Genomic DNA, 57,671 nt, shown 5'->3' with positions numbered 1-57,671 from the left:
AAACCAAATGCAAAAGACAAAAGCATAAAAAAGAGAAAAAGATTAGAACCCAAAAGAGAACTCATGCCACCAATATCCTTCGGCATAGTAATTAAACTTTCTGATTTGGATACTAAAGCAATCATTAATGGAATCATGCCTATAATCTGCCATCCGACAAAAATAATTACAAGACCAACTATATATCTCCAAAAATCTTCCTTAGCTTTATAACCCTGTTCTATATACATAAATCTTTAATTAAATTTTCTTTCCAATTAGTTCTATTACCATATAATAATCTCCCTTCTTTAACCTCTAAGGGGCTAATAAAATTATTAGTAAATAAGGCTCCTGTACCTAATCCTTGAGGTATTTTATTACCCAATGTATAGGTCCATTGTGCAATTGCATTTAAACCAACATTACTTTCTAATGCACTTGTTACCCACCAGCCAACATTATACTTTTCTGCTAAAGAAATCCATTCTTCGCTTCCCTTATACCCCCCTACTAAACTTGGTTTTAATATAATGTATTGAGGTTTTATTATTTGTAGTAATTTTTCCTTTTCTGTTACAGCAGACACTCCAATTAACTCCTCATCCAACGCAATGGGCAAAGGTGTATTTTTACATAATTCCTGCATGGCTTCTACATTCCCTTGTTTTATAGGCTGCTCGATAGAGTGAATATCATAAACTGCTAGTTTTTTCAATTTTTCTAAAGCTATATCTTTGGAGAATGCTCCATTTGCATCTACTCGCAATTCTATTTGTTCTTTCGTATATTTTCTTCTTATTGCCGCTAAGAGAGAGAGCTCTGTTTTAAAATCTATAGCTCCAATTTTAAGTTTTATACATCGGAAACCTCGTTTTAATTTTTCTTCAATTTGCTCCAACATAAAATTCTCGTCTCCCATCCAAATTAGGCCATTTATATCAATAGAAGCCTCTTTTCTTGTAAAATTAGACGGATATAATAAAAAACTGTCTTCTGAATTTAAAGATAAAAAAGCCTGTTCTAGCCCAAATTGAATACTTGGAAAAGCCTCTAGAGTACTAAGTAATTTTTCTAATCCTATATGAATATTAGACACTACCCAATTTAATTTCTCCTCATATTCAGGCACATCATCTACACTAAGCCCTCTAAAAATACCACATTCTCCTATTCCCTTCTTACCGGCCTCTTCTAAAATAATAAACCAAGTTTCTTTGGTTGTTAAAATTCCCCTAGAAGTTCCACTTGGGCGTTTAAAGTTTAAATGATATTGCTTTACTATTGCTCTCATATACAGTCTTCGAATTTAGTAATATTTTATATCCTCTAAATAAAAAATCCTAAATAATAGAGAAGAATTAAAATTGTAATGCAAGCACAAAAAACAAACTGCGCTTTTATTTTTAAAAATAAAAGCGCAGTTTGTTTTTAAATTAGTAAACAACTTCGGGGCAAGCCCACGAGGCATTAGAAGAATAACTAGCATTGATTTCTACGCAAGCGTCGGAGCATTTAAATCTCGATTATCGAGTAAAAACTATGGTCTTTAAAAAGTTACTTAAAATTAAACCAAAAACGAACTCCTTCCGTAGTTCTATCTGTATTTAGACTTGTTTGCAACTGATTCGCCAAACGATTCATTAAACGAATACCCATAGAAGCTTCTGCTCTTTCTTCTGTATCTTCAGGCAAGCCTATTCCATTGTCGGTATATTCAAAAAAACCTTCTTGACCGTGATTTTTTCTAAGATGTATGTAAATTTTACCGTCAGTACCATCATCCGGAAAGGCGTATTTAAAAGAATTAGAAACTAACTCATTTAACATTAACCCAAAAGGTATTGCTCTATCAATATCTAATTCCACACCTTCTGCATCTATGGTAATATTAATATTATGACCACCTTTTTTATATACAGACTGCACACTATTAATTAAACTTTCAATATACCCCTGCATTTCGATAACCGAAAGATCTTCATTCTGATACAATTTTTGATGTATTAAAGCCATAGCTTTAACCCTACTCTTCCCCTCTTCTAAAGCGGCTATTGCAGCTTTGCTTCTTGTATTCTTGGTTTGCAAACTTAGCAAACTAGATACCATTTGCAGATTATTTTTAACCCTATGATGAATCTCTTTTAGGTGAGAATCTTTTTCTACCAATGCTTTTTCTATAATATGTTTTTGCTCTACAATAAGTCTTTGGCTTTTTATAATTCTTAAATAGGCATACACCAAACCAGCAAAACCAAGTAATAAGAAAACAAGAGAAACATAAACTATACTAATACGAGCATCTTTCGCTATCATTTCATTTCTAGAATCTTCTAAAGCTTGTTTTTGTTGCTCCATCATCTTTTTAGAATATTCTAAATCTTGGCCAACAACAGCTGCTAATTGCTGTTTTTTAAGAGAAGATTGATTTATACTAATTGAATCTTTCATTCTAATAACCCTACTTAAGTATGAAGCAGAGTTCTTGTAGTCTCCCGTCTTATTATAGTAAGAAGCAAACAGCTTATTTTTTTTAAGAATATTTTCAATTTTAATAGGAATGGTAGTATTACTAAGAATATCCGTAGTTTTCTCTAAGTCTCCCAATTGCATATGACATTCAGCCATTTCTAATGTATTTTCTACTTCAGCTGATGAGAACTTACCTTTATTAAATTCCTGAATGGTTTGCACACTTTTTTCCAGATAAGGCAAGGCATCTTCGTATTGCTTTAAAAGGACATAACATTTTCCTATGTTACCTTCAATAATACCTTTTAAATGGTTCGCTTCGGTTAATTGCTTCTCTGTTTTTACCTTAGTAACATCATTTAAAAATACATCTACAAAACCCTTGGCCTTTTTATAGGTACTTAGAGCGGTTGGCGTAGATTTATCTAGTCTTAGATAAGTACCAACATTATTATAAAATACTGCTTGTCCGTAAAAATCATCCTCGGCAATGAACTTTTTTTCTTCCTTAAAATAGTCATCCATAGCTTTTCTATGTAATCCTAAATTGGAATAAATATCATAAAAAGCCACATTTTCTGTTATTCCTAGCTCTTTCTTTTCTTTCCTAATTTCTATTTGCTTTGCGTACAACTCTAGCCTAGAGTAATTTTTATCTAATAAATTAAGAACTAAAGAATTAGATTTTTCTTCAAGACTCTCCTTTTTTTCATAAAGTTCTTTGGCTATAGCTAAACTCTTATCGTAGTCTCCTAAATCGTAATGTATTTGGGATTGCACAATTGCATACTTATTTATTGCAAGAGTATCGCCACTATGTTCAGATTCGTTAATATATAAATTGACAGAATCTAACCAATCATAAGCCGAGTTTTGAATATAACGGTTGGGAGTATTAAAAAAGAAACCGAATCTTACATCAGCATTTTCTAAGCTTTTAAATTTTTTAAATAAATTTTCCTTTTCAGGAAGCGCATCTTGTGCTAGAGAAAAAGTAATTGTAAAAAGACCCAGAAAAATGGTATAGACAAATTGTTTCCGTAAATTTTTCATATTAGTTATAAAGCAACAATTTCAAACATTCTACTATTTCTTTTTTTAATCAATTTAAACAATAAATAACCTAAAGAAATAATGGTTATTCTAGTGTTTTTTTACATAATTCAAAAATATTCCATCTCATTATAAATTAGGAAATATTGTTGTGTAAGTACTCTATTTTGTTGTGAAAAGAATAAAACATTAAAAACAATGCATTTCATCGATGAAATATGCATTTTACGGAGTGTTACAGATATGCAAAAACAAAAAAAGGATACCAAAAGCATCCTTTTCTTATATACATTATTCCTTTTTTATGAATTCATTGCTGATATTATAAACTCTTTAAAATCTTTGGAAATTGGAATCAAATTATTGTTAATCATTATATCCTTAGAGTTAATAGCATCTATGTGGTCTACATTCACTATATATGACTTATGGGCTCTGTAAAATTTGTTTTTAGGTAGTTTTTCTAAATAATCCTTTAACGGAGAACGTACTAAAAACTTTTTATCCACTGTATTTACTTCTAAATATACATTATCCGCCTTTATGAATTGGATATCTCCAAATTGAATACGATAATATAAATGTTGTTTTTTAACAAATATAGAATCTTTAAGTATAGAATTTGACATTGGAGAATCGTCCGACGCATCTGCATTTTCAGATGTTTTTCCTCCCGCTCCATACGTGAAATTAGAAAGAGCTATTTCTATAGATGTATACAAATCTTGTTGTTCAAACGGCTTTACTAAATCTCCATTAGGTTTCACTGTTTTTGCATTTTCAACAGTGGCTCTGTCCGAGTTAGAAGTTACAAAAATAAACGGAATATCATAATTATCACGAATATGCTTTCCTAGGTCAATTCCTGTTTTATCAGAAGCTAATATTATATCTATTAAAACTAAATCTACCTGTTGCGTTTTAAGAACTTCTACCGCTTGTTCATAAACAATTACATTATCAACAATCTCGTAACCAATTTCTTCTAACATAGATTGCATATCATCTGCAATTATGACATTATCCTCTACTATCAGTATTTTAATTGGTTGTTCCAAGGTTATTTTATTTTAGTGGTTAGTATTCAAAATTACAAAAAATAATTGTAACAAATATAAAAGAGTATTGCCATTAAAAAGGTAGTCAATGCCAATTTCTTCAACTCCGGATCCAAAGATATGGGCTCTTTAGCCACAACAACATTTTTAAAATGTATTGCTAAAGGCAAAAAAGCAATTAAAGGTAAAAAACTCCATAATTCTATGTAATTTAAAATTGCAAAAACGCTCATCCCAAGCATAGCAATAAACAAAAGTAAGTAATGGTATATTTTACCTTTCTGATACCCTAATTTAACAACTACTGTGTTTTTAGAAGCTTTTTTATCCGAAATACAATCGCGCAAGTTATTTAAATTAAGAACCCCTGTACTCAAAGCTCCAATGGATATTGCCGGTAAAACGGATTGAAGAGTTACAAATTTAGCATACAAAAAAAGTGTTCCTAAAACACTTAAAAGCCCAAAAAAGAGAAATACAAAAATATCGCCCAAACCTCTATAACCATATGCCGATTGCCCAACTGTATATTTTATTGCCGCCCAAATGCTTAGTCCTCCTAAAAATAAAAACAGAAGAATAAAATGCCAATTTTCTACTCCAAAGGCGTAAAAAACCAAACTTAATACTAGAACTATATTAATAAAAATGGAAATATAAATCCCTTTTTTTAACTCATTTCTGGTAAGCAAGCCGCTTTGTAAAACTCGTTTAGGACCTATTCTTTCTTCATTGTCAGTCCCCTTTACTCCATCTCCGTAATCATTGGCAAAATTAGATGTAATTTGAAAACCTACAGTGGTAAACAGAGATAATAGGAATATAATAGAATCCTTATACCCATAAAAATTAGCCAAACCAGTACCAACAATAATACCAGATATAGACAAAGGTAAGGTTCTTAACCTGGCGGCATTTAACCAGATTTTTAATTTACTCAAAACTAATTAGGAGATTCTATTTTTAAACGTTTACCTTCTTTATAAGATGCTACGAAAGCATCTTGAAAACCTAAATCCACTAGCTGTTTTCTAAATTTCTGAGCCTCGCTTAATGTCTGGAAATTACCTAGAGAATAAGAGTAATACGGGTTTGTTTTTACAAACAAGGTATTTGTAAGAGCTTCTGAAGCCAAGGTAACATTGTTCTCCACAAAGGATTTAACTTGAACAGAATATATTTTTTCTTTTTCCAAAAACTCCTTCGCTAAATAAAACTCTTTTACCAAGCTCAATTCTTCGTTCTGAATTTTTAAATTATCAATCCTACTCTTAATAGCATCTAAACTATCTATGGATACTAATAAATTATTGCTGTTATTTTGTTTGTCAAAAGAATTAGAACTACTTAAACCTGCTGTAAAAGAAGTTACCGCTAAAGTTCCTATTAAAAAAAGAGCAGTAACACCTGCAAATACATTACGTTGTATTTTACTTTTTTTTAATTCTTTATTCTTAAATTTTATTTGATCTAATAAACGCTCATTAATTATTTGAGCCTTATCTATGTCTTTATGTAACTCTAGTAAATCACTTTCTTCTATAAATGGCATGCAGTGTTAAATTTAGGGGTCTCAACGCGTTAAATTTACACAAAATAGCTGAATCTCTATAACTTTTTTAAAAGAATTACTGCAAAAAAACAAATTAACCCTAGTTGATTTTTTTCATTTCCAAAAAAACAAACATATCTAACTGATTACCAACACAGTAATTAGCCTTATTTAATTTTTAGACTTAGCATGAATTCCATCAGATTCTATTGTAATTTTTCTTTCTTTATAAAGAGTTCCTATACCTTTTTTAAAGGTCTTTTTACTCATCTGAAACATAACCTTTATTTCTTCTGGATCCGATTTATCATGCAAAGGAATATACCCCCCTTTTTGTTCTAAAATTTCGAATATCTTATTTGCTGCTGGTTCTAGAACTCTAGCACCTAACGGCTGTAAAGAAATATCTAATTTGTTATCTTTTCTAATTGTTTTAATACAGCCAGGCATAGTATCTCCTATAGATATTTTTTTAAACACCTCATTAGAATAAACTAAACCTTTATGCTTATTATTTACTATTACCTCCCAACCTAAATCTGTTTGCCGTGTAACTACTAATTGCACCTTATCCCATACTCGTAAATCTATATTGTCATTACTTAAAAAACGATCAATTTTATTAGACCCTACCAAACGATTAGAACGCTCGTCCAAATAACAATGAACAACATACCATTGCCCTTCTTGCATTTTCTCTCGCTGCTCTCTAAATGGAACGAGTAAGTGTTTCTCTAAACCCCATTGCATAAAAGCCCCAAACTCGTTTACCTCAACCACTTGTAATAATTGAAACTCATTTGCCATGATATAAGGCTCCAAAGTTGTAGCAATAGGCCTCTCTTCATAATCTAGATAGCAAAACACAGATATCTTTCCTCCTATTTCGTAAGATTCTGGCACGTACTTATTTGGTAAAAGAACATCATTCCCTTCCTCATCTCCTAAAAAAAGACCAACACTCGTTGTTCTTAATATTTCCAAACTATTTAATTTTCCAAGCTCTATCATAAAGCAAAATTACATTTAAAAAAAAGAAACTTCTACTAGCTTTCGTTAATATTATTCCCCCATCCGTATTTCAATAGAAAAATATAAAAGTTATTAAACAAAAAAAAGACCACTTAAGAAAAGTGGTCTTTTGCATATTTTAATGGTATACTACTAATATACAGACTGCTTACCAAAATGCTTACAAAGCATATAATAAACAACAGCTCTATGCTTATTTCTATTAGCTGAACCATATTTATCCATTACGGTTTTAATACCTTCATCTAATTTAGCAGAATCAGCCATACCTAATTTTTTAATAAGGTAGTTATTCTTAACAGTAGCTAACTCTTTCTCATCTGTACCAGATACTTTAGAAGCATCTATATTGTAAATAGATGGGCCTAAACCAATAGTTACTTTTGTTAATAAATCCATATCTGCACTCTCACCAAATTTATCTTTAATGTCAGCAGCATACTTTGTGATTAAATCGTCTCTTTTACTCATAATGTTTAGTGTTGTATAAATAATTAATGGTTTACAAAGAACTAAGATATAAAATCAAAATAACCGAGCAAAATTTTATCATTTAATAATCTAGGAGTTTTTACCTCTAACAGTTTTGGTTTTTCTGACATTTTGTAGAAATTTTTTAAATTTGTCTCTAATTCTACCTCGTTATCAGCACATAAGTATTCTAACCCATGCATATTGCAAAGATTATTCGCCGTTAAATTGTGTGTAGTTTCAAAAAATGTATTAAAATTTTCGGACTCTTCCTTACCCGGTAAAATCCTAAAAATACCTCCTCCATCATTATTAATTACAATTATTCTAAAATTCTTTTTTATGTAAGAGTTCCATAAACCATTAGAATCATAGAAAAAACTTAAATCTCCCGTGATTAACAAGGTAGGACTTTCATTATATATAGATGCACCAATTGCTGTAGAGGTACTACCATCTATTCCGCTTGTTCCTCGATTACAAAATACCGGTACCGAAGCATTGTTACTAAATAATTGCGTGTAACGAATGGTAGAACTATTAGAAAGTTGAAGCAGATAATTATCTGGAATACTTTTTAAAATTTTCCTGAAAACCAAAAAATCTGAGAATACTACTCCATTACTATATTCTTCCCTTTTTTTAATATACTGCTCTCTTCTTTTTTTCCAGAAGTCAAAATAAGACCCTATGCTATTATTAGTACAATTTATAAGTTCTATTAAAAAGGTATTGGGGTTTTCCTTGATATGCTTCGTTAACGAAAAATAAGTATCAAAAGCTTTTTTACTATCTATATGCCAATGATTACTAGGTTTATACGACCTAAGAAAAGCTTTAATTTTTTTAGAAACAACTAGGCCTCCAAATGTCAATAAAACATCTGGCTGTAATTTCTTAAATAATTCTTTCTTATTTTCTGACTTCTCTATTGGAACAAGAATACTATCTATACTTGGAAAGAAATTGGGATGATGTAAATTAGATGTAGTCTCTGTTAAAACCATTACTCTAGGGTCCTCTCCCAACATTTCTAAAACACTTTGGTCTATGCTATTTGGAGCATTAACTCCTACCAAAACCATAATTCTTTCGGCTTTAGACCATATCTCATTAAAATCCTCTATTACAAAATTTGAAGCTGCCTCCCGACCTATAGCTTTAAAAACATTAGCCACTACACTTAAATCTTTTGTTTTTTCATATAAGGGCTCTTCAAAGGGAACATTTATATGTATTGGGCTATTTTCATCTTTTGCTATTCGAAAAGCTTTATTTAACTCTTCATCATTAAAAGACTGAATATCTTTTTGCTCCACTGGATCATCAAAAATATCTTGTTTTAAATTAGCAGAATACCCAATATGATTTGCAAAAACATTTGGCTGTCGAATCGTTTGCCCATCTCCTATATCTATTTTATAAGACGGTCTATCTGCAGATATAACAACTAATGGAATATCACTATAAAAAGCTTCAGCAATAGCCGGATAATAGTTCAGTAATGCACTTCCCGAAGTACAAACTATAGCTACTGGTTCTTTTAACTGTTGTGCCATTCCCAAAGCAAAAAAAGCTGCGCAACGTTCATCTACAATACTAAAACATGTAAAAAATGGATTTTCGGTAAAAGAAATAGTCAGTGGTGCATTTCTAGAACCAGGAGAAAGAATAATATTCTTTACTCCTTTCGCCTGGCAATGTTGTATTATAGTTTGTGCGGATGGAATATTTGAGTACATCATGTATTACAAAAATACAACGATACAAGAACTAAAACCAATACTCTATGAAATATTAAAGAGGCTTTAAAATAGACAACATAGTTTTACTTTTATTTACAGTTTCTTGCCATTCTTTTTCCGGATTAGAATCCTTAGTTATACCACCACCAACATAAATTAAAGCACTCTCTTTTACTATTTGCATACAACGCAAATTCACATATAAATTAGATACTGTTTTCACAGTTTTATAAGCTCTATTTTCTGTATTTTTTCTACGTGTTGTGCGTAAATTTTCTTTCTGCATATTTAACTCCCCCAAATACCCAGTATAATAAAGCCTGTCATAATTTTCTTCTTTCTGAATGAAAGATTGGGTTACTTTTTTGGGCATTCCACATACCGCCGGAGTTGGATGAAGGGCCTTTACAATACTCCGTAAAGATTCATTTTTAACATCCGCCGTTAGCTTTGTTCTTAAATGCCATAAACTGCCCGCCTTAATAGATTCTACCTTAGAAAACATTAATTTTTCTACCCTATCTCTTAATGCTTTGACTATATACTCCGTAACCAATTCTTGTTCCTCTAACTCTTTTGCTTCCCATTTAACCTCTTCTTTTTCTACATATGGTTTTGTACCTGCTAAAGACATTGTGGTTAGCCTTTTATTCTCTAACCTCATCAATATTTCTGGTGTAGCTCCTAACCACATTCCTACTTTAGGATGATACCACAAATAGCAAAAAGCGGAACTATATTTCTGCAATAAGACCCTAAAAAGAGAAAAAGGATTGGTAATGCCATCTACCTCTATTTTTCTTGAAAGAACTACTTTTTTAAAAACTCCCTTCTTTATTTCCGCTATTCCTTTTTTCACTAGTTGTATATGAAAATCTTTATCGGACTCTAAAATATTTGCAGCCTTACTTTCAAAAGATTCTTCTTTTACAACAGGAATATCTGATTTAACCAACTCATCTAACTGCATTAAAACAATAGGTAATTCAGAATTGAAAGGTGCAAAAACAAATCCTCTTTCTTCAAAAGTTTTTGCATAATATAGTTCCGAAGTATTCTGAAACCCTGCATTTACCTGCATACTCTTTGGCTTTCTATACAGTACAAATGGCAAATTCTGAGCTAACTGCTCTTCAGATTTCTCTATAAGTTGAGCAAACATATTATTTTTTTGGTAAGGCTATAGTACTTAATTTACAGACAGAAATTAAATTTCCATCATCATCTGTAACTTTAATTTCCCATAATTGAGTAGTTCTTCCTTTATGAACAATCCCTGCTCTAGCATATACAAAACCTTCTTTAACACTCTTTACATGGTTGGCGGAAATTTCTATACCCCGAACAAAGAAATTTTGTCCATCTAAAAACACATAAGATGCCGTACTACCTACACTTTCTGCTAAAGCAGCAGTTGCTCCTCCATGTAAAACACCATCTGGCTGATGCACTTTAGAAGTAACAGGCATTTTAGCAATTAAAAAATCTTCTCCTACATCTATGTATTCAATTTCCAAAGTCTCCATCAACGTGTTTTTGGAACTTTCATTGCATATTTTTAGAATCTTATTTTTATAATCGTTCATTCTATTATTTTTTGTAAAATTAAGCATTCCCACAAGAATAAATATATATTAAAAAGGCTCTATATTGCATTTAGGTATTGGTTCGCTATCTTTACTCTAAATCCTTTACTCGATAGTCGAGAATTAATACTTCGAGGCTTGCCGCGAAATAAAAATAGTTTATAATTAATGCCTTACGGACATATCCCAAGGTAACTTACCAGAATACCAACAGATGAGTACAGCCAAAAAACAAGCCACATACACCACTACAAATAGCTATGAAACACTAAATACTATAACCCCAAACACAAAAAATATTTGGATTGTATTACATGGCATTGGATATTTAAGTCGCTATTTTATTCGTTATTTTGAAACTTTACCCACGGATAAAAATTATATTATTGCTCCTCAAGCTCCTTCTAAATATTATTTAAAAGACAACTATAAACGTGTTGGGGCTAGCTGGTTAACTAAAGAAGATACAAATATCGAAATACAAAATACTCTAAACTACTTGGACCAGATTTATCAACAAGAAGGCATAAGCTCCAAACATAATATTATTATTTTTGGATATTCTCAAGGTGTTTCCATTGCTAGCCGCTGGGTAGGTCTTCGCAAAATTCTCTGCGACCATTTAGTGCTATATTCTGGAGGAATTCCTAATGAGTTAAAACAAAAAGATTTTCAGTATTTATTGGATCAAAATTCTAAAATCACCTGTATTGTTGGGGATAAAGATGAATATATTTCCGAAACAAATAGAAAAAAAGAATTTGCTAAGATTAATCACTTATTCCAAGAAAAGGCTTCTCAAGTTTTATTTGATGGCGGGCACGAAGTAAAAAAAGAAATAATTGCTTCTATTCTAGATTAATCAACAAACATAACTTACCAATTAATGAATCACCAAATAGCCCATATTAACCTACTTGTAAAAGATTATAATGAGGCTATTAACTACTATACTAACAAATTAAATTTCATTGTAATAGGAGACGTTGCATTAAGCGAAACTAAGCGCTGGGTACGTATAAAGCCTCAAGGTAATAGCAATTTTGCATTATTGCTGGCCAAGGCAGATGGAGAAAAACAAATAGGAAGTATTGGCAACCAAACTGGTGGACGCGTTTTTCTTTTCTTAACTACAGATAATTTCTACAGAGACTATCCTAAAATGAAGGCTAATGGAATACAGTTTAAAGAAGAACCAAGAGAGGAAGTTTATGGAACTGTAGCTGTATTTTCAGATATTTACGGAAACTTATGGGATTTTATTGAACCCTAACCCTAACCTAATAATAACTTATTTCTCTAGTGGTATATGTATTATCTGGCGTAACTATTTCTTTTACCCAGTTGCCTGTTTCTCCATTATCGAACTGATAGATATATGATTTTGTTATAGTTTCTTTTCCTATTGTAGTTTCTGTTTTAGAAAGGATATTCTTTTCATCATAATAAAAACGCTTCACCTGCTGTACTTCGAACTGCTTGCTTTGAGTACTATGTTCAAAAGTAGTTTCTGAAATTAAACCTCCCTCCATATCACATACTTCTTCTACTGCAGATACTGGTTTCCCTTTCAAATAGGTCTTAGTTAATACTATTTTTAACCCTTTATTTTTTCCTTTACCATTAGATGTTCTTATAGATTTTAATATTTCCCCATTCAGCAAATATGTTTTTGTGTCCTCTCCTTTGTAATGGTCATACGTAATATCTGTTTTATCTATACCATTATCGTTGGTACGTATTATCTTTTGTAATACATTTTCTTCATTATAAACATACTCATACTGTTCTAAGAACTCTTTAGTATAACTAATAATTTTTTCTGTGATTTTTTTGTTTGATATAGAATCTATAGTATAAAAATTAGCTATTGACGTATTTGCGTCGAAAGTATTTTCTCTATAATTTTCAAATCTCTTCTCTATTAAATATGGACCATCATATTTGTAATAGGTAATACTATAGTCTGTGTCATTATATTTTGTTTTAGATTTAGCCAAACGACCGTCTGGATTAAAGTTGTATTCTTCCTTTCCATACTTAGTAACCACTAAATTTGTTTTTACACTATCTATTAAATCAAAATCATGAAGAGTAAATATTTTAATTTCCTGTGCTTGAAAATTAAAACACCCACCAAAGGTCAGCAATAAACATAAATACATGCAGTTACTTTTCATTTATTTAATCTATTTAGTGAAATGTAAAATTAAGGGTTATTCCTTTGCTATAAAAACAAAACATATGCCAATAAAAAAAGGGACTGCATAACAGTCCCTTTTCTATTAAATAACAATGTATTTCTTACTTAACTTCCTCAAAATCAACATCCTCTACATTATCTCCTTCTTCTGTACCCGCAGATGCAGCATCACCTTCAGGAGCAGCTCCTCCTTGTTGTGCTTCTGCCTGTGCTTTGTACATTTCTTCAGAGGCACCTTTCCAAGCTTCATTTATCTTTTCTAAAGCAGGTGTAATAACCGCTAAATCTTTAGATTCATACGCTTTCTTAAGTTCTTCTAAAGCTTCTTCTACAGGCTTCTTGTTAGCATCAGAAATTTTGTCTCCAAATTCAGATAATTGTTTTTCTGTTTGGAAAATCATTCCGTCTGCTTCATTTAACTTATCAGCAGTTTCCTTAGCAGCTTTATCCGCTTCAGCATTTGCCTCAGCTTCTGCTTTCATTTTTTCAATTTCTTCTTCTGTTAAACCAGAGGAAGCTTCTATACGGATATCTTGCGTTTTATTTGTTGCTTTATCTGTTGCAGATACTTTAATTATACCATTAGCATCAATATCAAAAGTAACTTCAATTTGTGGCGTTCCTCTTTGTGCTGGTGGAATACCATCTAAATGAAAACGACCTATTGTCTTGTTATCTCCTGCCATTGGACGCTCTCCTTGTAAAACATGAATTTCCACAGAAGGCTGGTTATCCGCAGCAGTTGAGAATACTTGCGACTTTTTAGTAGGGATAGTTGTGTTTGCATCAATTAATTTAGTCATTACACTTCCCATAGTCTCTATCCCTAGAGATAGTGGCGTAACGTCTAATAATAATACATCTTTAACATCACCGGTTAAAACACCACCTTGTATAGCTGCACCTACAGCAACAACCTCATCCGGGTTCACCCCTTTTGAAGGTTTTTTACCAAAGAATTTTTCAACAGCTTCAACAACCGCAGGGATTCTTGTAGAACCACCAACTAAAATAATTTCATCAATATCACTCTTAGAAAGTCCAGCATTTTTCAAAGCAGTCTGGCAAGGCTCAATAGTTCTTTTTACTAAATCATCTATTAACTGATTAAATTTAGCTAAAGTAAGCGTACGTACTAAGTGCTTAGGCCCTGAAGCAGTTGCAGTAACATAAGGCAAATTAATCTCTGTCTGAGCAGAAGAAGATAATTCTATTTTTGCTTTTTCAGCAGCTTCACGTAAACGTTGTAATGCCATAGCATCCTCACGTAAATCCATGTTTTCTTCCGCCTTAAACTCTTCTGCTAACCAATCGATAATCTTTTGATCTACATCATCACCACCTAAGTGTGTATCTCCGTCTGTTGCTAACACTTCAAAAACACCATCTCCTAATTCTAGAATAGAAACATCATGCGTACCTCCACCAAAATCAAAAACTACAATTTTTTGATCTGTATCTTTCTTATCCATACCATAAGCCAACGAAGCAGAGGTTGGCTCATTTATAATACGTTCTACAGTTAAACCTGCTATTTCACCAGCTTCTTTCGTAGCTTGTCTTTGCGCATCATTAAAATATGCAGGAACCGTAATAACCGCTCTAGAAACATCTTGACCTAAATAGTCTTCTGCTGTTTTCTTCATTTTTTGAAGAATCATTGCAGAAAGTTCTTGCGGAGAGTACAAACGACCATTAATATCTACTCTTGGAGTATCATTATCTCCTTTTACAACTTTATAAGGCACTCTATCCGCTTCTTTGCTAGATTCAGAGTATTTGTTCCCCATAAAACGTTTTATAGAGTATATAGTGTTATGAGGATTAGTAACAGCTTGTCTTTTTGCTGGATCACCTACTTTAATCTCACCACCTTCAACAAAAGCTATTACAGATGGTGTTGTTCTTTTTCCTTCGGCATTTGGGATTACAACAGGCTCATTACCTTCCATTACAGAAACACAAGAATTGGTTGTTCCTAAATCTATACCTATAATTTTGCTCATTATATATATTTTAAATTATTAGTGCATTTTTTATATTCGGTTATGTGAATGACAAACAATATGCCAAGCAAAAAAAACTGACAGGTTGTCATTTTTGTGTTCAAAAATAGAATTATACGCCATGTAATCCTTGTTATTGTTGTCATTATGCTATTTTTCTGCTATAAAAACAATTTTAATTTATGACAGTCTAGTAAATCTTTTCTCGTAAATATTTATGTAGAGATCCCCTAAAAATAAACTGGAAAGAAATTAACAGACCACTAAGTTCAAATTTGTACTCTCAACATTCCGTTTCCTACTATCCACAACTAAATAAATTATGATAATTGTGAAATAAGAATGTATATTTACCCAATAAGTTGCATTTGTAACAATTAATTATGGAATCAATTAGTACTTTTGATATGCTTAAAATAGGTATTGGCCCATCTAGCTCGCATACTCTAGGCCCATGGCGCGCAGCAGAAGCATGGATAAAAGAATTAAAAGATCAACGTCTTTTTAATAACATAATCTCTATTAAAATACACGTTTACGGTTCTCTTTCTTTAACTGGAAAAGGGCATGCCACGGATTTTGCCATAATGTTAGGTTTATCCGGACAAGATCCAGAATACATTCCTATTGAAAATATTCATACCATTGTTACTCGAATAAAAAAAGAAAAACAAATTGAATTAAACGGTGAACTAACCCTTCCTTTTTCTTCTGATACAACCATTATTTTTGAAAAAAAATTTCTTCCGTTCCACGCCAACGGCATAACCTTTAAGGCGCAGTTAGATTCCAGCGAAAAAATAGAAACTACATATTATTCTATTGGTGGCGGATTTGTTATTAAAGAAGAACAGCCAGAATCGCAAAAAAACATTGCCCTTTTCAAAACATTTCCTTTCCCAATAACTACAGGAATAGAATTACTAGCTTTCTGCAAAAAAGAAAACCTATCTATTTCCCAAATTGTTTTAGAAAACGAACGCTCTTTACGTACCAATAAAGAAATTGATTATGAGCTTCACCGTATATGGGATACTATGTTAGAGTGTATGTATATTGGATGCCATACAGAAGGTAGATTACCTGGAGGGCTAAATGTTACCCGTAGAGCTTTTGAAATGCACCATAGCCTAAAAGGTGAATTACCCTACAACACTCCTCAAGAATGGTTAGAAACCATAAGGAAAACCGAAGTGAAATTTAGACAAATTCTTAAATGGGTAAGTTGTTTTGCTTTAGCGGTAAATGAAGTAAACGCTTCCTTAGGTAGAGTAGTCACAGCTCCAACTAATGGCAGCGCTGGGGTAATTCCGGCTGTTTTAATGTATTATTTAGTAATAGAAAACCATGAAGCCGATTTTTCTCAAGTTAAAAAATTCCTTCTTGTAGCAGGTGAAATTGGCAGTATCTTTAAAAAAGGCGCCACCATCTCAGCTGCTATGGGTGGATGCCAAGCAGAAATTGGTGTTTCATCTGCTATGGCAGCAGGAGCACTAACTGAATTATTAGGTGGTTCTCCTGACCAAGTACTTATGGCGGCAGAGATAGCTATGGAACATCATTTAGGACTTACTTGCGACCCTATAGGAGGATTGGTACAGATACCGTGTATTGAACGGAATTCCATGGGAGCAATAAAAGCCATAAACGCAGCAGAATTAGCCCTTGGTTCTAATCCCGAGGATGCAAAAGTTCCGTTAGACAAAGTAGTAAAAACCATGTGGGAAACAGCAAAAGACATGAGCTCCAAATACAAAGAAACTTCTGAAGGAGGACTAGCAGTCGGAGTGTTCCTTAGTGATTGTTAACACAAAACTTATTTTTTGCATTCATTTTTTCTCCGAGTATCTATTAAATAAATAATTTCCCATCGATCCTTCTTTTTTAAAAGTTGAAATGAATTTACTCCGCAATGATGAAACGTATTGTTTAACCAAAACTCATAAGGAACCCAAACATTTGCCATAGCTCCGTCTACATTAACCCTAAAAGAAAGTAACTTTTCTTCAAATTGTAATGTATCTGGTACATTTACGATAGATGTTATTAAGTCGTGAAATTTTTCGGTTTTCACCATAATCTCTCCTGTCCTATTCTTCCCAATAGATTGCAATATTACCTTAGGTGATACTACTTTTTTCATTTTTATTGAATCTTGAGCATGGAAAGCCTCAAAAAAGTCTAAAACAGTTTGTTTTGCCTTATCCCCTTCTGTTTCTTGAGCAAAAGCATTAAGAAAAAATAGAAAGACTATCCAAAAGCTTATTTTTTTCATAATTTTTCTGTTAAATAGTTCAGAATAAAAATAAGCTAAATATTTCAACCTCATTATGTCCTTTAGAATTGAACAAATCTCCTTACTTTTATATTTCTTAAAACACGAACAATGTCTACAGCAAAAAAAGAATACAAAAGAGTAACCGTAAAATCTCTTGTAGAGATGAAAAAGAATGGAGAGAAAATCTCTATGCTTACAGCCTATGATTATTCCATGGCTAAAATTGTAGATTCTGCAAAGGTAGATATTATACTAGTGGGTGATTCTGCTAGTAATGTTATGGCAGGCCATGAAACTACGCTACCAATTACTTTAGACCAAATGATTTATCATGCCTCCTCAGTAATACGAGCTATTGACAGAGCATTGGTTGTTGTTGATTTACCCTTTGGAACCTACCAGAGCGACCCAAAAAAAGCACTACATTCTGCCATAAGAATCATGAAAGAAAGTGGAGCGCATGCTGTTAAACTAGAAGGCGGCGAAGAAATTAAAGATTCTATCAAAAAAATATTAAATGCCGGTATTCCGGTTATGGGGCACCTAGGCTTAACCCCACAATCCATATACAAATTTGGTACTTATACCGTAAGAGCCAAAGAGGAAGAGGAAGCAGAAAAACTTATGAATGATGCTAAAATATTAGAAAAAATGGGGTGCTTTGGTATTGTTTTAGAAAAAATACCTGCTCAATTGACAAAGAAAGTATCAGAGAGTCTTTCCATTCCCACTGTTGGTATAGGAGGCGGAAAACATGCAGACGGGCAAGTTCTTGTCATTCATGATTTATTAGGAATGACACACGAATTTAACCCAAGATTCCTAAGAAGATACATGAACCTATATGAAGAAATGGGCAATGCTATCTCTAACTATGTAAAAGACGTAAAAAATAGAGATTTTCCTAATGACGATGAACAATATTAAAAGATGCTTGCAAATAAAATAACCAAGCGAGTTTTAATAATTCTTATAGTTTTATTGAATATCGGGTGTGATCAAATCTCAAAAATTACAGTACGTAAAACTGTTTCGCCTAATGATTATATTCAACTAATCTCTGATAATTTTATATTAACTAATGTGGAGAATACAGGGGCAATGCTTGGTTTTGGAGAAAACCTCCCTCCTATACTAAAAATCATTTTACTACAAGGTATACCTGTACTGGTGTTACTGACTTTACTTTATAGAATCTTACTAAAAACACACCTAAACAAAATACTAATAACGGCTTTTGCTTTTGTTATTGGTGGCGGTATTGGTAATCTTATAGACCGTATTCTTTATGGTTCCGTAACAGATTTCTTTTTAATAAAAGCAGGAATATTTAAAACCGGTATCTTTAATATGGCAGACGTATCTGTCACTTTAGGAGCTGTATTAATTTTATATATTTCTATACGTTACAAAAACATTAAAATATAGTGGGGGTAAAAGTAATTTCTAATGCTGATAATTTACAGGTTCTCTATGAAGACAACCACATTATTGCAATTAACAAAAGACCCGGAGATATTGTCCAAGGGGATAAAACAGGAGATATTCCTTTAAGTGAAGTTGTAAAAAAATACATTAAAGTAAAATACAATAAACCTGGTAATGTATACCTAGGTGTCCCACACAGATTAGACAGGCCTACTTCTGGAATTGTTATTTTTGCTAAAACATCGAAAGTTCTTCCCAGATTAAATAAATTATTTGCTGAAAAAGAAGCAAAAAAAACCTATTGGGCTATTGTAAAAAATGCTCCTCCAAAAAAAAATGATATCCTAACCCATTGGCTTAAAAGAAATACAAAGCAAAATAAATCTTATGCTCATAAAAAAGAGGTCACAGATAGCAAAAAAGCGATTTTAGAGTATCGTATTTTAAAAAAACTAGATAACTTTTACCTTTTAGAGGTTGATTTAAAAACAGGAAGACACCACCAAATACGTTCACAATTAACTGCTATTAACTCTCCTATAAAAGGAGACCTGAAATACGGTTTTAACAGAAGCAATAAAGATGGTAGTATTCATTTACACGCTAGAAAACTTTCTTTTACGCACCCGGTAAAAAAAGAGCCTATTAATATAGTTGCACCTCCGCCTAATGACCCTGTATGGAACGCTTCTTGTTAATTTTAGTACATTTAGTACTATAATTAAACACTATAACCATGATTAAGAATATTCTTTTTAGCTTAAGTATGCTTTTTATTGCATCTTGCAGTAGCTATAATTCCATTGATACTTTTTATAATGCCCATAAAAATGACAACCACGTTACCGCCGTTCGTGTACCTAACTTTATGCTATCACTAATTAGTAACATATCTCCAGAGATGAATTCTCTGATAGGAAACACTAGAGATTTACGATACATGCAGTTCCCCAGTAAAACAGCCAAAAAAACCACTTTCTTAAATAAACAAATGAATAGTATTACTGGAAATTCATTTATAGAAGTTTATCGTAAAAATGAAAACTTAAAGCGCAATATAGTCTCCATTAGAGAAAAGAAAAATACAGTAAAGGAAATATTAATTTATAATAACAATAATGAAAAGGGTTCATTCTTATATTTTAACGGAAATTTTGACCCTGTTAAAGTTCGCGAAATGGCAAAAAATAACCAATTTGAAAATCTTGGGAATAACCTTATAAATCAAATAAATTACTCCACACCTCGAATTAAACAAGAACAACAATAATTTTAACGGATAATCCAGGTTTAATTTTCCCAAAACTTGTCTAGAAAATAAAATTTAGTTTTTAATGAATGACTTGGGAGCTTGCCCCTTGGTAATTTATTCTTTCTTAAAAGAGCGAATACTTTCAATAACTACGGAACTTAATATAAGGGTTCCACCTACTACGGTTCGCCATGTAGGAATTTCATCTAAAAACAAAACACCCAAAACAATACCATAGATTGGCTGTACACTACCTAAAATACTAACGGTAGTAATACTAAAATTCTTAAAGCTTTTCAAAAATAAAGTATGCCCAATAGCAGTAGTTAATAAAGCTAAAGCCATTAAAGGCATCCACTGTTCAATAACAAGGTTTATTTTCACAAAAAATAATGTAGGTATTAACAATGCCCCAGTAATAGCAACCTGATAAAACATAAGACTAGAGCCATTATACGCTCCTCCTTTTTTCTTTAAAAGTAAATTACGTAAGGCAAAAAATAATGCCGAAAATACACCCAAACCAATTGCTTTAGTATAATCGCTTTCCATATCTAAATCGGGCGCCAAATAATAAATTCCCAACAACACCAAAAAAGCTAAAATAATATGTACTTTTTGAAATTTTGTTTTTAAAACAAAAGGCTCTAAAAAAGCAGTTATCACAGGATACGTAAATAGAGACAACATTCCTATAGCAACATTAGATAATTGCAAAGAATAAAAATAGGTAACCCAATGGATACATAGAAAAACTCCACTTACAATAAGTAATAATCTATCTTTTACATCAATATAAAAAGACACTTTTTTATATCTACAATAGAAGTACAACAACCCACAAGCCAATAAAGCTCTAACACAAATAGTAACTATCGCGGGTAATTGAACGTATCTTCCAAGTACTCCTGAAGTACTTATCAAAAGCATTGCTAAATTAATCTCTAATAAATGAACTAGATGCGGATTCTTACTATCTGTATTATTCATTATCTTTTTAATGCCAATGCTTTTTCTCTGATAATCTGAGAAACAGGTTTATCCTCCAAATGACTCTCCAACCAAGAAATGATATCTAAATACAAAAATGCTCTTTTTTCGTACGGATGGTCTTCATATTTCTTAAGCTCTTTATACAGTTTTAAAAACTCATCTCTTAACTCATGCGGATATATATTCCCAAGGTTTCTTAAAAACTTTATCATCTCTTTTTGTACTGCATGCATATCATTCATTTTCAACAAAAACTTGTACGTACTCTTTAATTGCACTTCTAAATGATAATCCATACCAGCTTCATAATGAGCAACTAAACTTAATACACGAGCAAAACACATTAGGTCTTCTCGCATTTTTAAATTTTTGTTTTCAATTATTTTTTTTAAATATTGAATACAGGATTTATTATCTCCAATACCAAAATACAAACAAGCTATTTTATAGTATAGTACCATTACATGATGCGCATCTATACGATCTTTATGCTTGTTAATTCCGTATTCTACAATTTTTACTAAATACAGCCCTTTTTCAAAAGTACCTTCTAAAAAATGAAGATTTAAACGGTTGGCATTTATATATAAAAATGCGAGAGAATTAATATTATCATTCTTAGGGAATGCTTTAGACTCTACAATAGTTACCAATTTGTCTAGTGTTTGCTTAAATTGAGAGCTATACTTTACGTAAAACAAAGACTCTAATAGATAATGATTTCCTTTTAAGAAAAAAACTGGATTTAAATAAATCATTTCTTTCTGTTCATAAAACAGAGCCACCCACTTATTGGCATATTTATAACAAGAAAGAAAATCTTGCATTAAAAAACTGTGCCATAAATGCGCTTTATACAACCACAGTTTTTCTCTAAAACCTAAGTCTTCTATTTTATATTTAGGTAAATGTTTTTCAAAATACTCTTCAACCATTTGGTGACTTTCGTCATTTTTAACGTATCCAACCTTTAGCATCATACTATATAATTGCATAGATAAATTGGAAAGCTTACTGGTAATAACATTTTGCTCCGACAATCGTTTTGCCTGCACTGCTAATTCATTTGCCCGATCCGGAATACTACGAGTTATATACTGGGTTTCAATAATTTTTTCTAACTCTACAATCTCGTAAGCAATATTTTTCTCTTCATTATCTATTGCCGTTGTCTTTACTTTATCTAATATCTTTAAACTTTGCTTATAAAGTCCTTTTTGATATAAAATTGTAGCAAAATCTAACTGCTCTCTAATTTGAACACGAATATTTTGATTTACAGGATTTAATCTTAAACTCACTAAAATCTGCTTATAAAGATGTGCTTTTAAATTAGATAATTGCTCCTTTTTTACAATTCCACTATCTAAAATAATTTTTTCTTTATAGACCTTAATTTTGTCTAATAGGTTAAATAATGCTAAAAATTTCGCATCAGAATTCACTCCTAAGCGCCCTACATATAATTTAAATTGGCGTTTCTCGGACTTAGATAGTGATTTCACTAAAACGAACAAAGCATCTTTATGCACATTTGTCATCGTAAAAAAAATAGTTTATATATTTGTATATCAATTACTTACAAGAACTAAAAACTATATTAACGTTGTAAATATTTATTCTGTATTTAGTTCTTTCCTTCTATTGTCATATATTCGTTATGACCAGTTAAAACTACGTAAATATAATGAGCAAAGATAAAGTACAAATTTTTGACACCACACTAAGAGATGGAGAACAAGTTCCTGGATGTAAATTAGACACGGAACAAAAATTAGTTATTGCCGAAAGACTAGAACTTTTAGGCGTGGATATTATTGAAGCTGGCTTCCCCATATCTAGTCCTGGAGATTTTAAATCGGTTACTGAGATTTCTAAATTAGTTAAAGACGTTACCGTCTGTGGACTAACTAGAGCAGTAAAAAAAGATATTGAAGTTGCTGCTGATGCATTAAAACATGCAAAAAGACCTAGAATCCATACTGGCATAGGTACTTCTGCCTCACATATTAAGTATAAATTCAACTCTAATAAAGACGCTATAATTGAAAAAGCTGTAGCTGCTGTGAAATATGCAAAAACTTTTGTTGAAGATGTAGAATTTTTTGCCGAAGATGCTGGTAGAACTGATAATGAATTTTTAGCTAGAATTTGTGAAGAACTAATTAAAGCAGGAGTTACCGTATTAAATATCCCAGATACTACAGGGTATTGTTTACCCGAAGAATATGGCGCAAAAATTAAGTACTTAAAAGAAAATGTTACAGGTATTCACAAAGCTACGCTTTCTTGTCATTGTCATAATGATTTGGGCCTAGCTACGGCGAACTCCATTGCGGGTGTGGTTAACGGAGCAAGACAAATTGAGTGTACCATAAACGGTATAGGTGAACGCGCAGGAAATACAGCTTTAGAAGAAGTTGTAATGATTTTAAGACAACACCCTACACTAGGTTTAGACACTAGAATTAATAGTAAATTATTAAATGACACCAGTTTAATGGTTTCGCAAAAAATGGGTATGATTGTACAGCCCAACAAAGCAATTGTTGGTGCAAATGCTTTTGCCCATAGTTCTGGTATTCACCAGGACGGTGTTATTAAAAACAGGGAAACATATGAAATTATTGACCCTGCTGATGTAGGTGTTAATGAATCTTCTATTATACTAACTGCAAGAAGTGGCCGTGCTGCATTAGCATACAGAGCTAAAATAGTTGGGTACGAACTAACGAAAATTCAGTTAGATACTGTGTATCAAGAATTCTTGAAATATGCCGATACTAGAAAAGAAGTTGTAGATAATGACATACATGAAATTATTGAAACCAGCGGTATTAACATCAAAGCGACAAGTTAATGTATTTGAATATTGCTCTTTTAGGTGGTGATGGTATTGGGCCAGAAGTATTAGCCCAATCTGTAAAATGCCTACAGGCGATAGAACATAATTTTGGACACACATTCTCTATTACTAAAGCAGATATAGGAGCAATTGCAATGAAAAAAACAGGTAATCCGCTACCTGAAAAAACATTAAAAATTTGCAAAAATTCTGACGCTATTCTATTTGGAGCTATTGGCACTCTTGAATATGACCAAAACCCTAAATCTAAAGTTTGGCCAGAACAAGGATTGTTTCAATTACGAAAAGAACTAGACCTGTTCGCTAACATTAGACCAGTAAAAGTTTTCCCCGCATTAGCTAAGTTATCCCCATTAAATAAAGCTAATATTTTGGATACTGATCTAGTAATTTATAGAGAACTTACCAGTGGCATCTATTTTGGAAAAAAAGAAATTAGCGAAAATGGTACTGCTGCCCTAGATTCCTGTGAGTATACTGAAAAAGAAATTAGCAGAATTACCCACTTAGCATTTAAAGCTGCTAAAAGCAGAAGAAAAAAAATAACCTTGGTAGATAAAGCTAATGTCCTAGAGACCTCTAGACTTTGGCGTAGAGTTGTTATGGATATAGCTTCAAGTTACCCAGAAGTAAGTCTTAATTGCATGTTTATGGACCATGCTGCAATAGAAATGATACTAAACCCAAATCAGTTCGATGTTATACTGACAAGTAATATGTTTGGAGATATATTGTCCGACCAAGGAAGCGCTATTTCCGGATCTATAGGTCTACTACCTTCTTCTTCCGTAGGTATTGGGCACGCAATGTTTGAACCTATACATGGTTCATTCCCCCAAGCTAAAGGTAAAAACATAGCAAATCCTGTTGCCTCAATCTTAAGTGTTGCTATGTTGTTACAGCATTTTGATTTAGAAGAAGAAGCAAATGCCGTAATTACTGCAGTTCTTAAATCTTTCGCAAAAAAAATTGTTACTCCTGATGTACTTGGAAGCAGTAAATACGGAACAGATTATGTTGGAGACTTTATCGCTAATAATATAAGTGATGATTCTGACGATGATTTAAACATTAATGATGAAAACATTGGATTAGGAAAATCTACTATAATTTAAGACTTTCTTCTTTCGGTATTACTCATTAACTAATTTTTCTACAAAAGAATTAAATTCTTTCTTAAAAGAAATATACTTACTCCCTGTAGCTGGACCATTAAATCCTGTATGGATTTTACGAACCCCTCCCTTTTTATCGATAAAAATAGATGTCGGATAAGACAATACATGGTTCAGCATGGGTAATTTTTTTTGTGCTTTTACTTTATCCGATGTTCCATATTGAGCCAACAATACTGGATACTTAATCCCAATTCTACTTTTTAAACGTTTAATACTTTCATATGCTTTTTCTTTGGTTTTAGCATATTCAAAAGCCAAAGCTACCACTTCGAGTTCTTTAGATGAATTTCCTTTTAAATAGTCCACTAAAAATTTAGATTCATCTAAGCAATTAGGACACCAAGTTCCCATTATTTGTACAATAACAACTTTATCCGTAAATCTTTTATCAGATAAGGACACCATTTTCCCTGTCTCATCAGGAAAAGAAAAATCGAAAGAATCATAACCGTCTTTTAAAAAAGTTAAATCATTCGCGTCTGGCAGCTCAAAAGATTCGTTTCTTTTCGCAACAAATGGCTCTTTAAAATGGTTTCCAGAATAAAACGTTCCATGCATTGTAGAGTCGGTTATTTTGGCTTTAAATAAAAATGCGTGTGCTCCATCGAAAGCCGAAAAACTAACCACATTGCCATTAACCACCCCTTCTAGATACCTATAGTCGCCAGTGGTAGTTCTAAAAGTTCCAGTAACATTACTCCCTTCTTGTGCAAATATACCCTTAGACATATAACCATCCTCAGTACCCCCACTAAACTCTGTTTCCCATACACCAGAAATATTAAACACAGCTTTTTTGGTTATTGAAAACCTCTCTTTTTTACCATAAACTGCATTGAATGGAACTACCCTATCTAAGCTCCGTTTAATGAACTGTCCTGTAATAGTTGTATCCGTATATTTCCCTACAATAAACCCCTCAAAAATCGGTAATTTAATAAATACAGAATCCTTCTTAAATTCAATTTCGTCAACTTTAATAACTTCTTCTGCATTATATACCTCCATAACAGTTTTATTCTTTTCAGAAGACATAATTCTAAAATTAAAAGGTAATTTTTCCTGGTCCAGGACTGTTAAATTTGCAAGCCAATCTCCTTTTTTAAGACCTGTAGAATCTTCTTTTTTACAAGAAAAAAAAAACAATTACCACTAAAAAAATTAAAACCGTATTCCCTTTTTTCATAAATATTATATTTAAATACAAAGAACAATTATTTAAACAAGAATAAAAAACAAAGAATTCAGCGTATTCCCTATTGAATGTCTTAACGCATTGTTTTATCTTTACAGGCTTTAAATCCAACTAATGAAAATTTCTTTCAACTGGCTTAAGCAGTTTATAAATATCGATTGGGATTCCCAAAAAACATCAGAACTACTAACTGACCTTGGCTTAGAGGTAGAAGGTGTTACCTCTTTTGAATCCGTAAAAGGAGGCTTAAAAGGTGTTGTAGTAGGCCATGTTTTATCATGCGAAAAACATAGCAATGCCGATAAATTAAAAGTAACCTTAGTAGATATTGGAAACGAAAATCCAATTCAAATTGTTTGTGGTGCTCCAAATGTAGCAGTAGGTCAAAAGGTTCCTGTAGCAACAATAGGAACAACACTTTACACCAAAGAAGGAGAAAGTTGGACCATAAAAAAAGGAAAAATAAGAGGAGAAGAGAGCCATGGTATGATTTGCGCCGAAGATGAATTAGGTCTAGGACAAAGTCATGATGGTATTATGGTGTTGGCAGAAAATTTAACTCCTGGAACGTTATGCTCGGAAATCTTTGAAATCGAAAATGACGAAATTTTTGAGATTGGACTTACCCCTAACAGAGCAGATGCTATGAGTCATTTTGGGGTGGCAAGAGATTTAAAAGCAGGACTTAAGCAAAAAGAAGTTGAAATAGAACTAATTACCCCACCCGTTACCAATTTTAATGTTAACGCTAGGTCGCTAAAATTTGACGTATCGGTAGAAAATAATGAATTAGCTCCTAGATATGCAGGTGTAACATTAAGCAATTTAATTGTACAACCTTCTCCAGATTGGTTACAAAATAGATTAAATGCTATTGGCATAACTCCAAAAAACAATCTAGTAGATGCTACAAATTATGTTTTACATGAATTAGGGCAACCCCTACATGCATTTGATGCTGCTAAAATTAAAGGCAATAAGGTAGTTGTAAAAACATTACCCAAAGGAACTAAATTTACAACACTAGACGGTATAGAGAGAGAACTTCACGAAGAAGATTTAATGATTTGCGATGCGGAAAAACCTATGTGTATTGCCGGAGTATTCGGAGGCATGCATTCGGGAGTTTCTGAAAATACTACATCTATCTTTCTAGAAAGTGCCTACTTTAATGCAGTTTCTGTTAGAAAAACTGCAAAAAGACATGCTCTAAATACGGATGCTTCTTTTCGATTTGAAAGGGGTATAGATATAGAAAATGTAGAATATAGCCTAAAAAGAGCCGCTCTTTTAATAAACGAAATTGCAGGAGGAGAAATCACTTCGGACATTATTGACCTGTACCCAAATAAAGCTAAAGCATTTGAAGTTTTTGTTCCTTTTGACAAAATACATAGTCTTATTGGTCAAGAAGTACCACGAGACACTATTAAATCAATACTAACATCCTTAGACATAAAAGTAAAAAGTGTTACGGAAGCTGGTCTAGGTCTTGAAGTTCCTACTTATAGAGTAGATGTACAAAGACCAGTAGATGTTATTGAAGAAATTTTACGAGTTTATGGGTACAATAACATTGATTTCACCCAAAAATTAAATGCTTCCATTGCAGGCACAAGTAAATTTGACGATCATAAAATACAGAATACTATTGGTAACACTCTTGCCTCTAAAGGTTTTTATGAAATTATGACCAACAGCCTAACCTCGCCAGAATACACCAACCTCTCCGAGCATTTAAAACAAGAGGATTCTGTTGAGATAATAAACCCACTTAGTGGTGATTTATCTGTAATGAGACAATCTTCCTTATTTTCTTCGCTAGAAGTTGCTTCTTACAATATTAACCGAAAAAAATCCAATCTTCAGCTATTTGAATTTGGCAAAACGTATTGCGTTGAAAATAAAGAAAGAAAAGAATCTAAATACTTAAGTATTCTAATTAGCGGTAATAGAAACAACCAAAATTGGGCTGGAGATTCTAAAAAATCTGATTTCTTTTATACCAAAGCTATTGTAGAACTTGTTCTAGAAAGGTTAGGTATACAAAATACCAAAAGTGTGCCTATAAGTAACACGGATTATTCAGAAGGCTTATCATACGAAGTAAAAGGAAGAAGTATTGTTGATTTTGGAATAATTAAACCATCAATTTGCAAAAAACTAGAGGTTAAACAAGATGTAATGTTTGCTCATTTTAATTGGGACATGGCTTTACAACTTGCCAGTGCAAATAGTATTGTTTTTAAGGAAATTCCAAAATATCCAGAGGTAAAAAGAGACTTTGCATTGTTGCTAGACAATCATGTTAGTTTTAAAGAAATCCATGATATTGCATTACAGACAGAAAAAAAATTACTCAAAAAAGTAACTCTTTTTGATGTTTATACTGGAAAAAAATTAGCTGCAGGAAAAAAATCTTATGCAGTTAGTTTTACACTTCAGGATAACAAAAGCACCCTGACGGATAAACAAATTGATAAAATCATGAACAAATTAAAGTATAGATTTGAAAATGATTTAGCAGCAGAATTAAGATAATAGTTATATTTTCTTTGGAACGAAGACGCTATCAATTTCATGGATAACACCATTACATTGGGTGGCATCTGCTTTTATTATTTTTGCAGTATTTCCAAACTCATCAGTTAACACTATATCTGTTCCATCCATAGTAGCTATTAACTCATCTCCTAAAACCGTAGTAAAAGAAGCCGTACCTTTACCTTGACACATTTGTCTTAATATATTAGAAGCACTTATATTCCCCGCAACAATATGATGGGTTAACAAAGAATACACTTCTTTTTTATTATCCGGTTTTAAGAAATTACTTATATCAAACTCAGATAATTTATCAAAAGCAACATTAGAAGGCGCAAAAACGGTGAAAGGACCATCAGAGCTAAGAATATCTTCTAAATCTGCAACTTTGATTGCGGCCATCAAAGTAGAATGATTTTCAGAAATACCGGCATTAGTACTAATAGATAGCTCTGGGTTCATTTTAAAGGATTCTAAATTTTCTTGAGAAATAGCAGATTGAGCAACACCAATAGCTGAAAAAAACAGCATAAGCGCTGATAATGATAATGTAAAGCGATTCATAGGTTCTAGGTACGGGGGTTAATATTTTTTCCGCTATCGATAAACGGTCTAAATTCTCCGTCAAGATACAATTTTACTCCAGTTAGAAGAAACTGAAACTAGTACCATTATCGATATTAACAAAAAATTAACATATAACTTATACCAAACAAAACTCATTAAGAACCTTTAACCAATATCCATTTTTTTTTACGAAACTCGTTTACAACAAAAGAACAAAAATTAATCCCCAAAACAACTTTCTTAAGAAGCTAGTTAATCCACAAAAATATTATATGGAACTCCATTTAAGTCTATATTATCTATAAATGCTCCATCTGGTGCTGGTTTTACTCGCAATAAACCACCTAACTCATTAGAACCTGTTTTCTTGTATCCAATAAGCATAAGTCCATTGCGGTCATCAAAAGCAACTACGGTAGTTTCTTTTATTTGATATTCTACATTTATTTGTTCTTCCCTTAAAAAATTCTCATAATAATATAGAGTAGCCAAATTAGTTTCCATATTATAAATTACAGGAATACTAGAAATAGTATCGTCATCTATAGATTTATTATAATATAGATTACCTACTGCATCATAATTATATTGGTTTGCCTCGTAGAAATTTGGTTCTTTATTATCTTCATAACGCACATATTTTAAAGAAAGACTAGAAACATCTACTATAGAATGTAATTCAGCATAACTTATAACTACATCACCACCTTGCTTTTTAAACATGTTTTTTACATTATAACCCATACCTTGGTTACTTATAATTTCGAAAGTATTATCATCAAAAACTAAAAGGTTATTTTCATTTGTAACCTCCGTATCTATTGTTAAAACAAACAATCTATTATTAGAGAATACCATTCGCAAAGGCTTCTGAGTTAATTGAAATTCTTCAAAACTAATCTCAGAACCAGAACTGTTAATTCTGCGTAACACATATTTTTTTTGAGTAACTGTTATAGGTTCCTCATACGCTACGTAAAAAAAAGAGCCATGCCTAGCTACAGCATTCACTTGTACAGAGCAATCTAATAAGTCCGTAAAAACATCAATTCTTTTCTCTAGTTTTTCCTTAAAATCATAGGAAATAATTTCCCCTTTACAGTCGGAAGTTCGCCGATAAAAAGTTTGGATATTCGCCTCTAAATAATCAATTTCTGGTTCAAGAATAGGAGAAAAAGTACTATTCTCATTATTTAAGCTTACCGAGGAATAATCTGCATTGAGCAACTGAGCTTTTACTTTATTTTCTTGTTTTAATAATACAGTATAGTCAGCATCTACACTATTAATCTTTTTTTCTTGTTCTTCTTCGTTAGTGGATTTTGTACAGCCCATAATTACCAATACAAAAAACACCCATACGTAATTATAGGTTTTCATGACAATAAAATTTGGGATCAAATAAAGCAAGAACTATTTCTCGTACATTTTTAGTCGTTGTTCTTTTATAGCTTTATCAGACATATATTCATCAAACGTTAAATAACGGTCAATGTTGCCTTTTGGAGTCAATTCTATGACCCTATCTGCAACTGTTTGCGCAAATTCATGATCATGAGTAGTAAAAAGAACGGTTCCTTTAAAATTCTTTAAGGAATTGTTAAAAGCGGTAATACTTTCTAAATCTAAATGATTTGTAGGTTCATCTAACATGACCACATTAGCTCTTAACATCATCATTCTACTTAACATACAGCGCACTTTTTCACCACCGGAAAGAACGGTACATTTTTTCAAAGCCTCTTCTCCACTGAAAAGCATTTTTCCTAAGAAACCTCTAATAAAAACCTCTTCTCTTTCTTCTTCCGTTTTTGCCCACTGGCGTAACCAATCTACTAAGCTTACATTTTGATTAAAGAAAGAAGAGTTATCTGCTGGTAAATAAGATTGATTTGTTGTTACACCCCACTGAAATTCTCCGGCGTCCGCTTTCTTGTTTCCATTTATAATTTCGTAAAAAGCGGTCGTAGCTCTAGAATCCTTAGAAAAAATAGCCACTTTATCACCTTTAGCTAGATTTATATTAACATCTTTAAAAAGCACGTCTCCATCTTCAGATGTTGCAGACAAACCAGATATATTTAAGATTTGATCCCCTGCTTCTCTCTCCCTTTCGAATATAATTGCAGGGTACCTTCTACTAGATGGCTTTATATCTTCTACTTTTAACTTAGATAACATTTTTTTTCTAGAAGTTGCTTGTTTGCTTTTTGCAACGTTAGCACTAAAACGCATAATAAACTCTTGCAATTCTTTTGCTTTTTCTTCAGACTTTTTATTTTGCTGCGCTCTTTGTCTTGCTGCTAGTTGACTACTTTCGTACCAAAATGTATAGTTACCTGAATAAAGGTTCATTTTTCCAAAATCAATATCTCCAATATGAGTACAAACCGTATCTAAAAAGTGCCTATCGTGAGAAACAACTATTACTGTATTTTCGTAATCCGCTAAAAAGTTTTCTAACCAATTTATAGTTTCAAAATCCAAATCGTTAGTTGGCTCATCCATTATCAGAACATCCGGAGAGCCAAATAATGCCTGAGCTAATAAAACCCTAACTTTTAATTTGGGGTCCATTTCTGCCATTAGAGTAAAATGCAAATCTGCTTGAATCCCTAAATTAGAAAGTAACGCCGCAGCACTACTATCTGCATTCCAACCATTCATTTCTTCAAATTGCACTTGTAACTCCCCTATTCTATCTGCATTTTCATCGGTATAATCAGCATAAAGAGCATCTATTTCTTTTTTAATCTTAAACAAAGGCTTATTACCCATTACCACAGATTCTAAAACCGTATGCTCATCAGATGCATTATGGTTTTGTTCCAAAATAGACATACGTTTTCCCGGCTCTAAATGCACATGACCAGAGGTAGGGTCTATTTGACCAGCAAGGATTTTAAGAAACGTAGACTTTCCTGCGCCATTCGCCCCTATTACCCCATAACAGTTGCCTTGCGTAAACGAAACATTTACTTCATCAAACAACACTCTTTTTCCAAACTGCACAGACAAATTAGATACCGATAACATACTTCTTTCTTTTAAATTTCGTGCAAAAATAGAGAATTTTATCCCCTGAACCAATATTCTTACACTCCATATTAAATAATACCTTAACGTAACTTTGCTTTTTTTAACTCGCTATTAACAGCGTAGACTCGCAAGGTTCCTTATTTTTGAATGTTACATAGTAACTATTTGCATATGAATAGAATTTTACTTTTTTGTTTTCTTTTAATATTAGCAAGTTGTAATACAGTAGAAAAAGTTTCCCCAAGCGTTTTTTTTGCAGGTGAAATCGTAAATCCCACTAGTAAATACCTAGTACTACACAAGGGGGAAAAAGCTATAGATTCTGTTTTACTTGATGCAAACAATCGATTTTCTTTTACTTTCGATTCTATACCCCGCGGTTTGTATAGTTTTAACCATGCTCCCGAACATCAATACGTATATCTAGAACCAGGAGATAGTTTAATGATTAGATTAAACACAGTGGATTTTGATGAATCTCTAGTATTCTCTGGTAAAGGTGAAAGTATTAATAATTTTCTAATAGATTTATTCCTAGGCAATGAAAAGGAAGAGTTACTTGTTCGCAGAACTTATAACGCTCTAGAAGCCGATGATTTTAGAAATAAGATTAACTCGCTCAGAGAAAAAAGACTTGAAGAATTGCAAAACATTAAAATGGAAGGTAATTTGTCTGATGAAGCATACAATATAGGAGTTGCTAGCGTTAATTACACCTATTATAACTACAAAGAGCGTTATCCATTTGATCATAGAAAATTTAATAAAGAAAAAAAAATTGCTAAACTACCTGAAGATTTTTACAACTACAGAAAGAATATAAATTTTAATAACCATCAGCTAAATTACTTAAGACCATATTATAATTTTATGCGGTCGCATTTTGGAAATTTATCCTACATGACCTGCTCTCATAAATGCATTATTAAAAACAACGAAGTAAAAAACAAACTACACTACAACAAACACAAACTTAAATTAATAGATAGTCTTGTAATCGAAAAAGAACTTAAAGACAATCTATTCCGAAATGTAGCCATTGATTATCTTTTAAAGACTAACGATTTGTCGAAGAACAACGAGTCATTTATAAAGGAGTTTCATAAACTATCTAAAAACAACAGACATATTAAAGAGATTGATAATCTTTATACTGGCATTAAAAACATACAACCGGGAAACAAAATCCCTAACATTGTTGTAACAAATTCTTCTGGCAGTTCTGTTGCATTGCAAGATATTACAAAAGACAAAAAAGTAATATTCTATTTTTGGTCAGAGACGAATAAAAAACACTATCTAAGTACTTTTAAAAGAATTTCACAATTAAAAGCTCGTAAAAAAGGATATACTTTTATTGGAATAAATTTCAAAACTCAGGAAGATAACTGGAAAACAATTATTAATAGTAATAATCTAAACGACAAATTTCAATACAGAGCCGATAGTTTCGATGAACTATCCGAAAATTTAATCGTTTACCCATTAAATAAATGTATTATAGCCAAAAATGGAATAATTGTAAATGCCTTTTCTAATATCTATGATAGGTTTTAGTTAAAGCTTAGAATGATTCAAAAGTATTTTCTCGTAAATTTTACTTGGTAAAATCTTTTTTAAAGTAACAGAAAATTTCTGCAAAAAAGACCCTACTTTATAATGAACTTTAGGCTTGTCTGTATTTATTATTTTTAACACCATTTGTGCAACCATAATTGGATCTTCTCCCCCATCAACATCTGCATCAATAGCCTCTAAGGTTTTTTTGTACGGTATTTCATAAGGAGAATCTTTTAACACAGGAGAATGATAGCGACCAGCAGCTATATTTGTAACAAAATCGCCAGGGGCTAAAGTGGTTATTTTAATACCAAAATCTTTAGTCTCCATCCGTAAAGACTCTGTAATTACCCCCAAAGCTCCTTTAGTGGCAGAATAAATACCTCTATATGGTAATCCCATATAACCCGCTATTGAAGTTATATTAATAATAAGTCCGCTATTTTGCTTTCTCATGATAGGCAATACACCTTTTATTACATTTATTGGTCCATTAAAATTAGTATCAAATACATTTAAAATTTCATCATTGGGAGTTTCTTCAATAGGACCTGTAATACCAACTCCTGCATTGTTTATTAAAATATCAACTCTACCTTCTTTTAATAGCAACTCTTTAAAAGCAGAAGAAATACTTTCTATATTTCTGACATCCATTTGTAACAATGAAAATTCTTCGAAATTCGGATATTTATCAATATTTCTTGTAGTTCCGTAAACAGTGTATCCTTTTTTAGATAAATATGTTCCTATTGACTTACCTATTCCCGAAGAACCACCTGTAATTAATACTATTTTACTATCCATAAGATTACAAATAAACAAATAAATTAAAAGATTATAATAGGGATAACTTAATAATAAAGAGGAAAATATAGGGTATAAAAAAAGGCAAGCTACCTACATCGCACCGCTACAACCTAATACCCTTGCTGCGTTCCCACCCTGGGGGATTCAAAGGGAGCTGGTCGTGTAGGACTTGCCAGCGGCAAATATACAACCTTTTAAAACTTTTGCAATCCTTTTAGTTTCTAATTTTTATGAATTAACTTGCTCCAATAATTTTTTTCACTAACCATTCCATTAAGAGGGCTCTAAATAAAAAACGCTATCCTTTTTCACACAAAATGTAACCCTATGAATATCACTAAGTTATTTACATCATTTTCTTTACTAACTCTTTTATTTAACTGCGGCGGAAGTAATCCTGCTGCTAATTCTTTATTTGAAATTAGCTTAGAAGGAAATCAAAAAAAATTCGTTCAAAACCAAAATATTGCCATTACCTTACTAAATAAGAAAGAGAAAACTATAAATAATGTTACCTATTCCCTAGATGGAAAAACCGTAAATGTATCGAATAATAAAATAAAACTTGATGTAGCTACCCTAGGAAACAAAAGTATAAAAGCAAAAATTTCTTATGAGGATACTACTGTTGAGATAAAAAAAAAAATAACCGTACTTTCCTCTAAGTCTCCTGAAATTTATACTTATGAAATTATTAATGAGTATCCCCATGACATTCAAGCCTATACTCAGGGGCTGGAATTTTATAAGGATACACTATATGAAAGCACTGGTAGAAGAGGACAATCTTCCTTGCGTAAAATAGACTACGAAACAGGAAAAGTACTGCAGCAAATTGATTTAGATAAAGCGTATTTTGGAGAAGGCATCACTATTTTAAATGACAAATTATACCAATTAACTTGGCAAAGCAAAACTGGTTTTATTTATGATTTAAATTCCTTTAAAAAAACAGGAAACTTTCAGTATGGCAATAGTAAAGAAGGATGGGGACTTTGTAATGACGGCGAAAAACTATTTAAAAGTGACGGGACTGAAAAAATATGGTTTTTAAACCCTAGTACGTTGATTGAAGAAGAACACATTGAAACCGTATCTAACAAATCGGTTTTTAATAAAGCAAATGAACTAGAGTATGTAAATGGTAAAATTTATGCCAATGTATACCAAAAACCTAGTATTATGATTATTGATGCTACTAACGGGGCTATTGAAGGAGTAGTTAACTTTAGCGGTTTAAAAGACAAAGTAACAAAGCACAAAGATATTGATGTACTAAACGGAATTGCCTACCATCCTACTCGAAAAACTTTTTTTGTCACTGGAAAAAACTGGGATAAACTTTTTGAAGTAAACATACTTAAAAAGTAAAACCATGCCTTTTGAAAAGATAATTACCGTAGTAACTGATGACTTAGATGAGCTAAAACATGTAAACAATGTACGCTATGTACAATGGATACAAGATATCTCTAAAGAACATTGGAAAGCTAGAGCTCCAAAAGAATTACAGGAAAGCACTATCTGGGTAGTACTAACACACCATATTACCTATAAAAAACCTGCACAATTAGGAGACTCTATTTTAATTAAAACTTTTATAAAAGAAAGCAAAGGGGCTATTTCTGTGCGCGTTGTAGAAATGTTTAACGCTAAAACAAATTCTCTTTTATTACGTTCCAGTACAGAGTGGTGTTTATTAAACGCCGCAACACAAAGACCAATGCGAATTTCAGAAGACCTAAAAAATGTTTTTATAAAACCTAACTAAACTAAGGATAAATAAATTTTAGAATGCGGGCCTATTTAACATTAATCCCAATAATATTTCTTGTCATTTTTGGTTCTTCTTGCCGAAAAAATTTTGAATATGCTCCAAGTTCTGGAAATTTATCTTTCTCTAAAGACACTGTATATTTAGATACTGTTTTTACCAACATAGGAAGTAGCACTTATAGCCTTAAAGTATATAATGAAACTAGAGATGATATACTAATACCTAGCATTACCTTGGCAAATGGAGAAAATAGTGGTTACCGTCTAAATGTTGATGGGGCAGCAGGAAAATCCTTTAAAAATATTCCTCTTTTTGCAAAAGATAGCCTCTTTATTTTTATAGAGGTTACACAAAATATAACGGCACAACAAAATTCACTGTTATATACCGACGCTATTTTATTTGATTCTGGTATAGACTTACAAGAAATACCCTTAATAACCCTAATTAAGGATGCTGTTTTTATTTTCCCTACTACCCTAGCGAATAACGCCAAGGAACAAGTCTCTATAGGCTTAGACGATTCTGGAAATGCTATTTTTGTTAATGGAACCTCATTAAAAGAAGAGCAATTACACTTTACCAACGAAAAACCTTATGTAATATATGGTTATGCTTCTGTTCCTAGCAATAAAGAGCTTATTATAGATGCAGGTGCTAGAGTTCATTTTCATAAAAATGCCGGACTTATAGTCCAAAACAAAGCATCATTAAAGATTAATGGAGTTTTAAGCCAAGATGAAGAATTACTAGAAGGAGAAGTTATTTTCGAAGGAGACCGACTAGAATCAGAGTTCGAGAATATTCCTGGACAATGGGGGTCTATACGATTTAAAAAAGGCAGTACTAACAATCTAGTTAATTACACCACAATAAAAAATGCTACTAATGGAATTTATGTGGAGGGGGAATTAGAGAGTTTAAATAACCAATTACAAATAAATAACACTCATATTTACAACAGTAGCAATATAAACTTATGGAGCAAAACCGCTACAATATCTTCAAAAAATATTGTTTTAGGTAATGCAGGAAACACCAGCCTTTTGTGTAGTTTCGGAGGAAAATATACATTTATACATGGTACTATTGCTAATTATTGGACGCAAGGTTTTAGAGAAGGATACGCTCTTAAAATAACAAATGAAAAAGATTTAATTTCTTCGGAATTTAGTAATTGTATTATTGACGGCAATAAAAACAATGAAATTACAATAGAGCACCGCGAAGATACTTCTTTTCAAATTTCGTTTACCAATTGCATTATTAGAACAAACATAACAAACGCAGAAAACCCATTCCTAGACTTTTCTAATGAAGATTATTACACCAATATTTATAAAAATGAAGATGCTAATTTTACGGAACCTAGCAAAAATATTTTCACCCTAAAAAACACCTCTTTTGCTATTGATAAAGGCAACGTAGAAAAAGCTAATTTAGCTCCTTTAGATATAAAAGGAACAAATAGATTATCTCTACCTGAAATAGGAGCTTTTGAGTTTTTTGAAATAGAATAACATTTTTTGTAAGTTTTTTCCTTCTTTTTTAATGATTTTTCTTAACTTAGAGAACTAACCTTTTTTTTTATAAGGTTTTAGTTGGGTCTATTCTTAATAGCATTCCCTAATTTGCATATAAACAATAACATTTGCACTATAAATACACTATAATAGACTCCAATACATCTTCCAATGTGCAGTTGCAACATTATATGGAAGATTATGGTGATTTTACATGTGTTAACATTTCAAAAAACAAAAAAGAGGGGCTCCATGGTATACTTAAATTTTTACCAGAGGTGGTTATTATAAATTTAAATAAGAATTCAGAAGAGTATTTTAACATGATTACTGAATTACACCAGTATTTAGAAAAACTACCTATTTTCATAGGAGTAGCAAAAAGCAAAGAATATGCTTACCATGCAATAAAGAATGATTTTTTTGATTATTGGTTGCAACCTTATAATGAATATGAGATCCTAAAATCTCTTCTTAAATTAAAAAAAACACTTCCAAAACAAGAAACACCGCATACTTTATGCCTAAAGTCGTATAGCGATTTTCAATATCTGAACACTGACAATATTCTTTATTTGCGAGCGGATAATAATGCCACTGACTTTTATATGAAAGACGGTACTATTAACAATGCTTATAAGACACTAAAAACTTTTGAAAACCAATTACCTCCCAATTTTGTTCGCATTCACCAAAGTTATATTGTAAACACAAACTACGTTTCCAGAATAAATTATGGCAAATCTATTTGTGCATTACGTTTAGTAAAAGTCCAATTGCCCTTTTCTAAGTCCTACAAAATCAATGTAGACCAATTAAAGCAATCACTCTCTAGCAAAGCAATTTCCTCGCTTAACTAAAAACATTATCCATTTCTTTGGCCCATCACAGTTTCTTCAACACTATCTAAAGTAAGCCTAAGAATACTTAAAAATTACATTTTCTACTATTTTCAGTACAAGTGTTTATACTCTAGATATACAGACGCGAATAATACAAAAAAGGGACATACGTAACACTCTGATTTTACGTTATATATAGCATAATTCTTAAGAAATTTCCTACACAAAAATAAAGTATACACTATACTATTTTCAAAATACTCATAAAAACAATGTAAATACTCACAGAAAAGCATCGAATACTAGTAACTTTTTCAATCCAATTTTTCCTGCTTACTCTTTTCTAGATTTACTGTAGAAATTAAGTATAACCCGAAAATAAATTTAGAAGATGAAAAAAGTAGCAAGTATTTTAGCAGTAGTATTGTTTGCAGTTGGTATGTTCGCAACAGCAATTAACGCAATAGACACGGACAATTCTGATTCTGTAACAGAAGTAGCGTGCGATAGTTGCGCTAATACTAAAACTAGAGGTAATAGTTAAAAATCTATACACATTTAAAAGGCCTTAAATTTTTAGTTTAAGGCTTTTTTTATACCTTTATTTTAATGAAGGCTTCCATATATATATTTAAAAATAAAATAGTCCAAAATATTTTATTTAGCTTCCTCTTTATATTCTTTTGTGCCTGCACTAATAATAAAGAATCTACCCATAAAAAAACAAATTCTACTCCTACCCAGGATAGTATTAGCTCATGGATTACCAGTGCTAAAAACAAAAAAATATCTAAACAAGAACGCTTGGCATTTTTAGAAAAAGCCTATCTAAAAAACAAAAGACAACCTAAAGATTCTATAGCTTCACAAACACTTTCCGAAATATCCTTAAGATATTCTCTATTAAAAGATACGTTATGGTTTAGAAAAACTAATCAAGAAACTATTGTTCTTGCTAAAAAAGTTCAAGACTCTACTACCATTGCTAACTCCTATTGGGATTTAGCAAATTTCTTAGATGATGTAAATGTAAAGGACAGTGCTTTTTTTTATTACCACCAAGCTCAAAAAATTTTTAGTGCCAAAAAAAATAACTACGGCGCAGGGAGAATGTTAAAGGAAATGGCATGGATACAACTAAGTATAAATGATAATACCGGAGCCGAAATAAATTGTACAAAAGCAATAGAATTAATAAAACCATTAAAAAACTACGATGCCCTTGCATCTTTTTATAGTACAATGGGAGTTATTGCAAGTAATTTAGGAGAACAAGAAAAATCTATATCTTACTACGAAGAAGCTTTAAAATACGATAATAATAAACCTAAGAACCAAAGTCCTAATTACAATATATTAAATAATCTGGGGATAGCTTATACCAGAGATAAGCAATATTCTAAAACCATTCCTTACTTTACACAACTAATACAAATAGATAGTTTTTATAGTAAAAATCCAGGGCTTTATTCTACTGCATTAAATAATTTAGCTTACTCCAATTTAAAATTAAATAGACTAGATAGCGTAGAAATTAATTTAAAAAAAGCGCTGAAAATTAGGGAAAATCTTAATGAAACTGCACATATTTCTGCTAGTCATTGCAATTTAGGGGAGTATTATTTAACTAAAAAAGATACTATAAAAGCACTGCAAGAACTAAAGTTATCTGAGGTCTATGCTAAACAAAGCTTGAATAATGACCGCTTGCTACAGGTCTTAGAACTTCTAGCATTGGCTAATCCAAAAAAAGCGGCAGATTATCGTTTAGAGCATATACAATTAACTGATAGTTTGCAAAAAGAAGAACGTAAAATACGAAACAAATTCGCTCGTATTCGTTTCGAGACAGATGAATTTATTGCCGAAAACCTCTTGTTAGAAAGACAAAAACAACTTTGGACTGGTATTGCCATTGGCTCAATTTTATTACTTATTTCTATTTATATTATAGTTTCTCAAAGAGCAAAAAACCAAAAACTTAGATTCAATCAACAACAACAAGCCAAAAACCAAGAAGTTTTTGATTTAATGCTTGCGCAAAAACAAAAAGTAGAACAAGCAAAAAGGCAAGAACAAAAAAGAATTTCAGAAGAATTACACGATGGCGTATTAGGAAAAATGCTCGGAGCCAGAATGATTTTAACCGGGTTAAACAAAAAAATAGATGACGAATCTATAGCCGAAAAAGCAAAAGCCATAGTAGCCTTAAAGAATGTAGAAGGTGAAGTAAGATCAATTTCTCACGAATTAAACCACTCTGCTTATCAGAAAATTCCTAACTTTATAAACTCCATAACGGAACTATTACAATCTCACGCCAAAAATGCAAAAATTGAACAAGAGTTTAATTTTGACAATACAATGGACTGGGATACGTTATCAGGAGACATAAAGATTAATGTTTATAGAATGATACAAGAATGTATTCACAACTCTATAAAGCATGCCAACTGTAATAAAGTATACGTGATTTTTGAAATTCATAAATCAAATTTTGAAGTTACTGTTGGCGATGACGGTCAAGGTTATGTACTAAATAAAGAGAAAAAAGGAATTGGATTACGCAATATTAAATCTAGAATGGAAAAACTTAATGGTCACTTTACTGTGGACACAGCGCCTGGACGTGGTACTTCTTTTTTCTTTAATATTCCCGTTTCTGATGTATCTAAATACGAAGAAAGCGAAATTCCAGCTTAATAAAACATCCCTAAATAAATATACTTACTAAATGGAAACAATCCGAATTTTAGCTATTGACGATCACGAAATGACCCCTCTAGGATATAAATATATATTAGAAGGTACTGAATTTTCTAACTTCGAGGTAAAAGTAGACGTAGCTAGAGGCTTTGAATTAGGAAAAACAAAAATAGAATCTTCTGGACGCTCTACAATACATTACGATATAATATTATTAGATATACAACTTTTCCCGACCCACGCTCATGACGAACGCAGCGGAGAAGATTTAGGAAAATTAGCAAGGGAAGTATCTCCTAAATCTAAAGTTGTATTTATGTCGTCCTTTAGTGATAGTTACAAAATTAACAGCGTTTTTAAAACCGTAGACCCAGATGGATATATGGTAAAATCAGAGATTGATGAGCAATCTCTCATTGCCATGGTAGAAACTGTGGTTTCTAATCCTCCGTACTACACCGCCGGAGCTTTAGCCGCTGTTAGAAGAAAAATGGCAAATGATATTGTCATTGATGATATGGATAAAAAAATACTATTTAACTTATCTGTAGGTGTACGTACCAAAGATATTGCCCCACTAATTTCTGCTGCTATTACTACAGTGGAATCGAGAAAGCGTCAACTAAAAACTCTTTTTGGTATTGACAATGGTAATGATTTAGCACTTATAGAAGAGGCAAGAAGAAGAGGTTTTCTTTAAAAAACGAAAAAAGACAAAATTTAATATTCCTAACATATTAAATTACAGCAATTTATATATTACAAACAAAAATAAAGGATAAACCTCTTTTTTTCCGAGGTTTTCGTGTGTTCTAAAACGAAGGTTAAAATATATATTTGTTTACATAGTAATTAATTGTAAACAAGCATATGTCCCAATACAAAGACAACTCTCATAAAAGTGATGCTTGGAGGTTCCCCCAGACCCTTCAAAACGACTCTATTTATTCTTTTATAAGAAATATAGAAAAACATTTTTTTGCAGAAGTAACAGTTCAAAATTGTACTTATTCAGAATCCGCAGTTGATTTAGCTATACAATTAGAGTGCAACCTAACACTTTTTGAAGTGCTAAACCATGCTAACATGGGTACTTGGGGTAATTTTAAACAAAATCAGAATAGCCCGCTACCTAAAGCCTTAAAAGAATTAAAAAACGAAAATAACATAGAAATACGAATTGATGAGTTTTCTATATTTTTAAAAGATACATCTGTAATTATTAAAAGAACCAACCATCTAAATATATCAGAACAACTAGAGAGTATTTTAAGAGAAATAAGTGCTCATTATATTTATTTTACCAAAGGGCTTTCGCAAAAACCCTATGAAATTTATATCCCGGTGTTAGAAGAAGAAGAATTCAATCTAAACACGAATACCAACACCCAAAGTACCACAAAAAATTACTCAGAATATTGGGGAATTTATTTTGAATCTGAAGATGATGCTATAATTTACGATGTAAAACAATCCTCTTATTTACCAGCAGAATTACGACTTTGTATGGCGGATGTTTAAAAAAGATAAAATAAAGTAAAAAAGCCAGTTTAAAATATTTTAAACTGGCTTTTTTACTTTATATAATTGTCGTTTTATGCATTAAATAATGCCCTACCTTTCATTAAAGCATTTACTTTTTCTTTAACAGAAGCTAATACAGATTCGTCCTCCGGATTAGAAATTACTTCATCAATAAAATCAACAATCGTAGCCATATCTTTTTCTACTAAACCTCTTGTTGTAATCGCTGCCGTACCAAAACGAACACCAGAGGTTACAAAAGGCGATTTATCATCAAACGGCACCATATTTTTATTAGCCGTAATATCTGCCAATACAAGAGCTTTTTCTGCATCTTTACCTGAAATATCTTTATTTCTTAAATCAATCAACATCATATGATTATCTGTTCCTCCAGATATAATATGATAATCTTTTGCTACAAATGCCTTAGCCATAGCTTCAGCATTCTTCTTTACTTGCACCATATAGTGTAAGTAATTATCGGAAAGCGCCTCCCCAAAAGCAATTGCCTTAGCAGCTATAATATGCTCCAAAGGTCCTCCTTGATTTCCTGGAAAAACAGCTAAATTTAACAAAGCAGACATTTTTCTTAATTTTCCATTTTTAAGAGTAATTCCAAAAGGATTGTCAAAATCCTCTCCCATAAGAATTAAACCACCTCTAGGTCCACGTAATGTTTTATGTGTGGTTGTTGTTACTATATGACAATGAGGAATAGGATCATTTAAAATTCCCTTTGCAATTAAACCTGCTGGGTGACTAATATCAGCTAATAATAAAGCATCTACACTATCTGCTATTTCTCTAAACTTCTTAAAATCTATATCTCTAGAATAAGCAGAAGCACCAGCAATAATCATTTTTGGCTTTTTTTTAGTCGCTATTTCCTGGATTGCATCGTAATCTAATCTTCCTGTTTCTTTATCAACCCCATAAAAAACTGGATTGTACAAACGTCCAGAAAAATTCACTGGCGACCCGTGAGTTAAATGCCCACCATGAGAAAGGTCAAAACCTAAAATAGTATCTCCTGGTTTTAAACAAGCATGATATACGGATGCATTAGCCTGTGAACCTGAATGTGGCTGTACATTTGCATATTCCGCTCCAAACAACTCTTTTGCCCTATCAATAGCTAATTGTTCTATTTTATCTACAACTTCACACCCTCCGTAATATCTTTTCCCCGGATATCCTTCGGCATACTTGTTCGTAAGTACAGATCCGGCTGCCTCCATTACTTGTGGGCTTGTAAAATTTTCAGAAGCAATTAACTCAACACCATTAATTTGGCGTTCTCTTTCTTCTTCTATTAAGTCAAAAATTAGGTTGTCGCGTTGCATATCTTAATTATTCAATTATTTTGATGTGCAAAAGTACGAATTGGATAGTATAATAAATACTATAATACCTATTTTGAAACAGATTTTATTAAAATTCAATTAACAATTAACAAAGTAGCTTTTTTTAGGGCATTTGGTAAATCTACAAGGTGCTATAAAAGATATTACTCTTTGTCGTTTAAAGGGTATAAACAAAGTGGTAAACTAAAAAAAAATCCTTATAGAGCTTTTTTTATACATATTCTTGCAAGACAATATCATTAATCCCTCCATGAGAAGCATGAACAATAGTCTTACCTTCCTTTAATACCAACAATTGGGGGGACTGGTGTATTACTTGAAATTTAATACCTACCTCATTAGAAACAGACCTAAAACTATGTAAATCTAAATAGTACAAATCCGCCTGTTCTTTATCTAAGGAATAAGTTTCTTGAAAAGTATTCATTACCATTCTACTGATTCCACAAGTGGTAGAATGTTTAAAAATAATTTGTGCCCTAGTCTTAGATTTTTCTTCTATTTCATTCAATTGGTCTAAAGAACTTAAAGGAATCCATGGTATTACTTTTTTTTCTTTCTTTTCTTCGTTACCGCTTTTTCCAAATAAACCGTCAAAAATTCCCATATTCTTTTTTTATTATAAGTCGAACAACAGACATTTACTTACAGCTGACTAAATGTCTGTATTTTCTTGTTTAAACAAGACATTTTGTCTCTTCATTTCTATTGGTAAGGTTGTTGACATTAACATTTCAAAACTAAGAAATAACATTAAATTATAAGAGCTATGAACTTTAATAATTTCACGATAAAATCTCAGGAGGCGATACAACAAGCCCAAACCCTTGCTCAATCTATGGGGCACCAACAAATAGAAAATGAACACTTATTTAAAGGAATTTCTGAGGTAGATGAAAACGTACTCCCCTTTCTTCTAAAAAAACTTCAGGTAAACTTCAAAATGATTTCTCAAATTCTAGATAAAGAATTAGAAAGTTTCTCAAAAGTAAGCGGAGGACAAATTATGGCTTCTCCCGAAACAGGAAAAACACTAACTGAAGCGAATATCTTGGCAAAAAAAATGAAAGATGAGTTTGTTTCAATGGAACATTTATTACTTGCTATTTTTAAATCTAAAAGTAAAATATCTAAGGTTTTAAAAGACCAAGGAGTAACTCTTAAGGGCTTAGAGGCTGCTATTGACGAATTAAGAAAAGGAGGAAATGTCACCTCCCAAAGCGCAGAAGAAACCTATAACTCTTTAGATAAATATGCTAAAAACCTTAATCAACTTGCTGATAGCGCAAAATTAGATCCTGTAATCGGACGTGATGAAGAGATAAGAAGAATATTGCAAATCTTATCCAGAAGAACCAAAAACAACCCCATGTTGGTTGGCGAACCAGGAGTTGGAAAAACTGCTATAGCAGAAGGGTTAGCTCATAGAATTGTCTTAGGCGACGTTCCTGAAAATCTAAAAGAAAAAATTGTTTATTCTCTAGATATGGGTGCACTCATTGCAGGAGCTAAATACAAAGGAGAATTTGAAGAAAGACTAAAAGCTGTAATAAAAGAAGTTACTGAATCGGATGGAGATATTGTTCTTTTCATAGATGAAATTCACACTTTAGTTGGCGCGGGTGGCGGTCAAGGAGCCATGGATGCTGCAAATATTCTTAAACCTGCCTTAGCAAGAGGAGAATTAAGAGCTATTGGAGCCACAACATTAGATGAATATCAAAAATATTTTGAAAAGGACAAAGCCCTAGAGCGAAGGTTTCAAAAGGTTATTGTAGATGAACCAGATACAGAAAGTGCTATATCCATTTTAAGAGGTATAAAAGAAAAATATGAAGCACACCATAAAGTGCGAATTAAAGATGAGGCAGTAATTGCAGCGGTAGAATTATCTCAACGCTATATTACTAATCGTTTTTTACCAGATAAAGCTATTGATTTAATGGATGAGGCAGCCTCTAAACTGCGGATGGAAATTAACTCCAAACCAGAAGAATTAGATGTTCTAGATCGGAAAATTATGCAGTTAGAGATTGAAATTGAAGCCATTAAACGTGAAAATGATACTCAAAAAGTAAAATTTTTGAATGTAGAATTAGCCAACTTAAAAGAAGAACGGATAGAAATATTTGCGAAATGGGAAAGTGAAAAAACGGTTGTAGACAATATTCAGAAAACAAAACAAGATATTGAAAACTACAAATTAGAAGCTGAAAGAGCTGAAAGAAACGGGGACTACGGAAAAGTAGCAGAACTGAGATATGGAAAAATTAAAGATTCCCAAGAAAACTTAGAAAGACTACAAGTAGAACTTAAAGAGCAACAAAACGGAGATACGCTAATAAAAGAAGAAGTAACCAATGAAGATATTGCCGATGTTGTTGCTAAATGGACAGGTATACCCGTAACTAAAATGCTACAAAGTGAAAGAGAAAAATTATTACAACTAGAAGATGTATTACACAAACGCGTTGTCGGCCAAGAAGAAGCTATAACAGCTGTTTCAGATGCTATTAGACGCAGCAGAGCTGGTTTACAAGACACTAAAAAACCTATTGGCTCCTTCCTTTTTTTAGGAACTACAGGAGTTGGCAAAACAGAGCTAGCTAAAACCTTAGCTTCTTATTTGTTCGATGATGAAAACGCAATAACTAGAATAGACATGAGTGAATACCAAGAACGCCATGCTGTAAGTCGTTTAGTTGGTGCTCCTCCCGGTTATGTAGGCTACGAAGAAGGCGGGCAATTAACAGAAGCTGTTAGAAGACGCCCCTACTCCGTAGTTCTATTGGATGAAATAGAAAAAGCGCATCCGGATACTTTTAATATACTATTACAAGTTTTAGATGAAGGTAGACTAACAGATAATAAAGGACGAGTTGCCGATTTTAAAAACGCAATTATAATAATGACAAGTAATATGGGCAGTCACATTATTCAAGAAAAGTTTGAAAATACTGATGATGTTCAACGTGCTTCGGAAGCTGCTAGATTTGAAGTTTTGAGCTTACTCCGAAAAACAATTAGACCTGAGTTTTTGAACAGAATAGATGACATAGTAATGTTTACACCACTAAGTAAAAATGATATTAAACATATTGTAGAGCTGCAATTAGAACAGTTAAAAAAAGTACTTAGTAAACAAAATATTACATTGGATGCTACTCCTGAAGCTATTGCTTTTTTAACAGAAAAAGGATACGACCCTCAATATGGAGCAAGACCTGTAAAGAGAGTAATACAAAGAGAAGTATTAAACAACCTATCTAAAGAGTTACTTAAAGGTTCCATAAAAACAGACAGCATAGTACTTATAGATTCTTTTGATGATTCCTTGGTTTTTAGAAACCAGAATGAGTTTGTTTCTTAAAAAAAGAAATATTATTTAATCGATATCTGTGTAAATTTATACAGGTATCGATTTTTTTTATTTAAATTTATACCACACAGTATATAGTTTTTCTATATTCGTAAAAAAGAACCACCATAATGTCTGGTAAAGCAAAAAAAACTACTGCCTTTATTATTGCAACTGTAGCTCCTGTTTTTAACAAGCATGGCTATATTGGCACAAGTATGAGCGACCTAACAGATGCTACTGGATTAACTAAAGGAGCTCTTTACGGAAATTTTGAAAACAAAGAAGCATTAGCTTTAGCGGCTTTCGAATATAATAGCAAACTACTTTTAAAAGCCATTGATGAGGAACTAAATATAGAAGGTAACACTTTAGATAAGATTTTTAATCTATTAAAGTTCTATCAGCGTTATGACATTTTTACTCTAAATATGGGAGGTTGTCCAATTGTAAATGTTGGTATCGATGCTCAAAATAACAATAGACTCCTAGCCGCTGCTGCTAAAGAAACCATTAAGGAAATTGAAGGAAAAATTGCCTTAGTTTTAGAAAACGGAGTAAATGGTCAAGAAATTTATTTACCCGTTACTCCTTTACAGTTTGCAAAACAAATGTTCACAATGATTCAAGGGGCTATAACCATGTCTTCTATTACAAAAGACAGAAAGTATTTATACAATACCGTTGCTTACCTTGAGGTATTAATTAAAAAAGAGATTAAAAAATAATTTTTTAATCTCTTTTTTCTTAATAATATATATTCAAATACACCTTACTGCATTTTACTCTCCCGTTACTCTAAATATCCAAGTTTTAGAGGTATACTTTCCATTTAATTTACTATCCCTTGCTGCTCTAGCCTCACTAATAGTCTTATACTTTCCTAAGTATACATAACTAAACCTATTTTTACTTCTATAAAAATAAGCCGGATTAAGACCTTTCTTTTTCATATCCTTCATAAAAAGTTCTAGATACTTTTTCGTTCCAAAAACATTAGCTATTAAATAATAACCTGGCTCTAAATTCCCTTCTTTTGTAACTTCTTCATACTTTTCACCCTTTTGAACTACTACTACCTCTTTATTGGCTTTTATATTAGCTTCTTTATTAATTATTCCTAAAGCCAGCTCTTTTTTTGCTACAGAATCTTTCTTTCTTTTCTCTCTTAGCCTTCTAGAAAAAGCCAAAGCTTCTTCTAACTTAGCTCTATCAATAGAATCTTTTTTCTTTATTCGCACGGCTTCTGCACTCGCAATCTTTGTTTCATTAAGACGATTCTTTTCCTCTAATAATTTTTGCTGACGTTTAGAAGCTCTAGTAGAATCTTTAACTCGTTGGCGTTCCTCTTTTTTATTTGCCATCAGCAGAGTTTCCTCTTTTTTAACCATCAACAATGAATCTCTTTGATGTTTTGCTTTTAGCTTCTTTAGTTCAACTTTATGTTTTTCAGTTTTTTTTGCAGCTAACGCCTCTGATTTAGATAATTGCTTCGCTAATTTTTCTTCCTTTTCTACATCCTCTTCTTCCTTCGTTTTTTCTTTTCTAACCTTTTGCTTTCCGAAATTATATGTAGTTACCAATTCAAACGTGGGATCTACATTTACTCCTTTTAAATCAGAACTAGTCCCAAATTCCACCAAGGCACCTATAGATAAACGTTTAAAGAAATTTCCTCCAATTCCTCCCGAAACACCATAAAAATCATTATAACCAGCTTGCACCCAAAATTTACTTGTATTTAAAATCGTTGTAACTCCAAATTGAGAATCTTGATTAGGTACCGTTTTATAATAAACTACTGGTCTTACAAAAGTATTTTCATTAAAACCAAAAATAGAAATTGGAAACTCGTAAGAAGCCAAACCTAAAAAAACACGATCTCCGGATACGGAAGACCTTTCTTTATTCGTAAAATTATAATCATATAAATTTTCTGCTACAACTCCAATACTAAATCTATTCATTTTTAAATTCAACCCTGGAGCAACTTGCAGTATAAAATTGTTGCTATTTGCCAATTGCGGTAGTTGAATTTGAGGGTCTACCTGAAAACGCGTATCTGCCAATTCTTGAGTATATCCCATTACATTAACCCCAACTCCCAAAAATACATTAGAACCTAAATCAAAAGTATGTGCATAATTTACCACCCCTCCTGTATTGATAAATACTCCAGTATTATTTTGTAAAAAACCTACCCCAACAGATGAAGTTTCTCCTATTTTTCTATTGTAATTTAAAAAAAGAGAAGTAGGATCTGCATCCACAGTTTGCCATTGCCATCGCGTCCATAAACCAATAGATTGCGAAGTATTAGTGTTTAGGGAATAAGCAGGGTTTAATAAACTAGTATTAAAATTAGTTATATTATGTTGCCTTATATCACTAGGCAAATCTATATTTTGCGCATTCGTTGCTAAGAACATTAACAACACTAGAGCTATTATATTATTTTTAAGCATATGCAAAAAAACAAAAAATTGCCATGCAACATACTATTTTCTGGTATTTTTAGTTAGATTAATAGTTAATTTTTGAGTTTATAAACTAACTAATTATGAAAGTACTTAAGAGCATATTCCTTATTTTATTGGTTGTAGGTTTATCTTCCTGTAAGGATAAATCCGCTGAGTCGCAGGAAACAACAGTAATACAAGAAGTTTCTACATACTATTTTATTAGGCATGCTGAAAAAGATAGGAGCGATTCTCAAAATAGTGACCCAGAACTTATTCAAAAAGGTTTAGGCAGAGCTATGCATTGGGCAGAAATATTTACTGATATAGATTTAGACGCAATTTATTCCACAGATTATTCCAGAACATCTATGACCGCAGCCCCTACATCTGTTAAAAAGAATCTAGACGTTCAATATTATAATTTGGAGGATATTAAAATAGAACAATTTAAAACGGACCACGCAAACCAAAACACACTAATTGTTGGTCATAGTAACACTACTCCCGAATTTGTAAACCAAATGATTGGTGAAGACAAATATAGTCATATGGATGATTATGATTACGGCAGTCTTTTTATTGTACAAATAATAAATGGCAAAGCAACTTCACAGCGCTTACATATTAATTGTAATTGCCCTGAGTAACTTCAATTTCTTTTAATTCAATTGTAGATAGTAAATCTAACTCTTTTTTAGCATAAAGAACATCTAAATTCTTAGCAGGATATTTAGCATTCTTGGGTTTATAATTTTTATAATCTACAAAACGAATTCCATTTATATACCTTTCATTAAAAGCCACTCTAAATCTCCTTCCACCACCATTCGTGGTAAATGAATAGGCCAAAAAATCGGGTAAATATGTTTTTGCATTTATCCAATAAACATACACATCTTCAAAATCATCTCCTCCTCCATCTTCCTGGAATGTAATTTCTACTTTGTAATATTCGCTACCATTTAAAAAAACATTTTCTAAACTTTTTTTACGCACAGCCGCATCGTTTAAACCAAAAGGAAGCTTAGAAAAATAATGTACAGAATTAATAGAATTTGCATAAGCTTTTGATAAAGTATCATGTAACCTCATTACAGATCCACCAGCAGAACGTTTTACCATATCTCCGTATTTTACATCCTCAATTTCCATGGAATCTTGAATATAAATCCGACTCAACCTAAACCCATCCTTTTTAGGTTCAGAAACATATTTCCTTCCTCTAAAAACAAATGATGTTCTATTTTTAATATGTAAATTTCCTCCACTCGCTTCTATACTTTTGTCAATTATAGATTGTGCTTTTATAGATTCTTTTTCATTCGTCTTACAGGACATAAAAAAAACTACCAATAAAGAAGTGACTACTATTTTCATAAAAAAATTATTATCTGTTCGCAAAGAAACCTCTTAATTACAGTTTCACACCTTTTTTTCTAAATTATTAAAAAGAGTTATAACATTATTGTGCTTATTTTTGCTATACTATGCAAAAGAACATCAACATTAAAAATAAAAAAGCGCGTTTTGAATACGAACTTTTAGATAAATATACCGCTGGTATTGTTTTGTCTGGAACAGAAATAAAATCTATCCGTTATGGAAGAGCATCTATAACAGAAAGCTTTTGTGAGTTTAATGAAAGAGGAGAACTTTTCGTTATTAATATGCAAGTAGATGAATATTCTCATGGGTCTCATTACAACCATAAACCAAAAGCTGCCCGTAAATTACTTTTAAACAAAAGAGAACTAAAGAAGCTAGAACGCGAAGTAAAAAATTCCGGACTTACCATTGTTCCCCTTAATCTTTTTATAAATGAAAAAGGTTTTGCTAAAATGAATATTGCACTGGCAAAAGGCAAAAAGCTCTACGATAAAAGAGAAACCATAAAAGACCGAGATAACAAGAGAGACTTAGCTCGCGTTAAAAAGAGTTTTAATTCTTAATTTTTATTCTCTAATAACGGAACAAATCGGAAAGAACCTAATTCTGTCTTTTGAAATTCTTTCTCTGATTTACGAATAAATAGAGTCATTATTTGGTCATCTATTCCAACAGGAATAACTAATCTCCCCCCTACTTTTAGCTGTGCCAATAGTGCTTTAGGTACTTCTGGCGCTCCCGCAGTAACAATTATCCCATCGAAAGGGGCTTCTTCTGGCATTCCTTTATACCCATCTCCAAAAATCATTTTCTTAGGTCTATACCCCATTTTTTTAAAAAAAATATTCGTCTTTTTAAAAAGTTCTAATTGTCTTTCTATTGAATATACCTTAGCGTGTAAAGCCAACAATACAGCTGTTTGATAACCACTACCAGTACCTATCTCTAATATTTTATCATTAGCCGACACTTGTAAAAGCTCTGTTTGAAAAGCAACCGTATATGGCTGAGAAATAGTTTGAGATGCAGCAATAGGGAAAGCTTTGTCTTGGTAGGCATGCCCTTCAAAACTACTATCTATAAATAAATGTCTTGGAATTTTCCGAATGGCATTTAAAACATTATTATCCACTATGCCTTTTTCTATTAGCGTTTCCGCCAATTTATTACGCATTCCGCTATGCTTAAGAGTATCTTTCAATCGGTTGGTTTTGGTTTTCCAAAGTTAGGAAAGTTAATTAAATATGTAAATGGTAAATAGTATTTCTTAAATATTTTTTTCTACTTATAATAACAATAAACTTTTAATCTACCAACGTCATAAACTTCTAAAGTATGCTTATTTTTGAAAAAACAAAACTCATGCTGAAAGTTGGAGTATTAGGAGCTGGTCATTTAGGAAAAATCCACCTCCGCTTACTAAACGAATCTAAAAAATATTCACTAATAGGATTTTATGACCCAGATGCCATACAAGGTAAAAAAGTCGCCGATGAATTTGGGTATACCTATTATGATAATATCAACAACCTTATTAATGCTGTAGATGTAATAGATATTGTTACCCCCACCCTATCTCATTTTGATTGTGCGAAAAAAGCAATTGAAAAAGGAAAGCACGTATTTATAGAAAAACCAATTACCAACACTTTAGAAGAAGCAGTAGAATTAATTTCTTTAGCTGAACAATACAATGTAAAAGGACAAGTGGGTCATGTAGAGCGTTTTAATCCTGCTTTTTCCGCTGTTAAGAACAGCATAGAATCTCCTATGTTTATAGAAACACATAGACTAGCAGAATTTAACCCAAGAGGAACAGATGTTCCTGTAGTACTAGATTTAATGATTCATGATATCGATGCTATACTAAGCGTAGTTAAATCTAAAGTCAAAAAAATTAATGCAAGTGGCGTTTCTGTTATTAGCAAATCCCCAGATATTGCCAATGCCCGTTTAGAGTTCGAGAATGGTTGCGTTGCCAACTTAACAGCAAGTAGAATCTCTTTAAAAAATATGCGTAAATCGCGATTTTTTCAACAAGACGCTTATATTTCTGTAGATTTCTTAGAGAAAAAAGTTGAAGTGGTAAAAATGAAAGATGCTCCAGAAAAAGCTGGTGATTTTGATATGATTTTACAAAATGCTGAAGGAGAAAAAAAACAAATTTATTTCGAAAACCCGGAGATAGAAGTAAATAATGCTATTTTGGATGAATTAGAAACTTTTGCAGACGCCATAAACACTAATACTTCTCCAGTAGTTACACTACAAGATGGCACACAAGCTCTAAAAGTAGCTCTAGAAATTATTAATTCTTTTAACAACAAGTAAGATGAAAAACGTAGCAGTTATAGGAGCTGGCACCATGGGAAATGGAATTACTCATGTTTTTGCCCAAAATGGTTTTAAAGTAAACCTGATAGATATTTCCGAAGCTTCTTTAGAAAAAGGAATAACTACTATTGCAAAAAACCTAGATCGCCTTATTACAAAAGAAAAAATAACGGAGAGTGTTAAAACAAATACACTAAACAATATCTCTACATACACTTCCATTGCTGACGGTGTTAAAAATGTGGACTTAGTAGTCGAAGCCGCAACAGAACGATTAGATTTAAAATTAAAAATATTCAAAGAGCTAGATGAAGTATGCCAAAGCAATACTATTTTAGCCACCAATACCTCCTCTATCTCTATAACGCAAATAGCTGCCGTTACCAATAGAGCAGAGAAAGTAATTGGGATGCATTTTATGAATCCGGTTCCCATTATGAAATTGGTAGAAATTATTAGAGGCTACAATACTTCAGATGAGACCACTAAAATCATAATGGATTTATCTCTTCAATTAGGAAAAACACCTACAGAAGTAAACGACTACCCTGGTTTTGTTGCTAACCGCATTTTAATGCCAATGTTAAACGAAGCTATCGAAACTCTATATAATGGAGTAGCTGGAGTAAACGAAATTGATACCGTCATGAAACTTGGCATGGCCCACCCTATGGGACCATTGCAATTAGCTGACTTTATAGGTCTAGATGTTTGCTTATCTATACTTAATGTTCTCTACGACGGATTTAAAAACCCAAAATACGCACCTTGCCCATTGCTGATTAACATGGTTATGGCAGGTAAATTAGGAGTTAAATCAGGAGAAGGTTTTTATGATTATTCAAATAATCGTAAAGCTGAAAAAGTTGCTAAACAATTTATTTAAATAAAGTAATGATACCCCATGTCTATAAAGGAGAACTTACTGAGAATTAAAGAATCCCTCCCACAAGATGTACATTTGGTGGCCGTTTCTAAAACCAAACCAATACCCGATTTACAAGAGGCTTATGAAGCAGGGCAACGTATTTTTGGAGAGAATAAAATTCAGGAAATGTCTCAAAAGTGGGAATCACTTCCCAAAGACATCGAATGGCATATGATTGGTCATGTACAAAGGAATAAGGTAAAATATATGGCAGAATTTGTCTCTTTAATACACGGAGTAGACAGCTTAAAGTTACTAATTGAAATTAATAAACAAGCCATAAAACACAATCGCATCATTGCTTGCCTTTTACAAATACATATAGGCCAAGAAGATTCTAAATTTGGCTTAGATAAAAAAGGATTAATAGAACTCCTTAATAATCCCATATTTATAACTTTAAAAAATATTCAAATTAAAGGCTTAATGGGCATGGCTTCATTTACTAATAATAAAGAACAAGTTAAAGAAGAATTTAAAACATTAAAAAACACTTTCTTACTCACCAAAAAAATACTTCCCAATATAGATGTTTTATCCATGGGAATGAGTGGAGACTACCCTATTGCTATTGCAGAAGGAAGCACCATGGTGCGTATTGGAAGTAGTATATTTGGCAATAGAAATTATACTTAATTAAACCTTTTGGGAAGACTCCCAAAAAACACTTATAAATGTACGCAATACTAGATATAGAAACTACTGGAGGAAAATACAACGAAGAGGGCATTACAGAAATTGCAATTCATAAGTTTGATGGACACCAAGTAGTGGATACATTTATTAGCCTTGTAAACCCCGAAAAGGAGATTCAGCCTTTTGTTGTGAAGCTAACCGGAATAAACAACAAAATGCTACGTACTGCCCCGAAGTTTCATGAAGTAGCCAAGCGTATAATAGAAATTACAGAAAACACAGTTATTGTTGCCCACAACGCACAATTCGATTATAGAATACTGCGAACAGAATACAAGAGACTAGGCTATAATTTTGAACGAAAAACACTTTGCACAGTTGACCTTTCCAAAACCTTATTACCAGATGCGGAATCCTACAGTTTAGGTAAATTAGTCCGTTCTTTAGGCATACCTGTTAGTGACAGACATAGAGCAAACGGAGACGCTTTAGCTACCATTAAATTATTTAAACTTTTACTTGCTAAAGACACAGACAAAACGATTATTAAAAGTGTTATACGAAAAGAAACTCATGGCGAACTATCGGAAAAACAACTAGATATTATACAACAAATTCCTTCTGAAACGGGAGTATATTATATGCACAATAAAGATGGAGAAATTCTGTTTTTAGGCCATAGTAAGAACATAAAAAAAAGAGTAAACGACCATTTTATAAAGAGAGGTGATCGTGCCAGAAAACTTCAAAAAGAAACAAAAAAAGTAACCTTTGAAAAAACTGGTAGTGAATTAATATCTCTATTAAAAGAACACGAAGAACTTTTAAAAAATAAACCTAGATATAATAGGAAAGTTAAACCAATATTATATTCCCATGCCCTTTACAAAGGACACACTAAAGATGGTTACACTACTCTTAATGCCAGCCACATTAACGGAAATAGAGAAAACATAACTACCTTTAACAGTATTCATAGCGCCAAGAATCTCATTTATAAAATTAATGAAGAGTTTAGTTTATGCGATAAGCTAAATGGTATCTCTGAAGCAAAAACTAATTGTTCTAAATTTAATGAAGAAAAGTGCAATGGAGCTTGTATTCAAAAAGAATCTGTTGAAGAATACAACGCTAGAGCTTCTCAAGCAATTAAAAAATACAGCTTAGCCAATAAAAGTATTATTATTGTAGACAAAGGCCGTGAGATTGGAGAATACAGTGCTATCTTAATAAAAAAAGGTGTATTTATCGGTCTTGGGTATTATGATTTAAACTATCAAATAAATAATATTACTATATTAGAATCTATTATTACCCCAATGAAGGGAGGTAAAAATGCAATTCACATTATAGAATCATATTTAAGAAAAAAAAGAGTCGTAAAAATTATAGAACTGAATACATAAATTTTGAACCAACGAAAAATCACCACTAAATGGAAAGAGAAACTTCATGAAATAATTTATGAAGCCGACACTCCTATGGGTAAATGGTTTGATATTATTCTTTTTATCCTCATTATAGTAAGTGTCATTCTTGTAATGCTAGAAAGCGTAAAAGAAATAGACAATGCCTACCATAAAATTTTACTCACTTGGGAATGGATTATTACTATATTTTTTACCATAGAATACATTGCTAGGATTATAAGCATTAAAAAGCCATTTAAATATATTTTTAGTTTTTATGGAATTATAGATTTTATTTCTACAATCCCACTTTATCTTTCCTATATATTTGCCGGTTCCCAAGTATTGCTAGCCGTTAGAGCTTTACGTTTGTTACGAGTTTTTAGAATATTAAAATTAGTACAGTTTTTAGGAGAAGCTTCTCAACTTACAAGAGCTTTAAAGGCCAGTAGAACTAAAATTGCAGTTTTTATATACGCAGTATTAATACTATCTGTTATTATGGGCACGGTAATGTATCTTGTAGAAGATGATAGTGCTGGCTTTACTAGT

54 protein-coding genes and 1 other RNA gene (2 of these 55 running past the window's edge) are annotated in these 57,671 nt (G+C 32.1%); 28 read left to right on the top strand and 27 right to left on the bottom strand.

Annotated elements, in window-relative coordinates; translation table 11 throughout:
* The 11 genes from Q0856_RS05585 to Q0856_RS05535 all read right to left on the bottom strand — a co-directional run.
* On the bottom strand, nt 1–230 hold the start of the coding sequence (locus Q0856_RS05585) for a CPBP family intramembrane glutamic endopeptidase (RefSeq protein WP_298503344.1). Its footprint begins 733 nt before the window's first position; 230 of the gene's 963 nt are visible here — the first part of the coding sequence; it begins with the start codon at nt 228–230; its stop codon lies off the left edge, out of view.
* Nucleotides 221–1,273, bottom strand: a complete 1,053-nt coding sequence (locus Q0856_RS05580; protein WP_298503342.1) for an o-succinylbenzoate synthase — start codon at nt 1,271–1,273, stop codon at nt 221–223. Before Q0856_RS05580 ends, Q0856_RS05585 begins: the two co-directional genes overlap by 10 nt.
* Before the next feature lie 263 nt (nt 1,274–1,536).
* Complete coding sequence (locus tag Q0856_RS05575) at nt 1,537–3,504, bottom strand: sensor histidine kinase (RefSeq protein WP_298503340.1); 1,968 nt, start codon at nt 3,502–3,504, stop codon at nt 1,537–1,539.
* A gap of 302 nt (nt 3,505–3,806) precedes the next feature.
* A complete protein-coding gene (locus Q0856_RS05570) occupies nt 3,807–4,562 on the bottom strand; it encodes a response regulator (RefSeq protein WP_298503338.1) in 756 nt (251 codons plus the stop codon).
* Nucleotides 4,563–4,594: 32 nt separating this feature from the next.
* Complete coding sequence (menA, locus tag Q0856_RS05565; protein ID WP_298503336.1) at nt 4,595–5,503, bottom strand: 1,4-dihydroxy-2-naphthoate octaprenyltransferase; 909 nt, start codon at nt 5,501–5,503, stop codon at nt 4,595–4,597.
* Nucleotides 5,504–5,505: 2 nt separating this feature from the next.
* Nucleotides 5,506–6,114, bottom strand: a complete 609-nt coding sequence (locus tag Q0856_RS05560) for an SPOR domain-containing protein (protein ID WP_298476340.1) — start codon at nt 6,112–6,114, stop codon at nt 5,506–5,508.
* A 171-nt stretch (nt 6,115–6,285) separates the two neighbouring features.
* Complete coding sequence (locus Q0856_RS05555; RefSeq protein ID WP_298476342.1) at nt 6,286–7,125, bottom strand: S1-like domain-containing RNA-binding protein; 840 nt, start codon at nt 7,123–7,125, stop codon at nt 6,286–6,288.
* Nucleotides 7,126–7,278: 153 nt separating this feature from the next.
* Nucleotides 7,279–7,617 (bottom strand): DUF2853 family protein, encoded by a 339-nt coding sequence (locus Q0856_RS05550; protein ID WP_298476344.1) that lies wholly within the window; start codon nt 7,615–7,617, stop codon nt 7,279–7,281.
* Between the two features lie 41 nt (nt 7,618–7,658).
* Nucleotides 7,659–9,362, bottom strand: a complete 1,704-nt coding sequence (menD, locus tag Q0856_RS05545) for a 2-succinyl-5-enolpyruvyl-6-hydroxy-3-cyclohexene-1-carboxylic-acid synthase (RefSeq protein ID WP_298503334.1) — start codon at nt 9,360–9,362, stop codon at nt 7,659–7,661.
* A 52-nt stretch (nt 9,363–9,414) separates the two neighbouring features.
* Complete coding sequence (locus Q0856_RS05540) at nt 9,415–10,524, bottom strand: chorismate-binding protein (RefSeq protein WP_298503332.1); 1,110 nt, start codon at nt 10,522–10,524, stop codon at nt 9,415–9,417.
* A gap of 1 nt (nt 10,525) precedes the next feature.
* Nucleotides 10,526–10,948: a hotdog fold thioesterase gene (locus tag Q0856_RS05535; RefSeq protein WP_298476352.1), complete on the bottom strand. Its 423-nt coding sequence runs from the start codon at nt 10,946–10,948 to the stop codon at nt 10,526–10,528.
* A gap of 214 nt (nt 10,949–11,162) precedes the next feature.
* On the opposite strand from Q0856_RS05535, the gene Q0856_RS05530 reads away from it, so the two are divergent.
* Together Q0856_RS05530 and Q0856_RS05525 are read left to right on the top strand one after the other, a co-directional pair.
* Nucleotides 11,163–11,810 carry an esterase gene (locus tag Q0856_RS05530; RefSeq protein WP_298503330.1) on the top strand — a complete coding sequence of 216 codons (648 nt, stop codon included), beginning with the start codon at nt 11,163–11,165 and terminating at the stop codon, nt 11,808–11,810.
* A 24-nt stretch (nt 11,811–11,834) separates the two neighbouring features.
* Nucleotides 11,835–12,221 (top strand): VOC family protein, encoded by a 387-nt coding sequence (locus Q0856_RS05525; RefSeq protein ID WP_298503328.1) that lies wholly within the window; start codon nt 11,835–11,837, stop codon nt 12,219–12,221.
* Nucleotides 12,222–12,228: 7 nt separating this feature from the next.
* Here the strand turns inward: Q0856_RS05525 and Q0856_RS05520 are convergent, their stop codons facing one another.
* Complete coding sequence (locus tag Q0856_RS05520; RefSeq protein WP_298503325.1) at nt 12,229–13,128, bottom strand: hypothetical protein; 900 nt, start codon at nt 13,126–13,128, stop codon at nt 12,229–12,231.
* A 124-nt stretch (nt 13,129–13,252) separates the two neighbouring features.
* Nucleotides 13,253–15,157, bottom strand: coding sequence for a molecular chaperone DnaK (dnaK, locus tag Q0856_RS05515; protein ID WP_298476363.1), 1,905 nt, complete (start codon nt 15,155–15,157; stop codon nt 13,253–13,255).
* Between the two features lie 383 nt (nt 15,158–15,540).
* On the opposite strand from dnaK, the gene Q0856_RS05510 reads away from it, so the two are divergent.
* Nucleotides 15,541–16,965, top strand: coding sequence for an L-serine ammonia-lyase (locus Q0856_RS05510; RefSeq protein WP_298503323.1), 1,425 nt, complete (start codon nt 15,541–15,543; stop codon nt 16,963–16,965).
* Between the two features lie 8 nt (nt 16,966–16,973).
* Here Q0856_RS05510 and Q0856_RS05505 read toward each other — a convergent pair whose 3' ends face one another.
* Nucleotides 16,974–17,432 (bottom strand): nuclear transport factor 2 family protein, encoded by a 459-nt coding sequence (locus Q0856_RS05505; RefSeq protein WP_298503321.1) that lies wholly within the window; start codon nt 17,430–17,432, stop codon nt 16,974–16,976.
* A gap of 111 nt (nt 17,433–17,543) precedes the next feature.
* Here Q0856_RS05505 and panB point away from each other — a divergent pair, with 111 nt between their 5' ends.
* Genes panB through Q0856_RS05485 form a run of 4 tightly spaced genes read left to right on the top strand, consistent with a single transcriptional unit; the run spans nt 17,544 to nt 20,133 of the window.
* Nucleotides 17,544–18,362: a 3-methyl-2-oxobutanoate hydroxymethyltransferase gene (gene panB, locus Q0856_RS05500; protein ID WP_298476372.1), complete on the top strand. Its 819-nt coding sequence runs from the start codon at nt 17,544–17,546 to the stop codon at nt 18,360–18,362.
* A gap of 3 nt (nt 18,363–18,365) precedes the next feature.
* A complete protein-coding gene (gene lspA, locus Q0856_RS05495; protein ID WP_298503319.1) occupies nt 18,366–18,863 on the top strand; it encodes a signal peptidase II in 498 nt (165 codons plus the stop codon).
* Nucleotides 18,863–19,561 (top strand): RluA family pseudouridine synthase, encoded by a 699-nt coding sequence (locus Q0856_RS05490; protein WP_298503317.1) that lies wholly within the window; start codon nt 18,863–18,865, stop codon nt 19,559–19,561. The genes lspA and Q0856_RS05490 overlap by 1 nt, the downstream gene beginning before the upstream one ends.
* Before the next feature lie 38 nt (nt 19,562–19,599).
* Nucleotides 19,600–20,133, top strand: a complete 534-nt coding sequence (locus Q0856_RS05485; protein ID WP_298503315.1) for a DUF4252 domain-containing protein — start codon at nt 19,600–19,602, stop codon at nt 20,131–20,133.
* Between the two features lie 96 nt (nt 20,134–20,229).
* Here Q0856_RS05485 and Q0856_RS05480 read toward each other — a convergent pair whose 3' ends face one another.
* Complete coding sequence (locus tag Q0856_RS05480; RefSeq protein WP_298503313.1) at nt 20,230–21,105, bottom strand: DMT family transporter; 876 nt, start codon at nt 21,103–21,105, stop codon at nt 20,230–20,232.
* Nucleotides 21,105–22,649 (bottom strand): hypothetical protein, encoded by a 1,545-nt coding sequence (locus tag Q0856_RS05475; RefSeq protein ID WP_298503311.1) that lies wholly within the window; start codon nt 22,647–22,649, stop codon nt 21,105–21,107. The genes Q0856_RS05480 and Q0856_RS05475 overlap by 1 nt, the downstream gene beginning before the upstream one ends.
* A 146-nt stretch (nt 22,650–22,795) precedes the next feature.
* On the opposite strand from Q0856_RS05475, the gene Q0856_RS05470 reads away from it, so the two are divergent.
* Nucleotides 22,796–23,968, top strand: a complete 1,173-nt coding sequence (locus Q0856_RS05470; RefSeq protein ID WP_298476385.1) for a 2-isopropylmalate synthase — start codon at nt 22,796–22,798, stop codon at nt 23,966–23,968.
* Nucleotides 23,968–25,089, top strand: a complete 1,122-nt coding sequence (leuB, locus tag Q0856_RS05465) for a 3-isopropylmalate dehydrogenase (RefSeq protein ID WP_298503309.1) — start codon at nt 23,968–23,970, stop codon at nt 25,087–25,089. The genes Q0856_RS05470 and leuB overlap by 1 nt, the downstream gene beginning before the upstream one ends.
* Before the next feature lie 18 nt (nt 25,090–25,107).
* Here leuB and Q0856_RS05460 read toward each other — a convergent pair whose 3' ends face one another.
* Nucleotides 25,108–26,298 (bottom strand): TlpA disulfide reductase family protein, encoded by a 1,191-nt coding sequence (locus Q0856_RS05460; protein ID WP_298503307.1) that lies wholly within the window; start codon nt 26,296–26,298, stop codon nt 25,108–25,110.
* 163 nt (nt 26,299–26,461) lie between these two features.
* On the opposite strand from Q0856_RS05460, the gene pheT reads away from it, so the two are divergent.
* Nucleotides 26,462–28,888 carry a phenylalanine--tRNA ligase subunit beta gene (pheT, locus tag Q0856_RS05455; RefSeq protein ID WP_298503306.1) on the top strand — a complete coding sequence of 809 codons (2,427 nt, stop codon included), beginning with the start codon at nt 26,462–26,464 and terminating at the stop codon, nt 28,886–28,888.
* 3 nt (nt 28,889–28,891) lie between these two features.
* Here pheT and Q0856_RS05450 read toward each other — a convergent pair whose 3' ends face one another.
* From Q0856_RS05450 to Q0856_RS05440, 3 genes are all read right to left on the bottom strand, one after another.
* Entirely contained in the window at nt 28,892–29,455 is a 564-nt protein-coding gene (locus Q0856_RS05450) for a fasciclin domain-containing protein (protein WP_298476398.1), read from the bottom strand.
* A 255-nt stretch (nt 29,456–29,710) separates the two neighbouring features.
* Nucleotides 29,711–30,838: a hypothetical protein gene (locus tag Q0856_RS05445; protein WP_298503305.1), complete on the bottom strand. Its 1,128-nt coding sequence runs from the start codon at nt 30,836–30,838 to the stop codon at nt 29,711–29,713.
* Between the two features lie 33 nt (nt 30,839–30,871).
* The gene (locus Q0856_RS05440) at nt 30,872–32,494 is read right to left on the bottom strand and encodes an ATP-binding cassette domain-containing protein (RefSeq protein ID WP_298476402.1); all 1,623 of its coding nucleotides are present in this window, start codon (nt 32,492–32,494) and stop codon (nt 30,872–30,874) included.
* A gap of 174 nt (nt 32,495–32,668) precedes the next feature.
* Here Q0856_RS05440 and Q0856_RS05435 point away from each other — a divergent pair, with 174 nt between their 5' ends.
* Nucleotides 32,669–34,054 carry a redoxin domain-containing protein gene (locus Q0856_RS05435; RefSeq protein ID WP_298503304.1) on the top strand — a complete coding sequence of 462 codons (1,386 nt, stop codon included), beginning with the start codon at nt 32,669–32,671 and terminating at the stop codon, nt 34,052–34,054.
* Here Q0856_RS05435 and Q0856_RS05430 read toward each other — a convergent pair whose 3' ends face one another.
* Both Q0856_RS05430 and ffs read right to left on the bottom strand, forming a co-directional pair.
* Nucleotides 34,055–34,864, bottom strand: a complete 810-nt coding sequence (locus tag Q0856_RS05430; protein WP_298503303.1) for an SDR family oxidoreductase — start codon at nt 34,862–34,864, stop codon at nt 34,055–34,057.
* A gap of 79 nt (nt 34,865–34,943) precedes the next feature.
* An RNA gene (gene ffs, locus Q0856_RS05425) (signal recognition particle sRNA small type) lies at nt 34,944–35,042 on the bottom strand.
* 152 nt (nt 35,043–35,194) lie between these two features.
* Here ffs and Q0856_RS05420 point away from each other — a divergent pair.
* The 8 genes from Q0856_RS05420 (at nt 35,195) to Q0856_RS05385 (ending at nt 43,236) form a co-directional block, all read left to right on the top strand.
* The gene (locus Q0856_RS05420) at nt 35,195–36,238 is read left to right on the top strand and encodes a glutaminyl-peptide cyclotransferase (RefSeq protein WP_298503301.1); all 1,044 of its coding nucleotides are present in this window, start codon (nt 35,195–35,197) and stop codon (nt 36,236–36,238) included.
* A 4-nt stretch (nt 36,239–36,242) separates the two neighbouring features.
* Nucleotides 36,243–36,638 (top strand): thioesterase family protein, encoded by a 396-nt coding sequence (locus tag Q0856_RS05415; protein WP_298503300.1) that lies wholly within the window; start codon nt 36,243–36,245, stop codon nt 36,636–36,638.
* A gap of 23 nt (nt 36,639–36,661) precedes the next feature.
* On the top strand, nt 36,662–38,164 hold the full coding sequence (locus Q0856_RS05410; protein ID WP_298503298.1) for a hypothetical protein: 1,503 nt from the start codon (nt 36,662–36,664) through the stop codon (nt 38,162–38,164).
* A gap of 131 nt (nt 38,165–38,295) precedes the next feature.
* Nucleotides 38,296–39,027 carry a LytTR family transcriptional regulator DNA-binding domain-containing protein gene (locus tag Q0856_RS05405; protein WP_298476420.1) on the top strand — a complete coding sequence of 244 codons (732 nt, stop codon included), beginning with the start codon at nt 38,296–38,298 and terminating at the stop codon, nt 39,025–39,027.
* Nucleotides 39,028–39,400: 373 nt separating this feature from the next.
* Nucleotides 39,401–39,553 (top strand): hypothetical protein, encoded by a 153-nt coding sequence (locus Q0856_RS05400; RefSeq protein ID WP_298503297.1) that lies wholly within the window; start codon nt 39,401–39,403, stop codon nt 39,551–39,553.
* Between the two features lie 65 nt (nt 39,554–39,618).
* Nucleotides 39,619–41,712 carry an ATP-binding protein gene (locus Q0856_RS05395; protein ID WP_298503295.1) on the top strand — a complete coding sequence of 698 codons (2,094 nt, stop codon included), beginning with the start codon at nt 39,619–39,621 and terminating at the stop codon, nt 41,710–41,712.
* Between the two features lie 31 nt (nt 41,713–41,743).
* Nucleotides 41,744–42,415: a histidine kinase gene (locus Q0856_RS05390; protein ID WP_298476428.1), complete on the top strand. Its 672-nt coding sequence runs from the start codon at nt 41,744–41,746 to the stop codon at nt 42,413–42,415.
* Nucleotides 42,416–42,585: 170 nt separating this feature from the next.
* Nucleotides 42,586–43,236: a hypothetical protein gene (locus tag Q0856_RS05385; RefSeq protein WP_298503293.1), complete on the top strand. Its 651-nt coding sequence runs from the start codon at nt 42,586–42,588 to the stop codon at nt 43,234–43,236.
* A 74-nt stretch (nt 43,237–43,310) separates the two neighbouring features.
* Here Q0856_RS05385 and glyA read toward each other — a convergent pair whose 3' ends face one another.
* On the bottom strand, nt 43,311–44,585 hold the full coding sequence (gene glyA, locus Q0856_RS05380; protein ID WP_298476434.1) for a serine hydroxymethyltransferase: 1,275 nt from the start codon (nt 44,583–44,585) through the stop codon (nt 43,311–43,313).
* Nucleotides 44,586–44,817: 232 nt separating this feature from the next.
* Entirely contained in the window at nt 44,818–45,213 is a 396-nt protein-coding gene (gene ytxJ / locus Q0856_RS05375) for a bacillithiol system redox-active protein YtxJ (protein ID WP_298503291.1), read from the bottom strand.
* Between the two features lie 162 nt (nt 45,214–45,375).
* On the opposite strand from ytxJ, the gene clpB reads away from it, so the two are divergent.
* Together clpB and Q0856_RS05365 are read left to right on the top strand one after the other, a co-directional pair.
* Nucleotides 45,376–47,976, top strand: a complete 2,601-nt coding sequence (gene clpB, locus Q0856_RS05370; RefSeq protein WP_298503289.1) for an ATP-dependent chaperone ClpB — start codon at nt 45,376–45,378, stop codon at nt 47,974–47,976.
* Nucleotides 47,977–48,095: 119 nt separating this feature from the next.
* On the top strand, nt 48,096–48,692 hold the full coding sequence (locus Q0856_RS05365) for a TetR/AcrR family transcriptional regulator (protein WP_298476445.1): 597 nt from the start codon (nt 48,096–48,098) through the stop codon (nt 48,690–48,692).
* 54 nt (nt 48,693–48,746) lie between these two features.
* Here Q0856_RS05365 and Q0856_RS05360 read toward each other — a convergent pair whose 3' ends face one another.
* Nucleotides 48,747–50,429 carry a PorP/SprF family type IX secretion system membrane protein gene (locus tag Q0856_RS05360; protein ID WP_298503287.1) on the bottom strand — a complete coding sequence of 561 codons (1,683 nt, stop codon included), beginning with the start codon at nt 50,427–50,429 and terminating at the stop codon, nt 48,747–48,749.
* Between the two features lie 95 nt (nt 50,430–50,524).
* Here Q0856_RS05360 and Q0856_RS05355 point away from each other — a divergent pair, with 95 nt between their 5' ends.
* Nucleotides 50,525–51,073: a phosphoglycerate mutase family protein gene (locus Q0856_RS05355; RefSeq protein ID WP_298503285.1), complete on the top strand. Its 549-nt coding sequence runs from the start codon at nt 50,525–50,527 to the stop codon at nt 51,071–51,073.
* Here the strand turns inward: Q0856_RS05355 and Q0856_RS05350 are convergent.
* On the bottom strand, nt 51,051–51,803 hold the full coding sequence (locus Q0856_RS05350; protein ID WP_298503283.1) for a DUF6503 family protein: 753 nt from the start codon (nt 51,801–51,803) through the stop codon (nt 51,051–51,053). The two genes, Q0856_RS05355 and Q0856_RS05350, sit on opposite strands and share 23 nt — an antisense overlap.
* Nucleotides 51,804–51,913: 110 nt before the next feature.
* Between Q0856_RS05350 and smpB the strand changes: the two genes are divergently transcribed.
* The gene (gene smpB, locus Q0856_RS05345) at nt 51,914–52,375 is read left to right on the top strand and encodes an SsrA-binding protein SmpB (RefSeq protein ID WP_298476456.1); all 462 of its coding nucleotides are present in this window, start codon (nt 51,914–51,916) and stop codon (nt 52,373–52,375) included.
* Here the strand turns inward: smpB and Q0856_RS05340 are convergent.
* On the bottom strand, nt 52,372–53,013 hold the full coding sequence (locus tag Q0856_RS05340; protein ID WP_298476459.1) for a protein-L-isoaspartate(D-aspartate) O-methyltransferase: 642 nt from the start codon (nt 53,011–53,013) through the stop codon (nt 52,372–52,374). The two genes, smpB and Q0856_RS05340, sit on opposite strands and share 4 nt — an antisense overlap.
* Before the next feature lie 161 nt (nt 53,014–53,174).
* Here Q0856_RS05340 and Q0856_RS05335 point away from each other — a divergent pair, with 161 nt between their 5' ends.
* The 5 genes in view from Q0856_RS05335 to Q0856_RS05315 are tightly spaced (at most 38 nt apart) and all read left to right on the top strand, a layout consistent with a single transcriptional unit that may run on beyond the window.
* Entirely contained in the window at nt 53,175–54,143 is a 969-nt protein-coding gene (locus Q0856_RS05335; protein ID WP_298503282.1) for a Gfo/Idh/MocA family oxidoreductase, read from the top strand.
* A 1-nt stretch (nt 54,144) separates the two neighbouring features.
* Nucleotides 54,145–55,032, top strand: a complete 888-nt coding sequence (locus Q0856_RS05330; RefSeq protein WP_298503280.1) for a 3-hydroxybutyryl-CoA dehydrogenase — start codon at nt 54,145–54,147, stop codon at nt 55,030–55,032.
* A gap of 18 nt (nt 55,033–55,050) precedes the next feature.
* Nucleotides 55,051–55,710, top strand: coding sequence for a YggS family pyridoxal phosphate-dependent enzyme (locus tag Q0856_RS05325; protein ID WP_298503278.1), 660 nt, complete (start codon nt 55,051–55,053; stop codon nt 55,708–55,710).
* Nucleotides 55,711–55,748: 38 nt separating this feature from the next.
* A complete protein-coding gene (locus Q0856_RS05320) occupies nt 55,749–57,116 on the top strand; it encodes an exonuclease domain-containing protein (protein ID WP_298476471.1) in 1,368 nt (455 codons plus the stop codon).
* A gap of 3 nt (nt 57,117–57,119) precedes the next feature.
* A protein-coding gene (locus Q0856_RS05315; RefSeq protein ID WP_298476473.1) for an ion transporter crosses the window boundary here: on the top strand, nt 57,120–57,671 show its 5' portion. It continues 282 nt past the right edge of the window; 552 of the gene's 834 nt are visible here — the first part of the coding sequence; its start codon is at nt 57,120–57,122; its stop codon lies off the right edge, out of view.

It is taken from the genome of uncultured Maribacter sp. (assembly GCF_947496775.1).
Taxonomy (GTDB): Bacteria; Bacteroidota; Bacteroidia; order Flavobacteriales; family Flavobacteriaceae; genus Maribacter_B.
This window is presented reverse-complemented; position numbering and strand designations above follow the sequence as displayed.

Bases quoted from the DNA above. Each gene is read 5' to 3' on its own strand.
- Q0856_RS05335 (WP_298503282.1), top strand. From the start codon at position 53,175: ATGCTGAAAGTTGGAGTATTAGGAGCTGGTCATTTAGGAAAAATCCAC.
- Q0856_RS05430 (WP_298503303.1), bottom strand. From the start codon at position 34,864: ATGGATAGTAAAATAGTATTAATTACAGGTGGTTCTTCGGGAATAGGT.
- Q0856_RS05575 (WP_298503340.1), bottom strand. From the start codon at position 3,504: ATGAAAAATTTACGGAAACAATTTGTCTATACCATTTTTCTGGGTCTT.
- Q0856_RS05535 (WP_298476352.1), bottom strand. From the start codon at position 10,948: ATGAACGATTATAAAAATAAGATTCTAAAAATATGCAATGAAAGTTCC.
- Q0856_RS05395 (WP_298503295.1), top strand. From the start codon at position 39,619: ATGAAGGCTTCCATATATATATTTAAAAATAAAATAGTCCAAAATATT.
- dnaK (WP_298476363.1), bottom strand. From the start codon at position 15,157: ATGAGCAAAATTATAGGTATAGATTTAGGAACAACCAATTCTTGTGTT.
- Q0856_RS05385 (WP_298503293.1), top strand. From the start codon at position 42,586: ATGTCCCAATACAAAGACAACTCTCATAAAAGTGATGCTTGGAGGTTC.
- Q0856_RS05485 (WP_298503315.1), top strand. From the start codon at position 19,600: ATGATTAAGAATATTCTTTTTAGCTTAAGTATGCTTTTTATTGCATCT.
- Q0856_RS05505 (WP_298503321.1), bottom strand. From the start codon at position 17,432: ATGAAAAAAATAAGCTTTTGGATAGTCTTTCTATTTTTTCTTAATGCT.
- Q0856_RS05560 (WP_298476340.1), bottom strand. From the start codon at position 6,114: ATGCCATTTATAGAAGAAAGTGATTTACTAGAGTTACATAAAGACATA.
- Q0856_RS05400 (WP_298503297.1), top strand. From the start codon at position 39,401: ATGAAAAAAGTAGCAAGTATTTTAGCAGTAGTATTGTTTGCAGTTGGT.
- Q0856_RS05440 (WP_298476402.1), bottom strand. From the start codon at position 32,494: ATGTTATCGGTATCTAATTTGTCTGTGCAGTTTGGAAAAAGAGTGTTG.
- Q0856_RS05470 (WP_298476385.1), top strand. From the start codon at position 22,796: ATGAGCAAAGATAAAGTACAAATTTTTGACACCACACTAAGAGATGGA.
- Q0856_RS05350 (WP_298503283.1), bottom strand. From the start codon at position 51,803: ATGAAAATAGTAGTCACTTCTTTATTGGTAGTTTTTTTTATGTCCTGT.
- Q0856_RS05520 (WP_298503325.1), bottom strand. From the start codon at position 13,128: ATGAAAAGTAACTGCATGTATTTATGTTTATTGCTGACCTTTGGTGGG.
- Q0856_RS05475 (WP_298503311.1), bottom strand. From the start codon at position 22,649: ATGACAAATGTGCATAAAGATGCTTTGTTCGTTTTAGTGAAATCACTA.
- Q0856_RS05330 (WP_298503280.1), top strand. From the start codon at position 54,145: ATGAAAAACGTAGCAGTTATAGGAGCTGGCACCATGGGAAATGGAATT.
- Q0856_RS05550 (WP_298476344.1), bottom strand. From the start codon at position 7,617: ATGAGTAAAAGAGACGATTTAATCACAAAGTATGCTGCTGACATTAAA.
- Q0856_RS05325 (WP_298503278.1), top strand. From the start codon at position 55,051: ATGTCTATAAAGGAGAACTTACTGAGAATTAAAGAATCCCTCCCACAA.
- Q0856_RS05510 (WP_298503323.1), top strand. From the start codon at position 15,541: ATGGAATCAATTAGTACTTTTGATATGCTTAAAATAGGTATTGGCCCA.
- Q0856_RS05445 (WP_298503305.1), bottom strand. From the start codon at position 30,838: ATGAAAACCTATAATTACGTATGGGTGTTTTTTGTATTGGTAATTATG.
- Q0856_RS05365 (WP_298476445.1), top strand. From the start codon at position 48,096: ATGTCTGGTAAAGCAAAAAAAACTACTGCCTTTATTATTGCAACTGTA.
- glyA (WP_298476434.1), bottom strand. From the start codon at position 44,585: ATGCAACGCGACAACCTAATTTTTGACTTAATAGAAGAAGAAAGAGAA.
- clpB (WP_298503289.1), top strand. From the start codon at position 45,376: ATGAACTTTAATAATTTCACGATAAAATCTCAGGAGGCGATACAACAA.
- Q0856_RS05420 (WP_298503301.1), top strand. From the start codon at position 35,195: ATGAATATCACTAAGTTATTTACATCATTTTCTTTACTAACTCTTTTA.
- leuB (WP_298503309.1), top strand. From the start codon at position 23,968: ATGTATTTGAATATTGCTCTTTTAGGTGGTGATGGTATTGGGCCAGAA.
- Q0856_RS05390 (WP_298476428.1), top strand. From the start codon at position 41,744: ATGGAAACAATCCGAATTTTAGCTATTGACGATCACGAAATGACCCCT.
- Q0856_RS05355 (WP_298503285.1), top strand. From the start codon at position 50,525: ATGAAAGTACTTAAGAGCATATTCCTTATTTTATTGGTTGTAGGTTTA.
- Q0856_RS05580 (WP_298503342.1), bottom strand. From the start codon at position 1,273: ATGAGAGCAATAGTAAAGCAATATCATTTAAACTTTAAACGCCCAAGT.
- menD (WP_298503334.1), bottom strand. From the start codon at position 9,362: ATGATGTACTCAAATATTCCATCCGCACAAACTATAATACAACATTGC.
- Q0856_RS05415 (WP_298503300.1), top strand. From the start codon at position 36,243: ATGCCTTTTGAAAAGATAATTACCGTAGTAACTGATGACTTAGATGAG.
- ytxJ (WP_298503291.1), bottom strand. From the start codon at position 45,213: ATGGGAATTTTTGACGGTTTATTTGGAAAAAGCGGTAACGAAGAAAAG.
- Q0856_RS05480 (WP_298503313.1), bottom strand. From the start codon at position 21,105: ATGAATAATACAGATAGTAAGAATCCGCATCTAGTTCATTTATTAGAG.
- Q0856_RS05530 (WP_298503330.1), top strand. From the start codon at position 11,163: ATGAGTACAGCCAAAAAACAAGCCACATACACCACTACAAATAGCTAT.
- panB (WP_298476372.1), top strand. From the start codon at position 17,544: ATGTCTACAGCAAAAAAAGAATACAAAAGAGTAACCGTAAAATCTCTT.
- lspA (WP_298503319.1), top strand. From the start codon at position 18,366: ATGCTTGCAAATAAAATAACCAAGCGAGTTTTAATAATTCTTATAGTT.
- Q0856_RS05410 (WP_298503298.1), top strand. From the start codon at position 36,662: ATGCGGGCCTATTTAACATTAATCCCAATAATATTTCTTGTCATTTTT.
- Q0856_RS05450 (WP_298476398.1), bottom strand. From the start codon at position 29,455: ATGAATCGCTTTACATTATCATTATCAGCGCTTATGCTGTTTTTTTCA.
- smpB (WP_298476456.1), top strand. From the start codon at position 51,914: ATGCAAAAGAACATCAACATTAAAAATAAAAAAGCGCGTTTTGAATAC.
- pheT (WP_298503306.1), top strand. From the start codon at position 26,462: ATGAAAATTTCTTTCAACTGGCTTAAGCAGTTTATAAATATCGATTGG.
- Q0856_RS05555 (WP_298476342.1), bottom strand. From the start codon at position 7,125: ATGATAGAGCTTGGAAAATTAAATAGTTTGGAAATATTAAGAACAACG.
- Q0856_RS05320 (WP_298476471.1), top strand. From the start codon at position 55,749: ATGTACGCAATACTAGATATAGAAACTACTGGAGGAAAATACAACGAA.
- Q0856_RS05360 (WP_298503287.1), bottom strand. From the start codon at position 50,429: ATGCTTAAAAATAATATAATAGCTCTAGTGTTGTTAATGTTCTTAGCA.
- Q0856_RS05540 (WP_298503332.1), bottom strand. From the start codon at position 10,524: ATGTTTGCTCAACTTATAGAGAAATCTGAAGAGCAGTTAGCTCAGAAT.
- Q0856_RS05435 (WP_298503304.1), top strand. From the start codon at position 32,669: ATGAATAGAATTTTACTTTTTTGTTTTCTTTTAATATTAGCAAGTTGT.
- Q0856_RS05525 (WP_298503328.1), top strand. From the start codon at position 11,835: ATGAATCACCAAATAGCCCATATTAACCTACTTGTAAAAGATTATAAT.